The organism is Bacillus sp. ZY-1-1, assembly GCF_003047165.1.
GTDB classification, from domain to species: domain Bacteria; phylum Bacillota; class Bacilli; order Bacillales; family Bacillaceae; genus Bacillus; species Bacillus velezensis.
The window spans coordinates 3655575-3713245 of the sequence record NZ_CP027061.1 but is presented as its reverse complement, the minus strand read 5'-3'; the positions used below and the strand labels follow the sequence as shown (position 1 = coordinate 3713245).

The 57671-nt window shown below is 46.0% G+C and carries 56 protein-coding genes and 5 tRNA genes (1 of these 61 only partly in view); 39 read left to right on the top strand and 22 right to left on the bottom strand.

Features of this window, described 5'->3' with window-relative positions; translation table 11 throughout:
• The 11 genes from feuC to C5I45_RS18515 all read right to left on the bottom strand — a co-directional run.
• Nucleotides 1-509 carry the 5' portion of an iron ABC transporter permease FeuC gene (feuC, locus tag C5I45_RS18565; RefSeq protein ID WP_025853830.1) on the bottom strand. 502 nt of this gene lie to the left of the window's left edge, so the window shows 509 of its 1011 coding nt (coding positions 1-509); the start codon lies at nt 507-509; its stop codon lies beyond the left edge, outside the window.
• 1 nt (nt 510) lies between these two features.
• Nucleotides 511-1518 carry a FecCD family ABC transporter permease gene (locus C5I45_RS18560; RefSeq protein ID WP_003156779.1) on the bottom strand — a complete coding sequence of 336 codons (1008 nt, stop codon included), beginning with the start codon at nt 1516-1518 and terminating at the stop codon, nt 511-513.
• Nucleotides 1519-1537: 19 nt separating this feature from the next.
• Nucleotides 1538-2494 (bottom strand): ABC transporter substrate-binding protein, encoded by a 957-nt coding sequence (locus C5I45_RS18555; RefSeq protein WP_025853829.1) that lies wholly within the window; start codon nt 2492-2494, stop codon nt 1538-1540.
• Between the two features lie 87 nt (nt 2495-2581).
• Complete coding sequence (gene btr / locus C5I45_RS18550; RefSeq protein ID WP_025853828.1) at nt 2582-4177, bottom strand: bacillibactin transport transcriptional regulator Btr; 1596 nt, start codon at nt 4175-4177, stop codon at nt 2582-2584.
• Between the two features lie 137 nt (nt 4178-4314).
• A complete protein-coding gene (locus C5I45_RS18545; protein ID WP_025853827.1) occupies nt 4315-5559 on the bottom strand; it encodes an exo-beta-N-acetylmuramidase NamZ family protein in 1245 nt (414 codons plus the stop codon).
• 15 nt (nt 5560-5574) lie between these two features.
• Complete coding sequence (locus tag C5I45_RS18540; RefSeq protein WP_025853826.1) at nt 5575-7488, bottom strand: glycoside hydrolase family 3 protein; 1914 nt, start codon at nt 7486-7488, stop codon at nt 5575-5577.
• Nucleotides 7489-7534: 46 nt separating this feature from the next.
• On the bottom strand, nt 7535-8818 hold the full coding sequence (gene pbp4b, locus C5I45_RS18535; protein WP_015388767.1) for a penicillin binding protein PBP4B: 1284 nt from the start codon (nt 8816-8818) through the stop codon (nt 7535-7537).
• 18 nt (nt 8819-8836) lie between these two features.
• Nucleotides 8837-10204: a PTS transporter subunit EIIC gene (locus C5I45_RS18530; protein WP_015388766.1), complete on the bottom strand. Its 1368-nt coding sequence runs from the start codon at nt 10202-10204 to the stop codon at nt 8837-8839.
• 128 nt (nt 10205-10332) lie between these two features.
• A complete protein-coding gene (murQ, locus tag C5I45_RS18525; RefSeq protein ID WP_107994569.1) occupies nt 10333-11262 on the bottom strand; it encodes an N-acetylmuramic acid 6-phosphate etherase in 930 nt (309 codons plus the stop codon).
• A gap of 99 nt (nt 11263-11361) precedes the next feature.
• Entirely contained in the window at nt 11362-11838 is a 477-nt protein-coding gene (locus tag C5I45_RS18520) for a GNAT family N-acetyltransferase (RefSeq protein WP_014304238.1), read from the bottom strand.
• 18 nt (nt 11839-11856) lie between these two features.
• Nucleotides 11857-12309 carry a 2-thiouracil desulfurase family protein gene (locus C5I45_RS18515; RefSeq protein WP_003156767.1) on the bottom strand — a complete coding sequence of 151 codons (453 nt, stop codon included), beginning with the start codon at nt 12307-12309 and terminating at the stop codon, nt 11857-11859.
• Nucleotides 12310-12489: 180 nt separating this feature from the next.
• On the opposite strand from C5I45_RS18515, the gene C5I45_RS18510 reads away from it, so the two are divergent.
• The 13 genes from C5I45_RS18510 (at nt 12490) to C5I45_RS18450 (ending at nt 22271) form a co-directional block, all read left to right on the top strand.
• Nucleotides 12490-12561, top strand: a tRNA-Glu gene (locus C5I45_RS18510).
• Nucleotides 12562-12564: 3 nt separating this feature from the next.
• A tRNA-Val gene (locus C5I45_RS18505) sits at nt 12565-12640 on the top strand.
• Between the two features lie 5 nt (nt 12641-12645).
• Nucleotides 12646-12718, top strand: a tRNA-Thr gene (locus tag C5I45_RS18500).
• Between the two features lie 19 nt (nt 12719-12737).
• Nucleotides 12738-12822: transfer RNA gene (locus C5I45_RS18495), tRNA-Tyr, on the top strand.
• 4 nt (nt 12823-12826) lie between these two features.
• Nucleotides 12827-12898, top strand: a tRNA-Gln gene (locus C5I45_RS18490).
• 229 nt (nt 12899-13127) lie between these two features.
• Entirely contained in the window at nt 13128-13691 is a 564-nt protein-coding gene (sigW, locus tag C5I45_RS18485) for an RNA polymerase sigma factor SigW (RefSeq protein WP_003156766.1), read from the top strand.
• A 13-nt stretch (nt 13692-13704) separates the two neighbouring features.
• Nucleotides 13705-14331 carry an anti-sigma-W factor RsiW gene (rsiW, locus tag C5I45_RS18480; protein WP_107994568.1) on the top strand — a complete coding sequence of 209 codons (627 nt, stop codon included), beginning with the start codon at nt 13705-13707 and terminating at the stop codon, nt 14329-14331.
• Between the two features lie 166 nt (nt 14332-14497).
• Nucleotides 14498-15319: a diadenylate cyclase CdaA gene (gene cdaA, locus C5I45_RS18475; protein WP_003156763.1), complete on the top strand. Its 822-nt coding sequence runs from the start codon at nt 14498-14500 to the stop codon at nt 15317-15319.
• Nucleotides 15312-16751 (top strand): CdaA regulatory protein CdaR, encoded by a 1440-nt coding sequence (locus tag C5I45_RS18470; protein ID WP_003156761.1) that lies wholly within the window; start codon nt 15312-15314, stop codon nt 16749-16751. The genes cdaA and C5I45_RS18470 overlap by 8 nt, the downstream gene beginning before the upstream one ends.
• Nucleotides 16752-16768: 17 nt before the next feature.
• The gene (gene glmM, locus C5I45_RS18465) at nt 16769-18115 is read left to right on the top strand and encodes a phosphoglucosamine mutase (protein WP_003156759.1); all 1347 of its coding nucleotides are present in this window, start codon (nt 16769-16771) and stop codon (nt 18113-18115) included.
• 431 nt (nt 18116-18546) lie between these two features.
• Complete coding sequence (gene glmS, locus C5I45_RS18460) at nt 18547-20349, top strand: glutamine--fructose-6-phosphate transaminase (isomerizing) (protein ID WP_003156758.1); 1803 nt, start codon at nt 18547-18549, stop codon at nt 20347-20349.
• A 418-nt stretch (nt 20350-20767) separates the two neighbouring features.
• Nucleotides 20768-21640 (top strand): ABC transporter ATP-binding protein, encoded by an 873-nt coding sequence (locus C5I45_RS18455; RefSeq protein WP_024084817.1) that lies wholly within the window; start codon nt 20768-20770, stop codon nt 21638-21640.
• Nucleotides 21618-22271, top strand: a complete 654-nt coding sequence (locus tag C5I45_RS18450) for an ABC-2 transporter permease (RefSeq protein WP_024084818.1) — start codon at nt 21618-21620, stop codon at nt 22269-22271. Before C5I45_RS18455 ends, C5I45_RS18450 begins: the two co-directional genes overlap by 23 nt.
• A gap of 114 nt (nt 22272-22385) precedes the next feature.
• Here C5I45_RS18450 and C5I45_RS18445 read toward each other — a convergent pair whose 3' ends face one another.
• Entirely contained in the window at nt 22386-23261 is an 876-nt protein-coding gene (locus C5I45_RS18445; protein ID WP_025853822.1) for a hypothetical protein, read from the bottom strand.
• A 134-nt stretch (nt 23262-23395) separates the two neighbouring features.
• Between C5I45_RS18445 and C5I45_RS18440 the strand changes: the two genes are divergently transcribed.
• Complete coding sequence (locus tag C5I45_RS18440; protein WP_025853821.1) at nt 23396-24562, top strand: DUF4885 family protein; 1167 nt, start codon at nt 23396-23398, stop codon at nt 24560-24562.
• A gap of 52 nt (nt 24563-24614) precedes the next feature.
• Here the strand turns inward: C5I45_RS18440 and C5I45_RS18435 are convergent, their stop codons facing one another.
• The 3 genes from C5I45_RS18435 to C5I45_RS18425 all read right to left on the bottom strand — a co-directional run bounded on the left by C5I45_RS18435 (nt 24615) and on the right by C5I45_RS18425 (nt 26637).
• Nucleotides 24615-25460, bottom strand: coding sequence for an aldo/keto reductase (locus C5I45_RS18435; RefSeq protein ID WP_081364443.1), 846 nt, complete (start codon nt 25458-25460; stop codon nt 24615-24617).
• A gap of 110 nt (nt 25461-25570) precedes the next feature.
• Complete coding sequence (locus tag C5I45_RS18430; RefSeq protein ID WP_003156752.1) at nt 25571-26263, bottom strand: LrgB family protein; 693 nt, start codon at nt 26261-26263, stop codon at nt 25571-25573.
• A complete protein-coding gene (locus C5I45_RS18425) occupies nt 26233-26637 on the bottom strand; it encodes a CidA/LrgA family holin-like protein (RefSeq protein ID WP_003156751.1) in 405 nt (134 codons plus the stop codon). The genes C5I45_RS18430 and C5I45_RS18425 overlap by 31 nt, the downstream gene beginning before the upstream one ends.
• A 194-nt stretch (nt 26638-26831) precedes the next feature.
• On the opposite strand from C5I45_RS18425, the gene C5I45_RS18420 reads away from it, so the two are divergent.
• The 12 genes from C5I45_RS18420 to C5I45_RS18365 all read left to right on the top strand — a co-directional run bounded on the left by C5I45_RS18420 (nt 26832) and on the right by C5I45_RS18365 (nt 36992).
• Nucleotides 26832-27263: a MarR family winged helix-turn-helix transcriptional regulator gene (locus C5I45_RS18420; protein WP_003156749.1), complete on the top strand. Its 432-nt coding sequence runs from the start codon at nt 26832-26834 to the stop codon at nt 27261-27263.
• A gap of 425 nt (nt 27264-27688) precedes the next feature.
• Nucleotides 27689-29074 carry an amino acid permease gene (locus tag C5I45_RS18415; RefSeq protein ID WP_003156747.1) on the top strand — a complete coding sequence of 462 codons (1386 nt, stop codon included), beginning with the start codon at nt 27689-27691 and terminating at the stop codon, nt 29072-29074.
• A gap of 92 nt (nt 29075-29166) precedes the next feature.
• Nucleotides 29167-29880, top strand: a complete 714-nt coding sequence (locus C5I45_RS18410) for a YjjG family noncanonical pyrimidine nucleotidase (RefSeq protein WP_003156746.1) — start codon at nt 29167-29169, stop codon at nt 29878-29880.
• A gap of 10 nt (nt 29881-29890) precedes the next feature.
• The gene (locus C5I45_RS18405; RefSeq protein ID WP_003156744.1) at nt 29891-31021 is read left to right on the top strand and encodes a sensor histidine kinase; all 1131 of its coding nucleotides are present in this window, start codon (nt 29891-29893) and stop codon (nt 31019-31021) included.
• Nucleotides 31022-31025: 4 nt separating this feature from the next.
• Nucleotides 31026-31670, top strand: a complete 645-nt coding sequence (locus C5I45_RS18400) for a response regulator (RefSeq protein ID WP_025853817.1) — start codon at nt 31026-31028, stop codon at nt 31668-31670.
• 141 nt (nt 31671-31811) lie between these two features.
• A complete protein-coding gene (locus C5I45_RS18395) occupies nt 31812-32747 on the top strand; it encodes an ABC transporter ATP-binding protein (protein WP_107994567.1) in 936 nt (311 codons plus the stop codon).
• An 8-nt stretch (nt 32748-32755) separates the two neighbouring features.
• Nucleotides 32756-33943, top strand: a complete 1188-nt coding sequence (locus C5I45_RS18390) for an ABC transporter permease (RefSeq protein WP_107994566.1) — start codon at nt 32756-32758, stop codon at nt 33941-33943.
• Entirely contained in the window at nt 33940-35082 is a 1143-nt protein-coding gene (locus C5I45_RS18385) for an ABC transporter permease (RefSeq protein ID WP_107994565.1), read from the top strand. Before C5I45_RS18390 ends, C5I45_RS18385 begins: the two co-directional genes overlap by 4 nt.
• A 13-nt stretch (nt 35083-35095) precedes the next feature.
• Nucleotides 35096-35275 (top strand): hypothetical protein, encoded by a 180-nt coding sequence (locus C5I45_RS18380; RefSeq protein ID WP_003156739.1) that lies wholly within the window; start codon nt 35096-35098, stop codon nt 35273-35275.
• Nucleotides 35276-35378: 103 nt separating this feature from the next.
• Nucleotides 35379-35855, top strand: a complete 477-nt coding sequence (locus C5I45_RS18375) for a DUF4879 domain-containing protein (RefSeq protein WP_014304250.1) — start codon at nt 35379-35381, stop codon at nt 35853-35855.
• 80 nt (nt 35856-35935) lie between these two features.
• Nucleotides 35936-36184 (top strand): sigma-G-dependent sporulation-specific acid-soluble spore protein CsgA, encoded by a 249-nt coding sequence (locus tag C5I45_RS18370; RefSeq protein ID WP_007408989.1) that lies wholly within the window; start codon nt 35936-35938, stop codon nt 36182-36184.
• Nucleotides 36185-36293: 109 nt separating this feature from the next.
• Nucleotides 36294-36992, top strand: a complete 699-nt coding sequence (locus C5I45_RS18365) for a YqeB family protein (protein ID WP_014304252.1) — start codon at nt 36294-36296, stop codon at nt 36990-36992.
• Between the two features lie 45 nt (nt 36993-37037).
• Here the strand turns inward: C5I45_RS18365 and C5I45_RS18360 are convergent, their stop codons facing one another.
• Nucleotides 37038-37298, bottom strand: coding sequence for a hypothetical protein (locus tag C5I45_RS18360; RefSeq protein ID WP_003156732.1), 261 nt, complete (start codon nt 37296-37298; stop codon nt 37038-37040).
• Between the two features lie 185 nt (nt 37299-37483).
• Here C5I45_RS18360 and C5I45_RS18355 point away from each other — a divergent pair, with 185 nt between their 5' ends.
• From C5I45_RS18355 to C5I45_RS18345, 3 genes are all read left to right on the top strand, one after another.
• Nucleotides 37484-39103: a glutamate/serine transporter AimA gene (locus tag C5I45_RS18355; protein WP_003156729.1), complete on the top strand. Its 1620-nt coding sequence runs from the start codon at nt 37484-37486 to the stop codon at nt 39101-39103.
• 564 nt (nt 39104-39667) lie between these two features.
• Entirely contained in the window at nt 39668-40870 is a 1203-nt protein-coding gene (locus C5I45_RS18350; protein ID WP_107994564.1) for a hypothetical protein, read from the top strand.
• Between the two features lie 67 nt (nt 40871-40937).
• Nucleotides 40938-41165: a DUF2651 family protein gene (locus C5I45_RS18345; protein WP_107994563.1), complete on the top strand. Its 228-nt coding sequence runs from the start codon at nt 40938-40940 to the stop codon at nt 41163-41165.
• Nucleotides 41166-41300: 135 nt separating this feature from the next.
• Here the strand turns inward: C5I45_RS18345 and C5I45_RS18340 are convergent, their stop codons facing one another.
• Together C5I45_RS18340 and glpT are read right to left on the bottom strand one after the other, a co-directional pair.
• A complete protein-coding gene (locus C5I45_RS18340; RefSeq protein ID WP_003156727.1) occupies nt 41301-42188 on the bottom strand; it encodes a glycerophosphodiester phosphodiesterase in 888 nt (295 codons plus the stop codon).
• Between the two features lie 95 nt (nt 42189-42283).
• Complete coding sequence (gene glpT / locus C5I45_RS18335) at nt 42284-43618, bottom strand: glycerol-3-phosphate transporter (protein WP_003156725.1); 1335 nt, start codon at nt 43616-43618, stop codon at nt 42284-42286.
• 334 nt (nt 43619-43952) lie between these two features.
• Between glpT and C5I45_RS18325 the strand changes: the two genes are divergently transcribed.
• Nucleotides 43953-44195: a DUF2651 family protein gene (locus C5I45_RS18325; RefSeq protein ID WP_003156724.1), complete on the top strand. Its 243-nt coding sequence runs from the start codon at nt 43953-43955 to the stop codon at nt 44193-44195.
• Nucleotides 44196-44250: 55 nt separating this feature from the next.
• Here the strand turns inward: C5I45_RS18325 and hpaB are convergent, their stop codons facing one another.
• The 3 genes from hpaB to C5I45_RS18310 all read right to left on the bottom strand — a co-directional run bounded on the left by hpaB (nt 44251) and on the right by C5I45_RS18310 (nt 48519).
• The gene (gene hpaB, locus C5I45_RS18320; protein WP_107994562.1) at nt 44251-45696 is read right to left on the bottom strand and encodes a 4-hydroxyphenylacetate 3-monooxygenase, oxygenase component; all 1446 of its coding nucleotides are present in this window, start codon (nt 45694-45696) and stop codon (nt 44251-44253) included.
• Between the two features lie 150 nt (nt 45697-45846).
• Complete coding sequence (locus C5I45_RS18315) at nt 45847-46272, bottom strand: hypothetical protein (protein ID WP_015388753.1); 426 nt, start codon at nt 46270-46272, stop codon at nt 45847-45849.
• 72 nt (nt 46273-46344) lie between these two features.
• Complete coding sequence (locus C5I45_RS18310) at nt 46345-48519, bottom strand: glycoside hydrolase domain-containing protein (RefSeq protein WP_107994561.1); 2175 nt, start codon at nt 48517-48519, stop codon at nt 46345-46347.
• 364 nt (nt 48520-48883) lie between these two features.
• On the opposite strand from C5I45_RS18310, the gene C5I45_RS18305 reads away from it, so the two are divergent.
• The 9 genes from C5I45_RS18305 to trhO all read left to right on the top strand — a co-directional run bounded on the left by C5I45_RS18305 (nt 48884) and on the right by trhO (nt 56130).
• Entirely contained in the window at nt 48884-49327 is a 444-nt protein-coding gene (locus C5I45_RS18305) for a hypothetical protein (RefSeq protein ID WP_014304257.1), read from the top strand.
• 262 nt (nt 49328-49589) lie between these two features.
• Nucleotides 49590-50060 (top strand): helix-turn-helix transcriptional regulator, encoded by a 471-nt coding sequence (locus C5I45_RS18300; protein WP_003156718.1) that lies wholly within the window; start codon nt 49590-49592, stop codon nt 50058-50060.
• 72 nt (nt 50061-50132) lie between these two features.
• The gene (locus C5I45_RS18295) at nt 50133-51203 is read left to right on the top strand and encodes an iron-containing alcohol dehydrogenase family protein (protein ID WP_107994560.1); all 1071 of its coding nucleotides are present in this window, start codon (nt 50133-50135) and stop codon (nt 51201-51203) included.
• An 81-nt stretch (nt 51204-51284) separates the two neighbouring features.
• Nucleotides 51285-52439, top strand: a complete 1155-nt coding sequence (gene purT / locus C5I45_RS18290; protein ID WP_014304260.1) for a phosphoribosylglycinamide formyltransferase 2 — start codon at nt 51285-51287, stop codon at nt 52437-52439.
• Between the two features lie 477 nt (nt 52440-52916).
• Nucleotides 52917-53450 carry a CDP-diacylglycerol--serine O-phosphatidyltransferase gene (gene pssA / locus C5I45_RS18285; protein ID WP_003156712.1) on the top strand — a complete coding sequence of 178 codons (534 nt, stop codon included), beginning with the start codon at nt 52917-52919 and terminating at the stop codon, nt 53448-53450.
• On the top strand, nt 53441-53929 hold the full coding sequence (locus C5I45_RS18280; RefSeq protein WP_003156711.1) for a DedA family protein: 489 nt from the start codon (nt 53441-53443) through the stop codon (nt 53927-53929). Before pssA ends, C5I45_RS18280 begins: the two co-directional genes overlap by 10 nt.
• On the top strand, nt 53922-54737 hold the full coding sequence (locus C5I45_RS18275; RefSeq protein WP_003156710.1) for a phosphatidylserine decarboxylase: 816 nt from the start codon (nt 53922-53924) through the stop codon (nt 54735-54737). Before C5I45_RS18280 ends, C5I45_RS18275 begins: the two co-directional genes overlap by 8 nt.
• A 42-nt stretch (nt 54738-54779) precedes the next feature.
• Nucleotides 54780-55055 (top strand): hypothetical protein, encoded by a 276-nt coding sequence (locus C5I45_RS18270; RefSeq protein WP_003156709.1) that lies wholly within the window; start codon nt 54780-54782, stop codon nt 55053-55055.
• Nucleotides 55056-55161: 106 nt separating this feature from the next.
• On the top strand, nt 55162-56130 hold the full coding sequence (trhO, locus tag C5I45_RS18265) for an oxygen-dependent tRNA uridine(34) hydroxylase TrhO (RefSeq protein WP_003156708.1): 969 nt from the start codon (nt 55162-55164) through the stop codon (nt 56128-56130).
• Between the two features lie 36 nt (nt 56131-56166).
• On the opposite strand, the gene gltP is transcribed toward trhO, so the two are convergent.
• The gene (gene gltP / locus C5I45_RS18260) at nt 56167-57417 is read right to left on the bottom strand and encodes a glutamate-aspartate/proton symporter GltP (RefSeq protein ID WP_014304261.1); all 1251 of its coding nucleotides are present in this window, start codon (nt 57415-57417) and stop codon (nt 56167-56169) included.
• Nucleotides 57418-57671: the final 254 nt, after the last annotated feature.

The following is a 57671-nucleotide window of genomic DNA, read 5'->3' as shown; positions in this document are numbered from 1 at the left end:
AATGATAGAAATAAAGACAGCGCGCTGAATCCGGAATTCATGGCGATCCCGACGAGAATAATTCTGCCCGATTCCAGATGCCCCCGGTGCCAGGCGAAAATATAGATCAGCACGGCCGCCATCAGTCCTCCGATGAGGCCGAAGACAGGCATACCCATCGCAGAGGCAAGTGCCGTCGCTTCAGATTGTCCCTGAAACAGAAGCATAAACGTGACGATTCCCGCTCCGGCTCCTGCATTAATGCCCAAAATACCGGGATCGGCAAGACCGTTTTTGGTAATGGCCTGAATAACAGCTCCGGCTATCCCCAATCCGAGTCCGATGGCAGCAGCCATGACTATGCGCGGCAGCCTCAGCTGAAACAGCAAAATGTCATATTGCGGATTCGGATGGATGCGGAAAAGCGTACTGAGCAGTTCACCCGGCTTTGCGGAAAAAGAACCGCTTGTCATGCTGAAATAGCTTACGAGCAATATGAGAGCAATCAGAATGATATAAATTCCTGCCATTTTACGCACCACGCTGATCCCCTCCTTTTCTTTTAATCAAATAAAGAAAGAAAGGAACACCGATGATAGAAGTGACAACTTCAATAGGCGTTTCAAACGGATAATTGATGAATCGGCTCGCAAGGTCGCAAAGGGTCAGAAAGACGCCGCCGATAATGCACGCGCATGGGATCAGCCTGCTGTAGTCCGATCCGACGAGAAAACGTGTGATGTGCGGAACAACTAAACCGACAAAGGCAATTTTTCCGGCGAGCGCCACCGAGCTTCCGGTCAATATGACAACAGCCGCCATCGCCATGAGTTTGATGGTTCTTTTCTGCTGTCCCAGACTTTTTGAAATGTCGTCTCCTAATGATACGGCAGTGACCTTTTTGCTGAGAATCATGGCCGTAATGATTCCGATCGCAAAAAACGGGACGGCCAGTTTCAAAAAATCAGGGTTCATTTGATGCAGTCTCGCACTGTACCAAAAACTGAGATCCTGCGAAATTTGAAAATAAATCGAAAGCGCAGCCGACAGACTGCTGAGAAGCATACTGGTCACCGTTCCGATAATGGCAAGCTGCACCGGGGTAAAACCGCCGGGAAGAATGGAGGCCAGCCCGAAAACAAGAGCGGCGCCGAATGCGGAACCGATAAACGAGTAGATGATCATTTCAATGGATGTCGATTGAGGGAGCAATACCATGCAAAGGGTGATGATAAAAGCGGAGCCGTCCGACACACCCATGATCGAAGGCGAGGCCAGATAGTTCCGTGTGATTCCCTGCATGAGCGCTCCGGAAACAGCAAGGGCGGCGCCGATAAACATAGCGCCGGCAGCCCTCGGGATTCTTGAATGCCATATGATCTGATGGTCGGTATTCTCCGGATTAAAGTGCAGCAATGCGGAGAACACGGTATGGATGTCAAGCTGCTTTGCGCCGTATAAAACGGAAAGGAGCAGTGACAGAACAATGGCAATCGGTGAAGCAATGATAATAATGTGTGTCCGCCGTTTTGCATACATGTGAAAAACCTACTCTTTATTAGTCTTGAGTCAATTTGTCAGCCGCAACCTGTAAGAAGCTGATTTTACTCCACGCGGTTCCGCCTTGGGCTAATGGATCAATCGTATTGACGTATACATGGTCTTTTTTGACTGCCTTCAGGCTCTTCCAGATCGGATTTTTCTCTAAGTCTTTCAAAGCGTCAGGCTTATCTGCGTTTTCGTCATCAGAAAATTGTACGAAGATATGGTCAGGGTTCATTTCGCTTAATTTTTCAAGAGAAATCAGTTCCTGCGCTTTCGCCGCTTTGACTTCGTCCGGCGCCTTCAGGCCTAAATCACCGTAAAGCGTGGAGTTGAAATAAACTTGTTCAGGATAAATATAAATATTGCCTTGTCTGATTCTGATGACCAGTGCGTTTGACTGTTTCGCTTTGCTGTTGATCTTTGTTTTTGTCTTTTTCAGGTCCTGTTCGTAATCTGCGATGATTTTTTTCGCTTTTTTCTCTTTATCTGTAAGCTGGGCGAGCAGCATCATGTTTTCTTTCCAGTTTGATGAGATATGAGAGACAGGGATCGTTTCAGCGGTGCCGCTCAATTTTTTCAACGTTTTTTCCGGGAATTTGGTTGATGCCAGAATGACGTCCGGCTGCAGCTCAAGAATTTTTTCCATATTCGGCTGCATTTTTTCCCCCGTTGATACGGATTTATCTGTAATATCTTTAAACAGTTCCGGGAATTTGCCGGAGAAAGAAATTGCTCCTGCCGGATGAACGTCAAGCAATTTGGCGTCTTCCATTGATTCTACGCTGCCTGTAATGGCGATTTTGTCAGTCGGCGCTTTGACTTTATATGTTTTTCCGAGATATTCGATTTTCTTTTTATCTGAAGAAGCGTCCTTTCCTTTACTTGCTGTATCAGATGTTTCTGAGCTTCCGCAAGCCGCGGCCGTGAAAGCCAAAAGCAAAATCATGAAAGCGAATGCCAATTTCTTCATCTATTGTTCCTCCTGTTCAATTGATAACTATTATCAATTGGAATTATAGAGAATGAATAGGGATAAGACCATGGATAATTTCCGGCATTACCATGGACGATCTTCGGATAAAATGGAAATGCTTTGCTCGATCATCCGCTGATGTCCGCTTGGAGAATATTCAATCCACGGGTCAGATGAAATGGGAAACACGTGTTTATTGCTGACGGCACTAAGGTTCTGCCATATCCCGGACTGCTGAATCCGCTGAAAATAGCGAAGCGTTTCCGGTTCTTTACAAGTGAAAAGCATGATGCAGTCAGCCTGGCAATCCGCCAGCATTTCCAAGGAAATCTTTTCGTCAGGAGCAAAAGATTCCGGTTTTGCGGAGGCAAAGTCTAAATCACCGAAGAAGACTTCCTCAATACTGTTGTTATGGGCGATGTACATATTTTCTTTATATACACGGACAAATAAGAACCGCTGGTGCCGCACGTGTTTAAGAGCATCTTTCGCTGAATGGGTGAGACTTTGATAAGTTTTAAGCCAGTGCCGCGCTTCCTGCTCTTCATTCAGATATGCGGCTGTGCGAAGAAACTGGTCTCTCCAATTCTCTTGAGCCGGAAGATAAAAAACTTCAGTGATGTCATTCAGGCGCTGTTTTTCTTCTTCACTGACAGAATCGAGACTGAAAATGATGTCTGGGGCAGCTTGAGACAGCGTATGCAGGTTGTCTTCCCAATTTGCATTATAGCGGTAAGCGCTCAGGTGAACCGGAATATCGGAAGAGAATTGTTTGTAATAATAGGCCGTCCATTTCGGGTGCAGCGCCGCAGCGTAAGGCACGTGATGCAGAGGAATCAGATGCCCCATCGTTTCTTTTCCGTACGCGGCCATTTTTGTGCGCCTTTTTTTCATGTAGCTTGTAGGTGAGCTGCCGGTATGTTTTTTAAAGATGCGGCTGAAATAAAATTCGTCCTGGTAGCCGATTTGATGAGCGATTTCCCGCAGTTTGCAGCTTGCCTTGGCCATCAGTTTTTTCGCATTGGTTATGCGGATGTCTGTGATATATTCAGTTACGCTCTGCCCGTATAGTTTTTTAAAGGTTTCACTGTAATGCTTGGGACTGATTCCCGCCATATGAGCGAGCTGGGTGAGCGTGATTTTTGTGTCGGACTGAGCATGTATGAATTGTTTTGTCTGTTCGATCGCCGCTTTCGTATTATTTTGATGGCATACTTTTGCGGCATAAAGGTCGTACATCAGCTGCTGAAAGTCGGCGGTATATTTCATTTTCTGCAATCCATCCGCCGATCGCACGTTTTCAGAAAGTGATTGAAGCCGGCTTGTCAAATGATCAACCGTTTGTAAATTCATTTGCTGAAGTCCGTGGAAGATGTCTTCCCCGTTATCCGGAAGCATCGCTTCATCATCTGAGGAATAGGAGAAAACACGGAGTCTGACGATATACAAATGGATGCCGCCTGACGATATAGGGGCAATATTGAATGTCTCATCACAAGGACAGATGTAGAGCGTTTCCTTCTGCAGCGGAAAGCTGTCTGTTCCGATATCAATTTGTCCCTCGCCTTTCACATGAAAGATCAATACGGGGGAATCAGTGAGCTGATGCTCTGACAGAAGGTCGGCTGTTTTTTTTACGGAGATGATATCAATGGGCTGAAAGAATAATGTGTTTTTCATGAGAAACCACCTTTTAGGAAACATTCATTTAAATGATAACTGTTATCAATTAAATTGTACCAAATAAATGAATGTTTTCCTATAAAAAGCGGAAATGTGAAATGCGACAAAATGTTACACGTGTAACACGAATGTTGTCAGTATATGAGGTATTGTTTTCTTAGAGTTTTGAATTGGTCCAGCCGGCGTTGATATGTGCCGGTGATGTCTTCAATGGAAGCGCCTTTTTCTATTTTTTTGCGTACCCAGCCGTTACCGATCAGCTTGTCAAAAGAGCCTGTCGGCAAGAATGAAAAGTCATTCGGATATAAGTCATGCATGGTTTTCAGAATGGAGAGCCCTGTTTTTGCCGCTTCAAATGTGTTTCTGTTTGTTACGTAGACTTGTACGCCGTGGCACAGCTTGCCCTGGTGCTTGGAGAAGCTGGGGATGAATGAAGCGGCTCTGAAGGTGACGCCCGGAAGCTTGAGACTGTTCAGGCGTTCTTCGAGCTCGGTGCTTTTCATATAAGGCGCGCCGATAAGTTCAAACGGCTTTGTCGTGCCCCTTCCTTCGGATACGTTTGTGCCTTCGATTAGTCCTGTTGCCGAATATGCAAATATGCTGTCCGGGGTCGGGATATTAGGCGAAGGGAGGACGAACGGCAGACCGGTATCTTCAATCGTCATCGTCCGCTTCCAGCGCTTCATTTTTACGACGGTGAGGTCGGCGCCAATATGAAACTCTTTATTGAATAAAAGAGCAAGCTCACCGATCGTCATGCCGTGCTTCAGCGGGATCGGATACAGTCCGACAAATGAAGCGTAATCCGGTTCAAGAACCGGGCCGTCCGGATTTCGTCCGCCTTGCGGATTCGGCCGGTCCAAGACATAAAAAGGAATGCCTTTTTCTTTGGCCGCTTCCATGGCATAGGCCATTGTATAAATGTAGGTGTAGTATCGCGTTCCGACATCCTGAATATCGAAAATCAGCACATCTGTATCTTTCAGCATGTCAGGCGTCGGTTTCCTCGTCTCCCCGTATAGGCTGTAGACGGGAAGCCCTGTTTTTTCGTCTATATAGGATGTGACTTTGTCTCCGGCCTGAGCATCGCCGCGGACACCGTGCTCCGGTCCGAATAATGCCGTCAGGCGGATGTCTGGCGCCTCATACAGCACGTCAACGCTGCTTTTCAATGATGCGTTCACACCGGTCGGGTTGGTGATCAGCCCGACCCTTTTTCCCTTCAGTTCCTGTTTATAATCTTTCAGCAGGCGGTCGATGCCTGTTTGGATGCTTGGTTTCTTGGCGGTATGAAGGTTTCTGTCAGAAGCCGCCGAGACTGCCGTCATAGCACTGATGACGACAAGTCCGGCGAGAAGTGCAGCCGTATGTGTTTTCATAATCAGCCCTCCTGTTTAAAGCGGTTTTCCGGTCTTCAGATTGATACCGAAACCATAAGGATACAGTGTCGTTCCCGGATGCGTGACTGAAGGAATGTCAGCGGGCAGCCTGCCTTGCGGTGTTGTCTGTCCGAATATCGCTTCAATGCCTGCCGGAATGTTTGGCTGGAGGAATTGTCCGTCTGTATATCCTTTAAAGCCGTAGACTGCGATAAGGGCTTCAGCTTCTTCAAAATTCGCGGCGTCGTAAGGATTACGCAGGCTCATCAGCACAAAGGGTTTTTGGTTCGATTGTGCGGCTTTCATGACGGCCCGCGGAAATGCGGTCGTCCACTTGCCGGGATCTGTGACGGAATCGTCAATCACGCCGTCGTTTACGACAGGGTCATTTTTTACGACATAGGAGCCTGTAATCACGTAATCCGCGTCGGATACCAGCTTTTTGTGTTCATCATGAAATGTGCGCTCGGCGAAGTTCATTTTACTGATGGTTACCGGCCGGATTTTTTTCTTCTTGATGAGCTGCCGAATGGTTTGTTCCATTGCCGCTGTTTGATCTTCATAAGGAGCGGCAATGAGAACGCGGCTGTTCTTTTTCGGTTTGAATGGGAGCGTGCGGTTTTTGTTTTGTAAGACGGTGACGGATCTTTCCGCGATTTGTTTTTCAGCTTTCAGGTGATTTTTGCTGCCGACGGTTTTCTTTGCTTTTGCAATCTTCTTTTTCAGATTTGTCTCTTTCGGTGCGGGATATATCCCTCGTTTTATTTTCAGGGAAATGATGCGTTCCGCTGATTTGTTAATTTGCTGCAGCGGAATATCCCCTTTTTGTACCGCCTTTTTTAACGCGGAATGAACCCGGGCAAAGCGGTTTTCCGTTTGCAGCGATGTCACTTGGGCCGGCATCAGGGCAATATCGACTCCTGCTTTTACTGCCATGACGACCGCCTCTTCCTGACCGAAATGATCGGCAATGGCTTTCATATTTAATGCATCCGTAACGATGACGCCGTTAAATCCCATTTCCTTACGGAGAAGATGAGTCATCACTTTTTTCGAGAGTGTGGCGGGTACGAGGATGTCTGAACCGTCCAGCTTGCTTTTATAGGTTGTATCGTCAAAAGCGGGAAATTGCACATGGGCTGTCATGATCATATCAGCTCCGGCCTGAATGGCCTGCCGGAACGGATAAAGTTCAATCTGACGCAGCCTTTCTTGATTGTGGGTGACAAGCGGAAGACCGTAGTGGCTGTCGACATCAGTGTCGCCGTGTCCCGGGAAATGTTTGACGGCGGCAGCGACATTCTGCTTTTGCTGAGCCTTCATTGAGGCAAGACCGAGTGAAGCTGTCAGATCACGGTCTGAACTGAACGACCTGACGCCGATGACAGGGTTTCCGGGATTATTATTGATATCGAGAACGGGAGCGAAATTCGTATTAATGCCCAGTGCTTTCAGTTCTTTCCCGATAATGGCGCCGGTCTGGGACGCGTAGGCTGTTTTTCTAGCAGCCCCGAGTGCCATATTGCCTGGGAAATGAGTGCCCTCACCAAGTCTAGTTACGATGCCGCCCTCCTGATCAATGCTTAATAATAGCGGAATGTCAGGGCTCGCCTTTTGAAAGGCATCTGTCAGGCGTACCGTTTGCTCAGTGTTTTTTACATTTTCTGCAAATAAGATAACGCCGCCGAACCGGTACTTTTGAATAAGCCCTGCGACTTCGTCATTCATTTGGGTAAGAGCCTCAGGTGATGACTGCCCCTTTTTTTGCCAATTTCGAAAATCAGGCATGAGCATCTGCCCTAATTTTTCATCTAATGTCATACGGGATACCGCTTGTTCCGCCTGTGACGGAATGTCCGGTTTTGTTGATGCATGATGCGTGCCGAATACAATGAACAACAGTAATACAGCTGAGATGAAAAGTTTCATGATGGTGCCCTCCTGCCGTCATAGTTTGGACAAAAGACATGGGTTGTCATTCAATGGCTTCATAAATCGCTTTTATGACGCTGCCGTAGCTTCCGGTCGGGAAAAGATCCCCTTCAAAAACATTCGGGTTTTCACCGGGGCTGACGACGGGGGAATGCTTTTTATTGGTCAAAAGTGCGATCCCCAGCTTATAAGCGGGATCAATAATCGTGATGGTGCCGGTCCATCCCGTATGGCCGTATGCCTGCCTGCTTGCATAAGGTCCGAACATCCACTCCATATCCGGGCTGCCGTTTTTCCGCCAGCCGAGAGCGAAAGTCGGATCAGAGGATGCCGCCGTTGTGAACAAATCGGCCGTTCTTTTATTGAAGAGAGAAACGTGTTTATAACTGCCTCTGTTCAGCATGACTTGAAGAAGGACGGCCATATCATCAGCTCTGGAAAACAGCCCGGCGTGACCGGACACCCCTCCCATTGAGTAAAATGCTTTTTCATCGTGAACTTCCCCCTGCAGCGTATATGTCCTGATGTGAGGGAAATGGATGACTCCGTCACGTGTGTTGCCTAAACGTTCAGTAGCTGCGAATGCTTTTTCTTTAAAACCTTTTTGCAGCGGATTGAACAGTGTGTGCGTCAGTTTCAGCGGTTTGTACAGTTCTTGTTCCGCATAGGTATCAAGGGTTTTTCCGGTTATGTTTTCAATGATGCATCCGAGAATCATGTAACCGATATCACTGTATACGTGTTTTGTTCCCGGCTTGTATTCAAGCGGGATCTGGGTGAGAAAACGGATCGTTTTATCCCGTTCTTGTGAATATAAAGGGCCTGCGGTGTCCGGCTGATAGAAATAAAAGCTTGCCGGCAGACCGGATTGATGCTGGAGCACATCGATGACGCGTATACGGTCTTTTTCTTGAATCGGATCGCTTTTTCTGTCTTTGAAATCAGGAAGGTAAGCCGAGACTTTTTGATACACATCAAGCTTTCCCTGGCTGACGAGTCGCTGTAGTGCAAAATTGGCCGCGTACATTTTTGTATTGGAAGCTAAATCAAACATGGTTGATGTTTTCATTTTTTTCGGACGGGATAAAAGGGTGTTCCCGTCATATTTTTTGCTGTAGCCGTATGCTTTCTTTTTGATCACCCGTCCGTCCTTTACGACGATGAGGACGGCTCCGGGGAATCCTGCTGCGATGTCTTTTTCAATCATTTGATCAACCTTTCTGAGCTTTGCTGCGTCGTATAATTTGGATTGGGCTTCGGCTTTGTGCTGCGGCAGAAAAGAGAGGCTGATGACCATTGTGAGTATGGCGGCTGTCAGTGTTTTCATATTCTGATCCCTCCCGGTTTATTCAAATTCAGCAGCCATGTCATCCTTAAATCCGAACGCATAAGTGAAGACAAAGCCTGCCGCGTAAGAGATGAAGAGACCGATGATATACAAAACGATTTGAGCCGGCTGTACGAGAAACGAGAGCGGAAGGCCGGAGACACCGATTGAAAAAGTCGCCACTTGAAAATGGGCTTGAAAGGCGCCGCCGATTCCCGCCCCTAAACACGCCGTCAAAAACGGCCGGCCGAGCGGGAGCGTGACGCCGAAGATAAGCGGCTCCCCGATTCCGAGCAGACCGGATGGAAGTCCGCCGCCGATCGCTCTTTTTAATGAGGCTTTTTTTGTTTTCATAAAGATGGCGAAGGCCGCGCCTACTTGACCCGCGCCTCCCATCGCGAGAATCGGAAGAAGCGGGTCATCTCCGATTGATCGGATTAATTCCAAATGTACGGGAGTCAAGCCCTGATGCAGGCCGGTGACGACAAGCGGCAGGAAGGCGGCTCCCAGTACAAACCCTGAGAGCACTCCCCCGACATTCAGCAGCGACAATAAACCTGATGTAATCAGATCAGAAATAAAACCGCCTGCGGGGATAAAAACGACATATGTCACCAGCCCGGTGATAAGTAAAGACAATGTAGGCGTGACGATAATGTCGATGGATTGATGGACGTACTTTCTGATAAACCGTTCGGTATAAGCGATAAAAACCGCAGCGAAAAGAACGCCGATTAATCCTCCCCTGCCAGGGAGCAGATTCTCTCCGAACAAACTGATATTGGCGATCTCAGGGTTAAGGATCAATATGCCCGCAAGGCCGCCCATCGCGGGTGTCCCGCCGAATTCCTTCGCCGCATTGATGCCGACAAGGACGCCGAGGTAAGCGAACAAGCCTGAACCGATAACCGTTAAAATAAGTGCGATTTGGGATTCTTTCGGGAGCCAGCCGGCCTGAATGACGGCTTTCGTAATACCGGTGATTAAACCTGATGCAATGAGTGCAGGAATAAGGGGAATGAAGATGCTTGATATTTTTCTCAGAAACAATTTGATGGGTGTGGTGTTTTTTCTGTTGAGATCGGCTTTTTTCCGTGAGGCGGCTTCTTTTAAATCAATGTTTTTTCCGGATGGCATAAGTTTTGCGAAAGCGTCGGCGACATGATTGACGACACCCGTGCCGAGAATGATCTGCAGTGTTTCGGCTTCGACGACGCCTATTACCCCGTCAAGCCGTTTCAGCGCCTCAATATCCGTTTTGTCCCGATCTAAAGGTGTAATCCTCAGGCGTGTCATACAGTGGGTAAAGCCTGAAATATTCGCTGAACCGCCGCAATTGTCCAGGATATCTTTGGCCAGTGACTGATAAAATGCCTCTTTGCTCATGGAGATCCTCCTTTTTCCGTACGATTTTTCCCGGGGAGCTATGCCTGAAACGCGTCCTAAAAGCGCCTGCGCCGAACATGAAAACGGCGCGGGCTCGTAAAAGCACATTATTTTTCACCAAAGAACGATCAGCGTTCTTTTTCTCTTGAAACGTGCTGTTCAATGGCTTTATCAATGAATCCTTCTGATTCTTTGAGCAGTGCCTTCGCGTGTGTTTCGTCCGAATTCGTCTTCAGCATGACGATTGCCGTTTTGACATGGCTGTCTGCGGCCTCAAGCGTTTCTTTTGCCTTGTCGTACGGAACGCCCGTGATGCTTTGGATAATGCCGATTGCGCGTTCTTTCAATTTTTCGTTGCTGACATGAACGTCCACCATTAAATTTTCGTACACTTTGCCGCTTTTAATCATCACGGCCGTGGAAATCATGTTCAGAATCATTTTATGTGCCGTCGCGGCTTTCATTCGTGTTGACCCTGTAATCACTTCGGGGCCGACAATGACTTCGATGCTGTGATCGGCAAAGGTGCTGATCAAGGAGTTCTTATTGCATGTGAGCGCGACGGTTTTGGCGCCGATTGTTTTTGCATATTTCAGCGCACCGGCCGCATACGGCGTGCGCCCGCTTGCCGCGATGGCGATCACGGTGTCTTCTGCGGTAAGCCCGATCGTTTTGAGATCGAGAGCGCCGGTTTCCTCGCTGTCTTCTATACCTTCAGCCGCTTGCAAAAAGGCGTCTGCCCCTCCGGCCATCAGACCGATGACGGTGTCGGGACTTACGCTGTATGTAGGCGGGCATTCAACCGCATCCAGTACACCGAGTCTGCCGCTTGTGCCCGCTCCCGCATAAATCAGCCTGCCGTTTCGCCGTAAGGACTGATGGGCGAATTGAACGGCAATCTGAATATCGGGCAGCACCTGCTGAACGGCTTCAGCCACTTTGAAATCCTCTTCGTTAATGATGCGGAGAATTTCCATCGTGTCTGCCTGATGGATTGAAGCGGTCTGCGGATTTCTGGTTTCTGTGGTCAATCTGTGAATGTTAAGCCGGTCTGTCATGATTGTACCCTCCCAAGTCGTTAATACTTGAAGTATATGGGCTTCTGAATAGATGTTTCAAGAAAAATCGGCAGGGATGAGATGAATAATCAAGCGCTTTCACAAAAAATGATGCAGAATGTGCTGTTCACCGATCGGACCGATCCTGCGCCGCCCTTTGTCAATAAAACCGGAAGACCGGTACAGGTTCTTTGCACGTTGATTGCGATGGTTTACAGCAAGCACGATTTCATCACACCAAGGAAAGTAATTTGCAACAAAAGCGGGGAGCTGCAGCATCGCTTGTTTGGCATAACCTTTTCCCTGATGCGGCGCATGTAATGACAGCGCACTCAGCAAAATGGCAGACACATTGTTCGAATACGGAGCAATGGTTTCTTTTGAGGTATGTAAAATAAAAAAACCGACGGGGCGGTCTTCTTTTAAAATGACTGTCGGGTAGCGATCCCGGATGACAAGCGCCTGCGGCAGGACATCTATCGGCAGAGCTGTGAACTTTTTATCTTCTTCACTCAGCACAAACCCGTTCAGCCCGTCTGCATGCTCCGGTTTATAAAAGGACAGGGCTACATCCATGATATCTACTCTCCTTTTTTATAATTGATCCAATTCATCTTCTGATAGAACACGGCAGCCTGCCCGTTTTAAAAGAGCGGAAGTGATGCCGTCTCCGAGTATTTTTTTTCCTGAGAAAGTGCCGTCATAGATAAAGCTGCTGCCGCAGGACGGACTGTTTTCTTTAAGGATGACCGTTGCGGCGCCTATTTCTTTTGCGTATGCTAACGTTTTTTCCGCGCCGTCCATATATAAAGCTGTAACGTCTTCGCCTGATGCCGTTACGATTCTTGCCGTTCCGTTCAGCACGTCTTCACCCGTGCCGCCGATGATTTCCGCCGGTTCGCGGGGAGTGGTGAAGCCGCCCAAAAGTTCGGGGCAGACCATAACAGCTTTCTTTTCTTCTACGAGTCTGCGGATTTTTTCCGAAGCGGCGTGAGAGCCGTTATATCTGCATTCGATACCGCCGAGACAAGAGCTGACTAAGATCATCTGTGTCCATTCCCTTCAATATTTTGATACTTTCATCATAAATGAAATAAGAGAGGAGGGATGAGTTTTTCAGTTAAAAAACGGGTAAAAAAGTTTGAAAATAAAAAAAATAATTTTTCTCTTTACAAATGGGGTACAACCTGTATATAATAACTTTTGTCAGCTCGACGCGGACACAACGGCCCGTTGGTCAAGCGGTTAAGACACCGCCCTTTCACGGCGGTAACACGGGTTCGAATCCCGTACGGGTCATATGGAGGATTAGCTCAGCTGGGAGAGCATCTGCCTTACAAGCAGAGGGTCGGCGGTTCGAGCCCGTCATCCTCCACCATATTTGCCGGCCTAGCTCAATTGGTAGAGCAACTGACTTGTAATCAGTAGGTTGGGGGTTCAAGTCCTCTGGCCGGCACTGTTTTTCAAAAAAATACGGAGGGGTAGCGAAGTGGCTAAACGCGGCGGACTGTAAATCCGCTCCCTCAGGGTTCGGCAGTTCGAATCTGCCCCCCTCCACCATTTTTGGGCTATAGCCAAGCGGTAAGGCAACGGACTTTGACTCCGTCATGCGTTGGTTCGAATCCAGCTAGCCCAGTCTCAGACACCTTTTGCATAAAGGTGTCTTTTTTTATCGGCATTTTGTTTCGATTTTTGATTGTTCATCAGATATACTATTTTTAAGCTGCTGTTAAGGCAGTATATTCTGTATTTTCCATCTACACCTTGCCTGAAATTTGGTAAAATAAATGTAATAAAAAAATGAAACCTTTTAAAACAATCAACGTATAGATACAGACCGGTGAAGGGCAGAGGTAAGATAAAACATGGAAAACCTGATTAAAAAAAGAATCAAGCAAGTCAAAAAAGGCGATCAAAATGCGTTTGCAGAAATCGTTGACCTTTATAAAGATAAGATTTACCAGCTTTGCTACCGCATGCTCGGCAATGTGCACGAAGCGGAAGATATTGCGCAGGAAGCTTTTATCAGAGCGTATGTCAATATCGACAGTTTCGATATCAACAGAAAGTTTTCAACGTGGCTTTACAGAATTGCGACCAACCTGACCATTGACCGCATCCGCAAGAAAAAGCCTGATTACTATCTGGACGCAGAAGTAGCGGGAGCAGAAGGGCTGACGATGTATTCGCAGATCGCCGCGGACGGGGTTCTCCCTGAAGACGCCGTATTGTCATTGGAGCTGTCGGACACAATTCAGAAAAAGATTTTAAAGCTGCCTGACAAGTACAGAACGGTTATTGTATTAAAGTATATTGACGAACTCTCTTTAATTGAAATCGGGGAGATTCTGAATATCCCTGTCGGCACCGTCAAGACAAGGATACACAGAGGCAGAGAGGCTCTTAGAAAACAATTGAGGGATCTTTAAGTGGGGTGATGAAATGAGCTGTCCTGAACAGATTGTGCAGCTTATGCATAAGCATCTTGATGGAGATATCCTTCCTGAAGATGAAAACGTATTAAAACAACATTTGCAGTCATGCGGGAATTGCAAACGGCATTTTCATGAAATGGAGAAATCCGTAGCACTCGTCCGAAGCACATCGCATGTCACGGCCCCTGCTGATTTTACTGCCAAAGTTGTGGCGAATCTTCCAAAAGAGAAAAAACGCGCTTCTGTAAAACGATGGATCAAAACTCATCCGATGATTGCAGCCGCAGCGGTTTTTGTGATTTTAATGGGCGGCGGTTTTTTCAACAGCTGGCATAATGACCACAATTTCAGTGTGTCCAAACAGCCGAACCTTGTCGTGCAGAATCACACGGTCACCGTCCCTGAAGGCGAGACCGTAAAGGGCGATGTCACAGTAAAAAACGGCAAGCTGTTCATTGAAGGAAAAGTCGACGGCAATGTGACCGTCGTCAACGGAGAAAAATACATGGCCTCAGCCGGACAAGTCACCGGGCAGATTGAAGAGATTAACCAATTGTTTGACTGGGTCTGGTACGAACTGAAATCGGCGGGCCAGGGCGTCGTGAGCGCTTTGGACCCGAATGAAGATGAGTAAAGCGTATAATCGCTTTACTCTTTTTTTATGCATCGCCGTGCCGGCCCATTTCACTTGAGAAATCAAAATGTGGTATAATGAGCACGCTATATGATGTACATATTGCTCATGCAGCACAATTCATAACGGAAAAAACGAAATGACTGAATTCTTGGAGGACGAGGAAATGGCTTTTGAGGACATCCCATTTTTGCAATACCTCGGCAATGCCGTTGATATTCTCCTTGTTTGGTATGTGATATATAAATTAATCATGGTCATACGCGGGACGAAGGCGGTTCAGCTTTTAAAAGGAATCGTCGTCATCGTATTGGTCCGGATGGCCAGTTCATATTTGGGACTCAGCACGCTTCAGTGGCTGATGGACCAAGCGATAACATGGGGATTTTTAGCGATCATCATTATATTCCAGCCTGAGCTGAGACGGGCGCTTGAACAGCTCGGACGGGGCCGGTTCTTTTCCAGGAGCGGAACCCCTGTGGAGGAAGCGCAGCATAAGACAATTGAAGCGATTACAAAATCGATCAGCTACATGGCGAAACGCCGCATCGGCGCACTCATCGCCATTGAGCGCGATACGGGAATGGGCGATTATATTGAGACGGGCATCCCGCTTAATGCGCAGGTCAGCTCGGAGCTTTTGATTAATATCTTCATCCCCAATACACCGCTGCATGATGGAGCGGTCATTATGAAAAATAACGAGATTGCTGCGGCTGCCTGTTATCTGCCGCTTTCTGAAAGCCCGTTTATTTCAAAGGAGCTGGGGACGCGTCACAGAGCGGCTGTCGGCATCAGTGAAGTGACGGACAGCTTAACCATTATTGTATCTGAAGAGACGGGCGCCATCAGTGTGGCCAAAAACGGAGACCTTCACAGAGAATTGACGGAAGAAGCACTGAAAGAAATGCTTGAAGCCGAGTTTAAGAAGAACGCCAGAGACACTTCTTCTAACCGCTGGTACTGGAGGGGCAAGAAAAATGGATAAATTCTTAAACAACCGCTGGGCTGTAAAGATCATTGCATTGCTCTTGGCGCTGCTGCTTTACGTTGCGGTTAACAACAACCAGGCGCCGACTCCGAAAAAGCCGGGGGAATCCTTTTTTCCGACATCAACGACTGACGAGGCTACGCTTACTGATATTCCTGTAAAAGCATACTACGATGAAGCGAACTATGTCGTCACCGGCGTGCCCCAGACCGTAAATGTCACGATTAAAGGCTCGACAAGCGCGGTGAAAAAGGCGAGACAGACGAAGAATTTTGAGATATACGCCGATATGAATAAGCTGAAGACCGGGACTCATAAGGTCGAATTGAAGGCGAAAAACGTATCGGACGGACTGACGATCTCCATAAACCCGTCAGTCACGACGGTTACGATTCAGGAAAAAACGGCTGAGAGTTTTCCCGTGGAAGTTGAATACTACAATAAAAGCAAAATGAAAAAGGGATATACCCCTCAGCAGCCGATTATCAGCCCGAAAAACGTGCAGATTACAGGTTCGAAAAATGTGATTGATAACATTTCGCTTGTCAAAGCATCTGTGAACCTTGAAAATGCAAATGAGACCATTGAAAAGGAAGTGAAGGTGACCGTCTATGACAAAGACGGCAACGCACTTCCTGTTGATGTTGAACCGTCAGTCATTAAAGTGACGGTTCCCGTAGCCAGTCCGAGCAAAAAGCTTCCTTTCAAAATCGAAAGGAAGGGAAGTCTTCCGGACGGGGTGAGTGTTGCGAGTATTGACTCGAATCCGAGTGAGGTGACGGTTTACGGCCCGCAGGATGTGCTGGATTCACTGGAATTTATTGACGGCGTATCTCTTGATTTAGGCAAAATTGATAAAGATACCGATATCAATGCCGATATCCCGCTTCCTAAGGGCGTCACTAAGGTATCACCGGAAAAAATCACGCTTCATGTTAAAGTGGACAGTGAAGACAAAAAGGATTTTGACAATGTCGCAATCAAGACGGTCGGACTGGGAGGCTCACAGCAGATTGAGTTTCTCGACCCTGAATCGCAGGCGATAAATATTACGGCCAAAGGCTCTCCCGCCAACATTAAGGCGCTGAAAAAGTCGGACATTGAACTGTATGCCAATGTCTCGGACTTGGATGACGGAGAGCACTCTGTAAAGCTTGAAGTAAACGGCCCGCAAAACGTCACATGGTCCCTGTCAAAAGACACGGTTAAGATCAAGCTGACTTCTAAGAAAAACACAAGTTCAAATAAAAATGACGGCGGCTCCGCTGATTCCGGCAATAAGAACGGCACAAGCGGAGACGCAGACAAAGACAAGAGCAAGAACCGGGAAGACGACACTGACAGCGATCAGAATAAAAGTCAAAACCAGGATCAAAATCAAGACCAGGATGAAGACGGATCAAGCGCTGATTCTTCTTCAACAGAATGAAAAAGGAGCGATACAAAATGGGCAAGTATTTTGGAACAGATGGTGTAAGAGGTGTTGCCAACAGCGAGCTTACGCCAGAGCTGGCCTTTAAAGTGGGGCGTTTTGGCGGTTATGTCCTGACCAAAGATAAGCAGCGCCCGAAAGTGCTGATCGGCCGTGATACACGTATCTCCGGACATATGCTGGAGGGAGCCCTTGTCGCCGGACTTTTATCGATCGGAGCTGAAGTGATGCGCCTCGGCGTTATTTCTACGCCGGGGGTATCCTATTTAACGAAAGCCATGGATGCTGAGGCGGGCGTCATGATCTCCGCTTCTCACAACCCCGTACAGGATAACGGAATTAAATTTTTCGGAGGGGACGGCTTTAAGCTTTCTGATGAGCAGGAGGCCGAGATTGAACGTCTCATGGAGGAACCGGAAGATAAGCTGCCGAGACCGACAGGCGCGGACCTCGGGCTTGTGAACGATTATTTTGAAGGCGTTCAAAAGTATCTGCAATTTTTAAAACAGACGGCGGACGAAGATTTTACAGGCATTCATGTAGCGCTTGACTGCGCCCATGGTGCGACATCTTCCATTGCGACGCACCTTTTTGCCGATCTCGATGCTGACGTATCTACAATGGGGACGTCTCCGAACGGATTAAACATTAATGATGGCGTCGGTTCTACACACCCGGAAGCGCTGAGTGCTTTCGTCAAAGAAAAAAACGCCGATATCGGCCTTGCGTTTGACGGAGACGGCGACCGCCTCATTGCCGTTGATGAAAAAGGAAACATCGTCGACGGCGATCAGATCATGTACATATGCGCGAAGTATTTGAAATCAGAAGGCCGTCTGAAGGATGATACCGTCGTATCGACCGTGATGAGCAACCTCGGTTTCTACAAAGCGCTTGAAAAAGAAGAAATCAAAAGCGTTCAAACGGCAGTCGGCGATCGCTATGTCGTAGAAGCGATGAAAAAAGACGGCTATAATGTCGGCGGCGAGCAGTCAGGGCACCTTATTTTCCTTGATTACAACACTACCGGCGACGGTCTTTTGTCCGCGATCATGCTTGTGAATACGCTGAAGGCGTCCGGCAAAACCCTTTCAGAACTTGCGGATGAAATGAAAAAATTCCCGCAGCTCTTAGTGAACGTGAAAGTGACGGATAAATATAAGGTAGAAGAAAACGCTAAGGTGAAGGCCGTGATTTCTGAAGTGGAAAAAGAAATGAACGGAGACGGCCGGATTTTAGTGCGCCCGTCAGGCACCGAACCGCTCGTACGCGTGATGGCGGAAGCGAGAACAAAAGAGCTTTGTGACGAATATGTCACAAAAATCGTGGATGTCGTGCGGACAGAAATGGGAGCGGAGTAGCGAAGTTTATAAGCAGAGAGCGAACAAGACAAGTGCAATCAGCATAAAATGATAGTAAACATGATGCCGGGGCGGCAAAAAATAATTGACCGTCCTTGGCACATGCTGTAAAATCAAGCTTGTTCAGCCTTTGTTTTTCACTTGCAGGAAAGGCGGGATTGTTTGCATCTTTTATAATTACAGCGCCCGAACTAAGCGCCCGAAAAACGGCTTAGTTGACGAGGATGGAGGTTATCGAATTTTCGGCGGATGCCTCCCGGCTGATTCATTTAGATCACAGCCGTAAGGATTTCTTCAAACCGGAGGGGCGACTCTCCGAACAAAGGGAAATCACATGATCTTCCAAAAAAACATGTGGGAGGGGACGATTGAAAGTCCCCTTGTAATTTGACTTTCTTCGTCTCCTTTTACACCTTTAGGAGGAAGAAAATATGTGTGGAATTGTAGGTTACATCGGTCAGCTTGATGCGAAAGAGATTTTGTTAAAAGGATTAGAGAAGCTTGAGTACCGCGGCTATGACTCTGCCGGTATCGCTGTGGCGAATGAGCAGGGCGTGCATGTGTACAAAGAAAAAGGCCGCATCGCCGACCTTCGTGAAGTGGTGGATCACACGGTTGAATCTCAAGCGGGAATCGGCCATACACGCTGGGCGACTCACGGCGAACCAAGCTTCCTGAACGCTCACCCGCATCAAAGCGCACTCGGCCGCTTTACACTTGTTCATAACGGTGTGATCGAGAACTATGTTCAGCTGAAGCGCGAGTATCTTGAAAACGTTGAACTGAAAAGCGACACGGACACTGAAGTAGTCGTTCAAATGATCGAGCAATTTGTGGCGGGAGGACTCAGCACAGAAGAAGCGTTCCGCAAAACACTGACTCTGTTAAAAGGCTCTTACGCAATTGCATTATTTGACGGTGAAAACACAGACACCATTTACGTTGCAAAAAACAAAAGCCCTCTGTTAATCGGCCTTGGAGATACGTTTAACGTCGTGGCATCTGACGCGATGGCTATGCTTCAAGTAACGAATGAATACGTTGAGCTTTTGGACAAAGAAATGGTGATCGTGACAAAAGACGAAGCCGTGATTAAAAATCTTGACGGTGAAGTCATGACACGTGCGTCTTATATCGCTGAGCTTGACGCCAGTGATATCGAAAAAGGCACATACCCTCACTACATGTTAAAAGAAACGGATGAGCAGCCGCTTGTTATGCGCAAAATCATCCAAACGTATCAGGACGAAAACGGCAGACTGGCCGTGGCGGGCGATGTCGCTGACGCCGTGGCGGAAGCGGACCGCATTTATATCGTGGCTTGCGGAACGAGCTATCACGCCGGTCTTGTCGGGAAACAATATATTGAAATGTGGGCAAACGTACCGGTTGAAGTGCATGTAGCGAGTGAATTCTCTTACAACATGCCGCTTCTGTCTAAGAAGCCGCTCTTTATCTTCCTTTCTCAAAGCGGAGAAACAGCGGACAGCCGCGCCGTGCTTGTTCAAGTCAAAGCGCTGGGTCACAAAGCGCTGACGATTACAAACGTTCCGGGATCAACGCTTTCCCGTGAAGCGGATTACACATTGCTTCTGCACGCAGGCCCTGAGATCGCCGTGGCATCAACAAAAGCGTATACGGCTCAGATTGCCGTGCTTGCGATCCTTGCGTCCGTTGCAGCAGAACGCAACGGCGTTGATATCGGTTTTGATTTAGTCAAAGAATTAGGTATCGCGGCAAATGCCATGGAAGCTCTCTGCGACCAGAAGGACGAAATGGAAATGATCGCGCGTGAGTACCTGACTGTTTCAAGAAACGCTTTCTTCATCGGCCGCGGCCTCGACTACTTCGTTTGTGTCGAAGGCGCCCTGAAGCTGAAAGAGATTTCTTACATCCAGGCGGAAGGCTTCGCCGGCGGCGAGCTGAAGCATGGAACAATCGCTCTGATTGAAGAAGGAACACCGGTCTTTGCGCTTGCGACACAAGAACACGTCAACCTGAGCATCCGCGGAAACGTGAAGGAAGTCGCAGCCCGCGGCGCCAACACTTGCATCATCTCGCTGAAAGGCTTAGAAGACGCAGACGACAGATTCATCCTGCCGGAAGTCAACCCTGCGCTTGCTCCGCTGGTATCTGTTGTGCCATTGCAGCTGATCGCTTACTACGCTGCACTGCATCGCGGGTGTGACGTTGATAAACCGCGCAACCTTGCGAAGAGTGTTACGGTGGAATAATATATTTAACCCCTTTGGTTATTAGCCAGAGGGGTTTTTTAATGCGGAAATGAGAAATGCATACTCTTTGCGATTGTAAAGAAATCCCCTTTTATATATTGAAAAGGAGTAACACCTGCTTTATAATACGAGATGCATTCCGGTTAACATCCATAAATGTAATCATTAGTAAATCATTTTGTGTATACCTCATCGGAAAGTAAACACCTCAGCAGTTTTCATCATGAATATCCCATTATATAAACCTAATCAATCGATTACACTTCCATATTATGCTTAAGACTTTAAAATCCCTTTTGTATTTCCCGACTCCTGATCCATTATGAATACCTAGACCAGATATGAAAATCACAACATTTTTGCAATAATCCGGTTCAATTCTTAAAAAAGTCCTGACAACAATGATAGGAGTGGAATGATGTCAAACCTTTTAGAAATCAGAAACATCAGCAAATCTTTTGGTCATAAAGCTGTTTTAAAGGATGTTACATTCAATGTGCCTGCCGGATCAATTGTCGGTTTTATCGGTGATAACGGCGCAGGCAAGTCAACAACATTTAAAACGATATTAGGATTAATTTCTCAGGATAGAGGTAAAGTGAAAATCTTTGGTAAAGAGAATCTGGATAAACATATAAAGTTTAAAGAAGATATTGGGGTCGTATTTGATGCGATGAATCTTCCCGCGCACCTTACGATAAAGCAGCTGAATCATGTATTTAAGAAACTGTTCGGTGCTTGGGACCAAGATCAATTTTACCAGTTGGTTCATTCTTTCTCTTTACCTATGGACAAAAAAGTGAATACATTCTCGCGCGGCATGTCAATGAAGTTATCTGTAGCTGTTGCTTTGTCGCATAATGCAAAATTATTACTTCTGGATGAAGCAACGGGAGGGCTTGATCCCTCTTCAAGAGATGACCTGTTAAATGAATTAAAAAGCTTTGTGAGTAAAAGCAACGGAGGTATTTTACTTTCATCGCACATTATGACTGATGTCGAGAAGATAGCCAGCCATATCATTATGATGAAAGATGGCGAAATTTTATTAAATGAAGAGAAAGATAAGGTTCTTGAAAGCTATACCGTTATAGACGTTGATGAAGGTCAATTGGCTGAGATTGACGAAGATATCGTTCTAGCAAAAAGGAATCATGGATCTTATTGGAGTGTGCTTGTATCGGATCAACAGAAATTGCCGAATGGCGTAACGGCCAACACCATTTCCATAGAAGAAATCAGCGTCTTTTTAACGAGGAGTGAAAACATTGAGAGGTCTGTTACTGACTAACTATTACTTGGTTTATCGGAGTTTCTTTGCATACACGGGGTTGGCCATATTGGTATCAGCAGTCATTTTTTATTTTGGGGATGCTTCAATGCATCGTTTTGTTGCTATGCTGATTATTTTGTTTGTCGTTATGCCCGCACTTGAGGTTATAAAGTATGAGAGCAAGTCAGGCTATGACAGGTATGTTCTGACTTTACCGGTCAGCAGAACAAATATTGTTCAAAGTCACTATTTCTTTTATCTTTTGATTGTTGTGATCGGAGCTGTAATATCTTATGGTATTTTCCTTGTATACAGCCTGGGTTCTGATGAACCAATTGACGGTATATTTAATATTGTCTCTTTTGGAACGTTCATCGTTCTCTTTGCCGGTGCAATCGTTTATCCTCTTCTCTACATGATAGGCCCGGAAAAATCCGATGCTATCGTGATTGGAGGGGCAATGGGGGGACTTTTTGCTACCTTTGGATTGCAAAGTGTCGTTGGGTATGCAGCAGAACAAGTACCACTGTCATTTTTGCACATAAATCCTTCTTTATATGTCCCGATTATATATCTCATGATCGGCGTTATCTTATATATCATTTCATTTTTCATAGCCGCAGCTATATATCATAAAAAAGAATTTTAGCACCTGTTTAATGATTTTATGCTGTGACAACAGGATAAGGCATGGCACGGGCTCATGATTTTACTTTAAATCCAAGCAGGCAGCCGCCCGCACAATGGGCGGCTGTTCTTCTAATTAAAACTGCGTTGTCACATCGTACTCATAATCAATCTTCAATTTCACATTTTTCATAGCCGATTTTGCTGTTGCAAGTGTGTTGTATTTAAAATTCCAGATGCTTGAGACTGAGAGGTTATCTTCCAGTGTGATACCGTAATTTCCTTGAGTGGAGCTGTTTGCGAGTGCGCGGTGCCACACTTTATTTTCTTCTGTCATTATGCAGTGTCTTGTGTTTCCTTGACTTGGTATTTGAGTCGCGGCGGTGCTGATTCTTTTCACTATGGCATCTTTTGGAATGCTTGTCTGTTTGGTTAAGTCGAGCCTGAGAACGGTTGAATCTGATCCGTTCGGACTGAGGCTTGTATTTCCTTTATTTTCAGCTGTGCCGCTGAATGCGAAGGTCTCGCTTCCGGCTTTGATTCGATCGTAAATGGAGAGTGTAAAGTATATATCGTCAGTGTATGAGCCGCGGGACACTTTTACGTAGAACGTCTCGTTGTTTTCTTTCGCATCTGTAATGGCATAGATAAAAGGAAGCGGCGTATCAGGGTTTATCACTTCTGTGCCTTTACTGACCAGCACTTTATTTTTATTATAAATTTCAATGCTCATTCCTTTGTATTCACTTCTTGTTGAGCTCCTGACATAGAGTCTTTCTCCCTTATTTGCCGTGAAAGTGAAGTACGATTCTTTTTCCCCTTCCGGCAATATGGCAGTATCAATATTTTTATATTTCCAGTAGCCTACCGGATTGGCAGTTTCAAATGAGTGATTTCCTGTAATAGCGCTTATTTGTGATGAGTTCTTTTGAGACGCAGAGGCTGAAGGTGCAATCAATACGCCTGATAATACGATTGCACTGACAAATAGTATAGATATATACTTTTTCATGGAAAAATCCCCCTTTTTGACTACATCATACATAAAAACTCCCGTAATGTAAACATTTGTTATTTTAGGTTAAAATCAACTGGAAAACAGCCGATACAAATACTAGAACATTATCTCAAGCGGAGGTTAAAAACATGCGCCTAAACGCTCGTTATATAAAAAATCAAGTAATGGCTCAGCAAGTGCTTCAGCGGTATTCTTCCAAAACAAATGTGAAAGATGCGGCAAAAGGATCGGACAGCTTATTGATTCAGACAGGCGGGAGCCGCGATCTGAGCCAGGTGAATTATTCAAGGAGCGGTGTCACTGAGAAAGGGAGCAGTCTGTCCCGTTTATATCAATCCGCAAATCAGAAAACGATTACGGATAATGGGAATGAGACGGTAATAGACGCTAATAATCCGTATGAGTCTGAGAGTGATATTGCAAGCAGGATTCTTGATGAGAAATACAGCCGTATCAATGAAATCAATAAACGAAAACCAGATCCTTTGCATTATATTAAGGACAAATACCAGCGTGCCGATTCACCTTATTTCAGAAGTGATTTATCAGAATCGGAGCGTCAGGCTGCTTATCATAATGAAACGGAATGGCTGTTTAAGGGGAAAGCCCAGAGCTATGATTTCCGTGATGCGGCGTTTCGGGGTGAAACGCTTAACGGAGAGATTCAAGTCGAAAATGAAAGGGTGTTTCAGCGGGCGCAGGTGAATCAGCAGATTGAGATGCTTTTCCATCGGAATCATATTCAGATTCCGGAGGGTGCGAATCTTACATTTACGATATCACCGATTGATTATCTGTTAAAAGTGAGCGGGACTGACGATAAAGAGCTCACTCAGCAGATTGAAGCTGTCTTAAACTCCGGGGAAAACAGCAAAGAGCTGTTTGCGCACATCATTCGCAGCCGGAGTGATGACTCCTCGCAGTTTACGCCGGAAACATATGAGAAATATCAAGTCGTTCGGGAAATGTACGAGGTGACCGGCTATCATCTGAAAGACTTGCAGATCGTGGACGGAAAGTACGTCACAGAAGACGGCCGTGACCTTTTAGACGTCTATAAGGAAGCGCTGCAGCACGATCCTTTGCTGAAACATACGGCGGCAGAAGCGGCCGCCCATTACGGACAGGGGCTCACGAAGCTTGCGAGAACGGGTTATGATGCCATTCCTGATTTGGTGCTGTCCATTGAGTATAAAAACGGATCTCTGCGTGATGTCGGTCAAAGCAGACAATACGGATCTGGGGATACAGATTGGCTTTCTGAATGGAAACGGGAGCTGGGTGTGCGTATATAAAATGAGAAAAAAGCTGACGAATGATGCCGTCAGCTTTTCTTTACGTGTTTTTTTAAAACTCCTCATACTCCGCCGGGTCTTGGCCGTTTATCCGTCCGTCGGGGCGGGTAAGCGAGTCGATGATGCTCATGTCGTTTTCATCAAGGGAGAAATCAAAAACAGAGATGTTTTCAAGCTGGCGCTCGGGCGATGCTGATTTTGGAATCGGGATGGCGCCCAGCTGGATATGCCAGCGTAAAATGACTTGAGAAATGGTTTTGCCGTATTTGTCCGCAATCTGTCCGAGTTTTTGATCGTTCAATACTTCGCCGGCGCGGGATAACGGACTCCATGATTCTGTCACGATGCCCTGTTCTTCGTGCCATTGGCGCTGCTGCTGCTGATTAAAAGCGGGATGCAGTTCAATTTGGTTGATGCCTGGCTTTACGCCGGTTTCACGTTCGAGCCGTTCGATGTGCTCAGGCAGGAAATTGCAGACGCCGATGGATCGGATCAGGCCCCATTTTTTCGCATCAATCAGTGCCTGCCATGCTTCCGTGTAGCGGTCTTGTTTCGGATTCGGCCAATGGACGAGATACAGGTCATAGTAGTCCAGACCGGCGCGGTATAAAGATTCTTGGATGGTTTGTACAGCTTTGTCATAGTCATGGTAGCGCCCGGGCAGCTTGGACGTCACGTATAGCTGTTCTCTCGGAACAGAACTTCTGCGGATGGCTTCTCCGACCGTCCCTTCATTTTCATAGTTATAAGCGGTATCAATCAGACGGTAGCCGATATCAATGGCGCTGGTAATGGCATGAACGCCATTGTTTCCATTAAGAGCGTATGTACCGAAGCCGATCGCGGGAATATTTGTCCCATCCAGCAGTTTCTTTTGCGGAATTGTCCCAGTCATCATTAAATCCCTCCTTGTTTTCTACTTTACCATTATTCTTACAAATGAAACATAATAATGGAAGGAAATGAAGTGATCCGCACATGAAAAAAGCTGACGGAGAACCGCCGGCTTTAAATTTGAAACATCCATGCTACGACGGGGCCGAAGACCGATCCTAACACGGCGCAGAGCGTCATGGATACAGAACTCATGGAGACCGTTAATTCTCCGTACTCCATTGCTTTTGAGGTGCCGAGCGCATGGGAGGCGCTCCCGAATGCAATTCCTTTCCCGAGTGAGCTGCGGATGCGGATCCACTTGAGAAGCAGCGGTCCTAAGATAACGCCGGAAAACCCTGCGATCATGACGAACACGACTGTCATGGAAGGGACACCGCCGATACCGGACGCAATCTGTATGGCGACAGGCGTCGTAATTGATTTTGGGATAATTGACAAAATCAAACTCCGGCTGATGCCGAACAGCTCTGCAAATAGCAGGCCGCTGACCATTCCGGAGAATAAACCGGCCAACACGCCGCCGATGATCGGAAACATATACTTGATTAACACCCGGCGCTGCTTATAAAGCGGGTATGCCAAAGCCACTACAGCGGGGCCGAGCAGTGAATTGATCCATTGTCCGCCGATCATATAGTCTTTATACGGAATATGAAAAACAAGCAGCACGGCGATAATGAAAATCGTAGTCGTCAAAACCGGTATGAGAAAGGGATATGGAAAGCGCACATATAATTTCACCATAGCCAGATAGGCGGCGGCCGTGAACAAAATTATAAGGATTGCGATACATGCTTGCTGCACTTCTTTTTCTCCTTTCTCTGATTGGCTTTATGCTCTAACAGCTGGCTGGCGTACCCTGCGGCGATCATTGTGACGATGGTGCTCAGCACGATGATCAGAAACAGAGCAGCCCCGCTGGCGGAAAACAGTGACGGGTAATTGATGACGCCCGTCATGGCCGGAATGAATAACAGCGGAAGAAAAGACAGCAAAAATCCGGCTCCGTCTTCAATCATTTTGACGGGAATGATCTTAACCGATAAACATATGATCAGCAGGATCAAACCGATGATGCTTCCGGGAATGGGCAGGTGAAAGAACTGCTGAACGGCTCCCCCGATAAAGGAAAATGCGAATAAAATAATGATTTGCAAGATGATGCGTATGACTTTCACAACGATGCTGTTCTTTGGAGAAGAGCAGCTTCCCCCTTTCTTGATGTTTCTATAAGTTTCTTTACTTTTGGCACATATATTTGTACTATACAAATATATGTATGCAAAATCTTTCTATATGTTTTCTGAGTAAATGTGCATATGTTTGTATTATACAACTAATGTTGCTGTTGTCAATGTAAGGAGTGAGGCGTTTGTCAAAACAAGATCCGATTGAATTAATTGAATATGAACTCACCACTTTCATCAGGAGAGCTGTTTATCTTGATAACTCCGACCGTAAAATCGGACATCTGGAAAGGGCTGCGTATTTGTTATTACGGCAGCTGGATGAATTCGGGCCGGCGCGTGTGAAGGAATTGGCCGAATCATTTAAGCTGGATATTTCCACATTATCACGCCAGGCAGCGGCCTTGGAGTCGAAAGAGCTGATCCAGCGTTTTTCCGATCCTTCTGACGGGCGGGTCAGTCTGTTTGCGATTACGAAGCTTGGCAAACAGAGGTTAAAAGCTGATAAAAAGATGCGTCTTGAGCGGTATCATCGTATGCTTGACGATTGGTCCGGCGATGAAAAAGAAATGTTCGGCCGGCTTTTGCTGCGGCTGAATGAGGCATTTATCGATTAATGCATGATTTTTGCCGGGTTAAGCAGGATTATGGCGTATACAAGGGAGAATGGAAGAGAGTAAGGCTTTACGCCATTCTGCTTAGCAAAAATAATATTGGATAGGGGGCGGAAAACGTTTCTCCTGGGAAATAATGTTTCTCGGAGGCTGCGGCATTTATTATCTCAATATTCACAATTCAATAAAAATGAAAGCGCTTTATTTTTAGTCCGTTGGTTCAGAGTGTAAGGTGTTTGCCTGAAAAAAACAATTGTATTTTCCACGAAAATTTATTATGATGGAATAAGGAAATTGGAGATTATATAACGATAGGAAGATAGAATATTTCCAATATTGCGGGAAATGAAGAGTGAGTTAGGTTCAACAGGTGCACCTTCTGCTTCATTATTTCACATATATCAGAGCTGTTAAGAGGAGGAAGCGAAGTGGCAAACAAAGAATTAAAGAGAGGCTTAGGCGCTCGTCATATACAGATGATTGCGCTGGGCGGCACGATCGGTGTCGGTTTATTCATGGGGTCATCCAGCACGATCGGATGGACCGGGCCGTCTGTCCTGCTGGCTTATGCGATCTCGGGTATCTTTATCTTTTTTATCATGCGTGCGATGGGCGAAATGCTCTATGTAGAGCCGAGTACAGGGTCGTTTGCGACATTCGGCCATAAGTATATACATCCGTTAGCCGGCTATATGACGGCGTGGAGCAACTGGTTTCAATGGGTGATCGTCGGGATGTCTGAAATTATCGCCGTCGGTTCGTATATGAAATATTGGTTTCCTGATCTGCCGGCATGGATTCCCGGCATTATCGCCATGGCCATTCTCGGTGCGGCGAATTTAATTTCAGTAAAATCTTTCGGTGAGTTTGAATTTTGGTTTGCCATGATCAAAATCGTCACCATTATTCTGATGATTGTGGCCGGAATCGGAATTATTTTCTTCGGTTTCGGTAACGGAGGGCATGCGATCGGATTATCTAATTTATGGTCGCACGGCGGTTTCTTTACAAATGGTTTTTCAGGATTTTTCTTTGCTTTGTCTTTGGTTGTTGCGGCCTATCAAGGGGTCGAGCTGATCGGAATTACGGCAGGGGAAGCGAAGGACCCGCAAAAAACGCTGCGAAGCGCGATTCAGAGTATTATCTGGCGGATTTTGATTTTTTACATCGGTGCGATTTTCGTAATCGTTACCGTATATCCGTGGAATGAGCTTCACTCACTCGGCAGTCCGTTTGTTTCGACATTTGCGAAAGTCGGGATTACGGCGGCGGCCGGTTTGATTAACTTTGTGGTGATTACCGCTGCGATGTCCGGATGCAACAGCGGGATATTCAGTGCGGGACGTATGCTTTATACGTTAGGCGTGAACGGACAGGCACCGAAATTCTTTAAGAAAGTTTCTTCGAGCGGTGTGCCGATATTCGGTACGCTTGCGGTATTAATCGGACTTGTGATCGGTGTCGTGCTGAACTACATCGCGCCTCCGAAAATTTTTGTTTATGTGTACAGCGCGAGTGTGCTGCCGGGAATGATTCCGTGGTTCGTCATTTTGATCAGCCATCTCGGTTTCAGAAGAGCGAAAGGCGCTGAGCTTGATAAGCATCCGTTTAAAATGCCTTTTGCGCCGTTTACAAACTATTTGACGATCGCTTTCTTACTCATGGTATTGATCGGCATGTGGTTTAACAAAGATACGCGGATTTCTTTGGTTGTCGGGGTGATTTTCCTGGCGATTGTGACGGTCAGCTATTATGCGTTCGGTATCGGCAAGCGCATGCCTGGTGAAAAATCGAAAATAGAAGACGCTGTATAATTCAAAAAGACACCTCTCTTACAGGGGTGTCTTTTTCGGCTTGTCCGCGAGTGGTATACTGGTTAAAAAAAGCAGAACCGGGGGAAACATCGATGAGTCATTACCGTACGTTATTATTTGATATAGACAATACGCTGCTGGATTTTACCGCTTCAGAAACCGATGCTCTTCAAAAATTGTTCCAAGGTTCAAAGCTGGAGCTGACGGCAGAGGTGGAAGCCCGTTATAAAGCGTTAAATCAAGGGCTGTGGAAGGCGTTTGAAGAGGGGGAAATGACCCGCGATGAAGTGGTGAATACACGGTTTGCCCTTTTGTTTAAAGAATACGGCCTTGAAGCCGACGGCGTGCTGATGAATCAGGCGTACCGCCAATACTTAGAAGAAGGGCACCAGATGATAGACGGAGCTTATGAGCTGATTGAACGGCTGAGTCCTTTATTTGATTTATACATCGTGACGAACGGCGTCTCAACATCACAATATAAGCGGCTGGGCGACTCCGGTCTGTATCCGTTTTTTAAAGATGTGTTTGTATCTGAGGACACGGGTTTTCAAAAGCCGATGAAGGAATACTTTGATTATGTATTTGCGAGAATTCCCGGTTTTTCTGCCGGGCACGGGCTTATTATCGGCGATTCATTGAGCGCGGACATAAAAGGCGGTCAGATGGCGGGAATGGATACGTGCTGGTTTAATCCCGGAAAGAAAGCAAATGAGTCCGGGATCATCCCGACGTATGAAATTCATTCGCTTGATGAGCTGTATGATGTGCTGAACGTGGAGCGAAAAGCCGCCGCTCATCTGTAAGGAGAATACGATGAAGATTGCACATACGAAGTTACTGATCAGGGGTTTTGCATTACTATCAATCTTTCATGCGATTCTTCAGCTTCCTCCCGGCCGGGGGGAGCTGAAGGTTTTTTTGTCTGTGCTCGTGATGATGCTGACGGCTAATGACTGCCTGCGGCCGCTATATATGAAGAGAAGGCCGGCTGTATATCAAGGCTCTTTTCTCCTGAGCAACGTTATCGCGGGAGTTCTTTTGTACAATGTCTATAGTGTGGGGACACAGGCCGTAATGGTGCTTTTATTGGCGGAGGTGCTTATTACTGATCAGCAGATTCCGGCTGTTTTGTTAACGGTGAATGCCGCCGCATTTGCAGCAGCTTTATACGCCGGAGGAGCGGGTGTCAGTGATATCGTGCCGCCATACTTCATCATGTTTGCGGTGATTTATTTATATCGGAAGAACCTGCAGGAGAAGTCGAAGGTAGAATTGCTGAACCGAGAGCTGAAAACCGCTAATGACACACTGAAGGAATATTCAGACCGGATTGAGGAACTGGCCGTTACGAAAGAAAGAACAAGAATTGCGCAGGAGCTGCATGATTCTCTCGGTCATTATCTGGCTGCTCTGAAAATGAATTTAGAATTTGCCGGGAAGACAGCCGGGCATCAGCCGGACAAAGTGAAGCAGATCATTCATAAGGCGCATGATCTTACGAAAGAATCTATTTTAAAGCTTCGCCAGGCGGTTACGCTGCTGCAGGGCTCTTTGTCCGGGCGGGCGTTTGAGCAAGAGCTCCGTGACATTTTCAGTCATTTCCAAGAGGCGGGAGGCATTCGCTTCGAGCTGGAGACGGACGCGGCCATAGAAGCGGAACAGCCGGATGTGAAGCATTGTCTTTATCAATCCGTTCAGGAAACGATTACGAATGCGATAAAGCATGGACATGCTTCATATGTTTCTGTCCGGATTCAAAAAAACCGAAACATGATATTGGCGCATATTCATAATAACGGCTCAGCCTGCGGAACGATCATAAAATCAAATGGTCTGAAAGGAATTGAGAAAAGAGCGGCCGCACTTGGCGGAGAGGCTGTTTTCTCTTCCGGGAAGGAAACGGGTTTTGACGTGAAAATAAGGATTCCATGCAAGGAGGAATAATCAAGTGAATGTCATGATTGCAGACGACCAGTCCATTGTGAGAGAGGGGCTGAAAATGATTCTGAGTCTTCACGAAGGAATTCAAATATCGGGAGAGGCTTCTTGCGGCGAAGAGGTTCTCCGGCTGCTTTCTCAAACCGAAACCGATGTGATTTTGATGGATATCAGAATGCCCGGTATGGACGGAATCGAAACGACAAAAGCGGTAAAAGCGCGATATCCTTCCGTAAAAGTCATCATTCTGACAACGTTTGAAGATGATCACTATATTTTTGCCGGGCTGAAAAGCGGAGCCGACGGCTATCTCTTGAAGGATGCTGATTCAGATGAAATTACCGCCTCCCTTCAAGCCGTTTATGAAGGGAAAATGATGCTGAATCCCAAAATCACGGTTTCCGTCGTAAAAGCGCTGAACAACATGGAGATCCCTGCGGTGCAGAAAGAGCCGCGGTCAAAGCTGAAGGAGATTCTCACGCCGAGAGAGCTTGATGTGGCGAAACACATTATGGAAGGCAAAAGCAATAAACGCATTGCCGCAGACTTATTTCTGACTGAAGGCACTGTGAAAAACTATGTATCCAGAATCCTCGATAAACTTGAAGTGTCAAACAGAACCGAACTTACTTTATATTTGCAAAAATTGCTATAACCCCGCTTCACCCTCCTCTCTCCCTTTTTATCACTAAACATATGACGAAAGTAATACCCATATCGAGTACGAAAGTGAATAGAAAACAAGGATCGCCAAGAGTAGAATAAGTGCAGACATGATACAAGGAGTGCTGCACGAATGCTCGAATTAACGGATTTGACAAAAAAGTACGGCGATTTTACCGCTGTCAATCATATATCACTGCGCATCGAAAAAGGAGAGATATTCGGTCTGCTGGGGCCAAACGGCGCCGGTAAATCAACAACGGTGTCGATGATCAGCACCGTGCTCCCGCCGACGGGCGGAACAATCTGCATTGACGGAATCTCATTACAGGAGCAGCCTGCGGCCATAAAAAAAGTGATGGGAGTCGTCCCGCAGGAAATCGCTTTATATCAAGCGTTAAGCGCAAAGGATAATTTGGCTTTTTTCGGAAGTCTGTACGGACTTTCCGGTAAGGAACTTTGTAAACGGGTTGATGAAGTGCTGGACATCATCGAATTACAGGAACAGCGAAATCAAAGAATATCTGAGTTTTCGGGCGGCATGAAAAGACGGGTGAATATCGGTGCCGCGCTAATGAATGAACCGAAACTATTCATTTTAGATGAACCGACCGTCGGAATTGATCCGCAATCCAGACACCACATTCTTGAAACCGTGAAGACGTTAAATCAAGAAAAAGGGATGACCGTCATCTACACGAGTCATTACATGGAAGAGGTCGAATACCTCTGTGAAAAAGCGGCGATCATGGATCACGGCTCAATCATTGCCTGCGGGACGAAAGACGAATTGAAGCAGTCAGCCAAAGCCTCTGATACCCTGACCGTGAATGCAGAGGGGCTGAATGATGATGCCGTTAAAAAAATCCGCCGCATTCCCGGTGTTGCCGAGGCTGCTGTCAGCCGGCAGACCATTACGATGCTCGTCTCTGCGGCAGATCGCAATATCCTTGATATTGCGGATGATATCAGGAAAACCGGTATCACCATTAAGGGCATTCATTTCGAGGAAGCCAATCTGGAAAGCATTTTCCTCCGGCTCACCGGCAAAACGCTGCGGGATTCATAGGGGGCGTCATGAAAATATTATTCAGGCTGATCTTATTAGATTTTCGGTTATTGGCCGGCGCAAAGTCTTTCTATATAAAACTGCTTCTGTTTCCGGCGCTGATGATTTTCATTTTAGGAACGGTTTTTCACGGCGATTCAAAAGTGAAGCCATTTCAGACAGCGTTTTATAATGCGGATCACGCGGAGAGTTCTTTGGGTGAGATATTAAAGAATGACGTGCTGAACCAAAACGGTCTCATCCGTGTAAAAGATATAGGCAGTTACCAAGAAGGGAAACAGCTTGTCGAAAGCGGTAAAGTCTCCGTTTTTGTATACGTGCCGAAAGGCTTTGCAAAAGCGGCGGAACACAATGAAAAAACAAGTATCAAAGTCATCTCGGACCAACAAGGCTCTGTAAACGGAGACATTGTGGAAATGATGGCCGACTCGTTTGTCACCAGAGTAAAAGCGGAATTCAGCGAAGAAAAAGCGGTGCTGAAGCAGTCGGGACATCTGTCAAAGGGAGATGTCAGCAAAATCATCAGCGGCCTTTCGGGTGAACGTGGACAGACTGTCACCATTCCGAAACAGTCGGCCGGCAATCACGCGGCTCCGATTGATGCGATGCAGTATTATTCAATCGCAATGGTCGTCATGTTCTCCATTATGACCGCGTTTGCGCTCATTCACGGGATAGTGGAAGAGAGACAGCAGCACACGTTATTCAGAATCAAATCAATGCCTGTTTTACGTATCCAATACGTGGCGGGTAAGCTTTTGGGAATCATGTTTGCCATCCTGATGCAAATGGCTGCCGTCATCATCGCAAGCAGCATCTTGTATCAGATAAAATGGGGCAATTTGTTTGAAGTATTGCTGGTGACGATCGTTTATTCATTTGCGATCGGCAGTATTGTGCTCCTTTGGGGGGTTACTGCAAAAAACCACGAGACCGTCTCAAGCATGGCGGCTCCTATTCTGTATGGCTTCAGTTTTTTAGGCGGAAGTTTTATCGCAAAAGACGGCTTGCCTGACAGTTTGAAAATCGTGCAGGAGCTGATACCGAACGGCAAAGCGATCAACAGCTATGTCAGTGTCACGCAGCATGCCGGTCTGAGCGGTATTGCGGCGGATTTGGCAGAGCTTGCCGCCATCGGCGCCGTGTTTTTATGTTTGACCGTCTGGGTGTTTAAACGGAAGGAGGCTGTTTCATGATGCAGCTGTTATTCATGATCAGACATCAGCTGAAACTGATGCTGCAAAATCGGGCTGCCATCTTTGCGACGATTTCCGCTCCGCTCCTTCTCACATATTTCTTTTCCTTTTCTGCGGATGGCAGTCAGCAGAAGGAAGTATATGTAGCTGATGAGGATCAGAGCGCCTATTCAGCGCAATTTATGAAAATGATTCAGACAGCCGGCCATATAAAAATCACGAAGGTCACGGAGGACGTATTAAAAACAAAGGTTAATCATCAGGATATATCCTTTGGATTGCTGATCGGCTCTCATTTTGAAGAGACATTATTTTCCGGAGATGAATTGAACGTTTCATTTATTCAGAATGAAGAAAAGGGTGATGCTGTTTTGACAGAGCAGCTGATTGCGCAGCAGGCGGGCGCGTTGAAAAAAATAGTCCGCGATGCAAAAGTGATATCCCGTACGCTGCACACCGATGGAAAGCAGGCGGCAGCTGATCTCTTGAAGGATATTCAGGGTCATTCCGCCGTCACCGTTGACCGCCATCACGTTTATGCAGGCGGGCAGGCGGCTGACAGACTCATCGGATTTTTAGTGATGTTTATCTGGTTCGTTGCAGTCCAAAGCCTGCGATCATTTATAGATGAACAAGAAAATCATACATACGACAGATTGCTGAGCACGCCCGTTTCCTATACGGCATATGCCATCTCTAAGTTTGCGGCGGCGTATCTTTTCGGACTTCTCCATATTATCGTGATTCTCGCTGCCGGAACATTCATGCTGCACATCCGTTTTGCTGATCATGTTTTTGCTGCTGGAGCGGTGCTTGCGGCCTGCTCGTTTGCGCTGACTGCTGTAACGATGGCCGTGATACCGTTCATGAAGAGCCAAAAGCAATTCACGTCGCTTGCTTCCGTTTTTATAGCTGTCACGGGTTTATTGGGAGGGGCTTTCTTCACATTAGACACGGCTCCGGAGTACATGCGGATGCTGTCATTGTTTACCCCTGAAAAATGGGCGATCGGCGCATTTCAAAACAATGGCGGAGACAGCATGCAGATAGTGCCGCTGAGCCTGTTTCTTGCCGCCGGTGCAGCGTCATTGGTTTTATCACTCTATTTGATAAACCGTAATATGAAAAAACACAGTTAGGAGGATGGCTGCTTTGTATATGGCAGAAATCATCGGAATCATAGAAGTGCTTGCTGGAGCCGCAATGAACGTATGGATCGGCTGGCTCGGAAAAACCTTTTTCGGTAAGGATGACAGAAGCTCAAGAGTCGTGTTAAGAATCTGCGGCATCTTTCTCATAATCAATGGCGTTTCCAGAGCGTTTCATATCTAGTTCACAAAATATTCCGGACTCTTTTATAAAATGTAATCTTTTTCCTTGGGAATCATGTAAAATAGTATAGGATTCTACGAAAAGATTAAGAGGAGGAAGAAACATGAAAAAGAGACTCGTTATGCTATTTGCCGCGGCCGCCGCTGCTTTGTTGCTTGTGAGCGGGTTGTGGGCTCCGTCAGCGTCTGCGGCGCCGGCTCCTGCTTTAACACAAATCCGTATTATCGGTGTGACGTCTGACGGTCAGAATTACCAATGGGAAAATATCGGTCCGAACCAAATCAGCGCATCAAAACCGATGAAGGGGACAACGGGTTATTTAGCCGTATATTTCCAAGGGTATCCGAACAATAATACGATCCAGGCGTTTAACAACGGAACGAATATTACAAATCTTACGTCAAAAGCGCTGGAAGATGAATATACGAAAAACGGCAATATCGTTACAGGCTATATTAAATATTACAGCGTTCCTCTTTCTTATGTCAGTTCAGGAACGTTCTCTTTCTCCGCAACGGGGCTGAACGGGCCGTACACGCCGTTAAGCAGCGGATTTTTCTCCATTCAGGTACAGAGTTAAAACAGCCGCCCGGTGCTTTCATGTATAGTTTTTCTCTCTTTCCGGGAAGCTATTCCTAAAGAAAAGGGAGGGCTTACATGATGGACAGGACACTCGGATATTTGCGCGAGTCGCTTTCGAACCACTTGGAGCATGATGTGTGCCGGGGGATTTATAAAAAGCTTCAGGTGAAGCATTATGCAAATGAGGGCGAGTTCGTGAAAGATCTAAATGATCTGGAAATGGATGCGCTGAATCAGGTGCTTGAAAAGGAAATCAAATATGCTGAGAACGAGCAGGATGAGAAGCGCACGATGGAATTGAATGAAGTATATGAGCTCCTGTTTTAAAAAGCCTCCCGGCCGCCGGGAGGCTTTTTATTGTTTCAGAACCAGTTTACAGAATCATCCAACCCTTTGTATAATGGATAGTTGTGAAAAACACAGACGGAGGAGAAACATGAACGAAATAAAAAAACAGACGGTTCTTGAGTTGTCATCGGTTGAAAAAGCTTTGGTTTATCTGGTGCCGCCATTATTGGGGCTGGTCATCGGATGGTTTCTGCCGGTCATTGCGAAGTGGGCCGTAACATTGGATTGGCTGCCTTTTCACGGGCCGCTGGAAATAATCGCTTCCTTTCACGGATGGAAGGCTGCGGCTGCAACCGCCGTTATCGGCTTAATTGGGGGAGTGTGGCTGACGCGGGCAGCTTTTAAAGAAAGTCTTGTGGCAGTCGTGACGGACAGCGGGGTGTCCTTAACCATATATAATGAAGAAAGCGTGTTTTCGAAAGACAGCATTTCCGGTGTGTTTACGGATGGGAAGTATCTTGTCTTATTAGGCACTGAAGGACAGGAGCTTTTTCGGGAGAAGCTTGAGCCGGCGGTTGAAAAAGCGGCTGATGCGTTTCGCGCGCATGGGTATGTCTGGCTGGGAACGGAAGATCCTTTTAAAGAAGAATACAAACGGTGGGTGCCGGACACGCCGGATTTGGAGCCCGGGGCAAATGCTCTTTTAAAAGCGAGAGAAAAGGCGCTGAAAGAGGAGGAAAAGGCTGATGCGAAAGAGCTGAAAGCGGAAATATCCAAACTGGGCATTACCGTGCGGGAGAAAGGATCGCGCCAATATTGGCGGATCTATAAAACGCCGTCTGCATAAAAAAAGCTGCCGCCGTTTGATACGGCCGGGCAGCCCGGGAACAGATTATTTCTTCTTGTCATCATAATATTGAACCGGGTACATGGAGCCTTCGGATACCATTTTGTTATCTTCAATATCTTCGGGATGCGGGTTGCCTGCTTTGTTGACGGGGAATGATTCAATATCCTGCTTCCCGGAGAGCGATGTTTTCATATTGCGGATAAAGTTCATCACCTTTTGGCGGTTTGATTTATCTTTGAGCAGGTAGGAAGTCACTCCGACAGTCGACACGGCAAGTCCTGAAATGAGCAGTTTTTGTTTCACGATAAAAACTCCTTTCTATTTCTGGCTTGCAGTAGTTATTCCCGCTTAACGGCTGTTTAAACATCGGAAGGTTAATTTTGGCTTGCCGCTTTAATGCGATAAAGATTGACAAAACTATTTTCAGAATAATATTATAAATATATGATAGCGCTGGAGTCATATTTTAATTGAAAGGTGTTAACTTTATGAATCAATTACATCGCAGAATGGGAACGTTTGCACTCATGATGGTCGGACTTGGGTCGATGATTGGCTCCGGTTGGTTATTCGGGGCGTGGCGGGCGGCTCAGATTGCGGGACCTGCCGCAATTATTTCCTGGATTATCGGTATGATCGTAATTTTGTTTATCGCACTTTCTTACAGTGAATTGGGTTCAATGTTCCCGGAAGCCGGGGGAATGGTAAAATATACTCAATATTCTCATGGATCATTTATTGGATTTATCGCAGGATGGGCAAACTGGATTGCGATTGTTTCCGTTATTCCGGTGGAGGCGGTTGCGTCTGTTCAATATATGAGCTCATGGCCGTGGGACTGGGCAAAGTGGACAAGCAATCTCGTTCACAACGGCACACTTACGGGAGAGGGGCTCGGCTTCGCATCCGTATTGCTGATTATTTACTTTTTACTGAATTATTGGACAGTTAACTTGTTTTCAAAAGCGAATTCATTGATTACCATCTTTAAAATTATTATTCCGGGGCTGACAATCGGAGCGCTGCTGTTTACCGGTTTTCACGGCGGAAACTTCACATCCGGTTCAAGCATTGCGCCGAACGGCTGGGCGAGCGTGCTGACGGCGGTGGCCACATCAGGTATCGTATTTGCGTTTAACGGGTTTCAAAGCCCGATTAACATGGCCGGAGAAGCAAAAAATCCCGGCAAATCGATTCCGATTGCGGTTGTCGGTTCGCTGCTGGTCGCAACCGTCATTTACGTCCTATTGCAAATCGCATTTATCGGTGCGGTTGAACCTTCCATGATCGTTCACGGCTGGAGTCACCTGAACTTTAACTCTCCATTTGCCGATTTGGCGATCGCATTGAATATCAACTGGCTTGTCATTATTCTTTATGCGGATGCGTTCGTATCTCCGTCGGGAACGGGCATCACATATACCGCTACGACGTCACGCATGATTTACGGCATGGAAAAAAATAAATATATGCCGAGCATTTTCGGAAAGCTTCATCCGCTGTACGGCGTGCCGCGCCAAGCGATGATTTTCAACCTGATCGTATCGTTTATCTTTCTGTTTTTATTCAGAGGATGGGGCGTGCTTGCTGAAATCATTTCCGTAGCGACGCTGATTTCTTATATCACGGGTCCCGTGACGGTAATGACGCTGCGGAGGACGGCGGCGGATTTGTACAGGCCTCTCCGTCTGAAAGGACTCAGCGTGGTTGCACCGCTCGGCTTCGTGTTCGCGTCTCTCGTGCTGTATTGGGCGCGCTGGCCGTTAACAGGGCAGGTGCTGTTTATCATTTTGATCGGCCTTCCGATTTATTTCTACTACCAAGCGAAAGCGAAGTGGAAAGGATTCCGCAGAAACTTTAAAGGCGGCGTTTGGATGGTTGTCTATCTGCTCAGCATGATGGTCATTTCATGGCTCGGAAGTGAAAAATTCGGCGGTCTGAACATCATTCCGTACGGATGGGATATGGGGCTGATCGCAATCGTTGCCCTTGCCTTCTATGCGTGGGCGCTGAAGAGCGGATTCAAGACTGAGTATTTGAAAGACGCCAAAGCAATCAACGATCAATTAAAAGGCGGGCAGGCGGAAGCCGCTGCCGGAAAAGAATAATGATTGATAAAAACCTTGCGGTAACGTTCCCGCAAGGTTTTTTGATCAGGCAAAAAAACATGGGTTCGGCATCATCTCCGAACCCATGCTGGCTCGATACAGGCGGACGATGATTGAGAGCAAACCTAACGACGAACAACCAAGGCCAGTATTCTTTTTTTTCACGATTTCTCCGCCTTATCAATAACTGCCATCCATACTAAACAATGAATGTAAAAGATATGTTGGGCAACTATTAATCTTTTATGTTTCTTCTTCTCCATGCTTTATCCTTTTTCCTGTACTCCAAAGTCAAAGTTTTAGAGACAAAACAAATAATTAACCACAGAAAAAATACAGTACGTAAGTTGAGATTACAATAATTGTATAATAAATTAAAATATAGGAGAATAAACAAATAGCAGGAGGTAATAAGTATGAAAACGCGAAAATTAGGACTGGGCGTCTACCCTAGAGACATCAGAGATTCCGGTTATACAAAAACTATTAAAACAATTAGATGAATTATTTTCACTCCCTAAGTTTATTTAGGGAGTCATATTATTTTAAGGAGTGAGATTATATTTGAACAAGATTAAGTGGTTAATAATAATTGCGGTCATAGTATTAATAGGTATATTTATATGTATCGGAACTTTTAAATATACTAATACAGTTTCTGATGTTAAACAAACTGAAACAGAAAAAGAAAAGAATTTCTTGAATGATAAAATTGCAGCTATATATTATTCAACTACAATAGATTACCCTAAAGATGGGAGTTATACTGTATATATTGATGAAAAAGGAAAAGCAACAGCTGTAAAAGGAGATGCTATTGAAGTTGGAACCATTGCACAAGATGAAAAAAACATAGTTAGACAGGACAAAAAAGAAGTTTATATGATAGGCGATAACTTTAAAAAATTCCCGATGCAGCATCAAGTACATACAAGTTATGGGCAATCATCAGGCCATTTAATAAAAGAAAATATCTTTTATTTTTTGAATAATCAAGGAGTCGGTGAAAACCATTATAATAGTTTAATCAGATGGGGTAACAGCAGTGGATTTCATGAAAAGGTTATTCCGGGTTTCTATACAAGTACCGGTAATGACGGTGAATATATTTACGTGATAAATGAAGATTCTTCAATCAAAACACCGACTTTTCAGGGTATTAAAATAGATAAAGATAAAGTTACAGTAGGGAAAGGAACAACAATTCCTATATTAAATGAAGAAAATTGGAGTGTTTATTCACAGATAATAGTTAAAAAAAGCTCAGCCTTTTTTATACTATATAACCAAACGGATAAATCAAACAAAGTACAATTCAAAGTAGCAGAAATTGATTTAAAGCATAATAAGTTTAAAGGTGCATATCCTTTAGGCAGTTATCATATCCCTGATGAGATTTCTCAGCTGGCTATTCCTCTTTCCACTAATAACTTTTTTGTGAAAAATGACACTTTATATCATTTGGCAGCTAATTCAATACTTTATACTTTCGATCTGAAAAGTATGAAGCCGAAGAAAAAACTCCCATTACATAGGTCAACAAAATTTGAAAACCAAGCAAAATTCACTTATTTTGACGAGTCTGAAATTTTCTTGTTAGAAATAAGCAAGGGCGGGAAATATGTGATTAATTCTTACTCTTATAAAAACGGAAAAAAATTAAAATCTACTCCTATCAGAGGACTTGAAAAAATTATTAACAATACCCATGTTTCTGAATATGACTTTTTTATGATTAAGAAAAACAAAGAAGTATGGAGTGATTAGATATAAATGGCTAGACAGCTGAGAGAGTATACTTAAGAGGAAATTAAATCCACAAAGGAGAATAATAATGGATGAGCTAGATATTGCTTTTGGTATTCTATCGATTATATTCACTTATATTTTCAAAAAAGTGTATATAATGCCGCTTGTCAGCATAGTTGTTTCTGTCATACTAATGTTTACTGTTTTTAATCTATCTTTCTGGGGATGGGTTGTTGTCTATGGTTTAGTATCACTAATATTATCATATATTACAAATAGTATAAGGAAGAAAATAGATAATAGAAATAAATAATTATATTCCTTTGATTAAAAAGGTGATTCTCAGCCTTTAAATAACATGCCCCGCCCGCTATATAACCCATGCTGGCGTTTGCATTATCAGGCAAAAAAACATGGGTTCGGCATCATCTCCGAACCCATGCTGGCTTTATGATTTATATTCTTTTTTAACCTTTTGAAATATATCCGCATAGTTGGTGAACACACCGGTTACGCCCCAATTCAGCAGACGGCGCATGTCCGTCTCGCTGTTCACGGTGTAAGGGTGAAGCAGTAGGCCGTGGCTGCGAATGTTTCGGACATTTTGAGCGTTCAGCGCTTTGTAATCCGGTCCGATTCCGACGGCATATGTTTTGATGTCTGTTAAATCTGCGTCAGTCATTGAGGTCATCTGTTCCGCTTCAAGCAATTGGACGGCGGGAAGTTTCGGATCGAGCTGTTTGATTTTCAGAAGGCTCTCCCTGCTGAAAGACTGAATGATAACTTGTCCAAGTTTCGCATGCTTACCTGCCAATTTGTATTTTTTCAGTGAGGCGATCAGTTTTTCTTCCATACCCGGATATGTTTCAGGCGCCTTTGTTTCAATATAATAGTTTGCATGTCTGCCGAACCGTTTTAACACGTCATCAAGTGTGGGAACGCGAAGTCCGGCGTATTGCGGTTTTGCTTTTTCCGGATAGGCCTTATTGAACCAAGAACCGGCGTCGAGCTTTTGAATCTCTGCTAATGTATGATCCTTCACCCAGCCTTGTCCGTTTGTGGTGCGGTCCAGTTTTTCATCATGCATGACGATCAGCTTGCCGTCTTTTGTCATTTGTAAATCCAGCTCAATATAGTCAGCCTTCATTTTTTGCGCAGTTTCATAAGAAAGGATCGTGTGCTCCGGGACATACCCCGAAGCACCGCGATGGGCAATGGTTAAAATTCTGTCAGGAGACAAGAGGTTTCCTTTTCCCGCCGCCGATACAGGCGTGACGATGAATGACAATAAACCGAATGAAAGCAATACCAAAGCAAACAACTTATGTTTCCGCATGTTTTCTTCCCCCTTAAAAATCAATATCTGTCTCTAGTGTAGAAAATCGTTGTAAATGCTGTACTGCAAAAATATTAATCTTTTATGTTGTTTTCTTACACATGCTCCGCCCGCTTGCCCGTATTCCACGTCATCGCCAAGAAGACGATGGACAGCACGCATGAGGAGATAAGCATGATAAAGCCGCCGTTCCAGTCAAAGCGGTCTACGACATAACCCATGATGGCGTTGGCGAAAGCAGAGCCTCCGATGTAGCCGAAAAACCCGGTTAAGCCGGCTGCCGTTCCCGCCGCTTTTTTAGGCGCAAGGTCAATGGCCTGAAGTCCGATCAGCATGACAGGCCCATAGATTAAGAATCCGATGCTGATCAGCGCGATATTATCGATGAGCGGATGACCGGCAGGGTTAAGCCAGTAGACCAATACAGCGATAAATACGCCGGCCATGAACAGCACGCCGGCCGGTGCGCGGCGGCTTTTGAAAAATCGGTCGCTGATCCAGCCGCACAAAATCGTTCCCGGAATTCCCGCATATTCATAAAGGAAATAAGACCATCTGGAATCTTCAGGAGAGAACCCTTTCGCTTCCGTCAAATAAGTCGGCGCCCAGTCAACGACACCGTACCGCACGAAATAAACAAAGACATTGGCAAATGCGATATACCACAGAAATTTATTATTCAGCACGTATTTGAAAAGAATTTCTTTGGTCGTCATCTCTTTTTCCTGGTCTTTGAACGCATGTTTCGGATAGTCATTCCGGTATTCTTCAATCGGCGGAAGCCCGCAGGATTGCGGCGTGTCCCGAACGAGAAGAACAATCACAAATGAAATGACGATGGCGATAATCGCCGGAAAGAAAAATACGCTTTTCCAAGTAACAAACATGGCGATGCCGAGAGTCACGAGCGGGGCGAGAATACCTCCGCCTATGTTATGGGCGACATTCCATATCGACATTTTCGTTCCGCGTTCACTGATGGAAAACCAATGAGCCATCGTCCGTCCGCAAGGCGGCCAGCCCATCCCTTGAAACCATCCGTTAATAAACATAAAAATGAACATAATCGTCACGCTTGACGTGACCCATGGCATGGAAACAAATAAAATGTTGACGACACCTGACAAAAACAGACCTGTCGCAAGGAAATACCTCGGGTTGCAGCGGTCAGACACCATCCCCATAATAAATTTGCTGAAGCCGTAAGCGATTGATACGGCCGCAAGCACCAAGCCAAGTTCCCCTTTTGAAAACCCTTGTTCCTGAAAATAAGGAATAGCGAAGGCAAAGTTTTTGCGAAGTAAATAATACCCGGCATACCCGATGAAAATCCCCAAAAATACCTGCAGCCTGAGCCGTTTATAGGCCGCATCCGTCTTTGAATCATCCAATCTCTCAATATGCGGAGCCGGCTTGAACAATTGAAACATCATATCCTCCCCTTTGCTGAACGTCTATCATGATGTATGTATGACTCCTTTCCTTGAAAATGACAAAAAGAACCAGAAATCACCCTTATGAAAGGGCGCGGTTTCCTGGTTCTCCTCATCTCCATCCAAAAATCATTAACTTGTATATGATAGCGCTTTCTTAAATTATCACAGTCTGGCGTGAATGTAAACGCTTTAAGGAAAGTTTTCATTTTTTTGAATAAATAACCGGAGGGAATATCAGCCGGAGCGCGAAAGATTTGATGTACTCGATTTTGTACTCAGGCATAAGATGTGTTAGGCCGAACTAAGAAAAGCGAAGGGAGTGCATCTGTTGATTGATGAATTGGATTTTGCGTTCGGTGTTCTGCCGCTTTGTATCATCATCCTGTCAGTCGCCGGAACGTACCTGTTTAAAAACGCGTTCATTATGCCGGCTGCCGCTTTGGCCGTTTGCCTTATATGCACCTTTACCATATTGAATTTCTCGTTTATCGGGTGGGCCGTCGTATACACGCTCGTCTCTTTCGCGTTATCGCATATTACGATGGTGGTGATCAGCCAAAATAAAAAATAGGATCGGCGGCAGCCGATCCAGCTATCAAAAGCAGAGATGCGTTCTCTGCTTTGTTTTATTTATGAATGTGCAGGAATTCCTTGATGACCGCGGTCTGTTCTTCTTTCGGATAGCTTCTGTACAGATGGCTGGCTAAGCGGACGGGGTCACCGAAGAAGTACCGCTCATATTGTGTCTGCCTTGTTCCAAAGGGGCTCATGGTCAAATCCCATGCGAGGCGGAACACTTTTACCCGGTCCTCAGCGTTCAATTCGGCCGCCTGTAAATATTGGTCAAGGTCTCCTCTGATGTCGGAACGGAACGCTTTTTCAGTCGGCAAAGTCACCATTCCGCTTGCCCCGATCAGCTGGATGATTTCCGTGAAGCGCGGGTAGATGTCAGGGAAAATCGCGCTGACCACGCGAAGCGGAGTGACACTCGGACGCATATAACCCCATTCGTCTGTTTCCGCATCATTCTCCGACTTTTCCAAAAGGGCTTTCATCGTTTCCAGACCGGTGATGATCTCAGCCATCTTGGCCTGAATATGCTGATATTCCCCCACATCTATCGCATCGACAAGCGTTTGGGCGAGGCCCAGGAGAAACTCCGTCTTTACAATTTGTCTCGTGATAACTTGATGAAATGCGAAGGCGTTAAAAGAGCTTTTCATATTAAAATCAAAAGCCGCCTCATAATTATTGTAAAAAAATACGCGTTCCCAAGGGACCAAAACGTGATCAAATACAACGATAGAATCCATTTCTTCATATCTTGAGCTGAGCGGATAATCAAACGATGATTTTCCGAGTACGAAAGATTCCCTGCAGATGAATTTTACTCCCTTTGTATTGGAAGGGATTGAAAAAGCGAACGCTTCATCCGATTCAAAATACATCTTAGGCAGAGAAACCACGAGCACTTCATCCGTCAGGCCGCCTTGTGTGGCTAAAATCCGCGCGCCGTGTATGATGAGGCCTTTTTCATTTTTATCGACGACTTTTGCCGAGATAGGTGTCGGCGATACGTTTACACCCATTTGTGAACGATTCACCTGAGGGGTGATAAACGTGTGCGTAAAAGAAAGATCCTGTGCGGCAGCGCGTTCGTACAGCGCTTGAACATGTTCCGGAAAACAATGATCACGGTCTTTCAAAAGCGCGGCAGAGGAGGCGAAGCTCATCAGCACGGTATTCATATAATCCGGGCTTCGTCCCATCATTCCGTGCGTGTGTCTGGCCCAATGTTCGAACATGTTTCTTCTTCTTTTTACGTCTTCTTTCGTTTTCGGCTGCATGTATGAAAGCCCGGCCCGTTCTTTTTTACCGGGAAGACTGTAAGTCATTTGATCTTTCATGTCCGGTTTCGTTTGCAAATCATAAAGAGAGCGCTTCGTTTCCAGAAGGCCCTTAAATGCGGGATGTTCAGAAATCTGTCCCTCGATCTTTTCACCATCAAGCCAAATCTCATTTCCTAGCTGATTTAATCGGTCAATGAACATTTTGCCATTAATGATACCCATCATGTCGCCCTTCTTTCTTTGCAGATCCACTACCTCATTATATTGAAAACGAAATTGGGTGTTCCGGTTATTTCCAAAGGGGAAGAGCCTTTTTTGATAAGGGGGGTGAAGGGATTGCATCATAAAAAAACCCCTTAAGCAGAGGGGTTTTTAACTGATCATGTCTTTGTATCGTTGTTCGAGGACAAAGTCTATCATTCCGGTGATACGGGTGTTTTCAGATTTTTGTCTGAAACGGTCAGACACTTGGATTTTCCTTGAAAACGGAAATACAGCAAAAATCCAAACAAGGCCGGCCAGGCCAAAAACCATCTGCAGAGCCATTTCAATCAAATCATTAAAATGAGTGCTGAAAAAAAAGATATATAACGTGATGAATGTGACTGTACATACGATTTTGACAGTATGTTGGAAGGTGAGGAGCGGTTCAGTGAAACACATTTTCATTTGATTCAGTGTGAGCGAATCTTGTTTCATTAAATATGTAAGCAGTTCTTTGTCATTTTGACTTCGCGGAATCAAATCATTTTCTATTTTTTGAACGGTGTCCTTGTATGTCTGCATATCAATCTTCATACGAATCCTCCTTAAAAAATAACTCCAAGAATACTCATTGAGCATTCCTGGAGCAAGGAGCTGCCTGTTCAATTATAGAAATAGTGATAAAACTGTGCTGAACAAGGCTGCAGCTCCTCCTAATTCAGGTGCTAAAACGACTAAAGCACCGATCCCTACAATAACAATAATTCCTGCGCCTGCAATAGCCATGGTATTCACGACAGAATCCCAATCCGGAGAGTACACCTCTTCGGAATCCGGCAATCTGAAGCTCTTTTGTTTTATTTTAAATGTAATGGTAGTTGTTAGTCCAGTAGTAGCACTGTCGCCGACCGGAATATCAGGTGTATAAATTTTAAATTGAATATTCAGCGATCCCGCAGCCGGATTGACATACACTTCTAAATAACCGTTGCGGACTGACAAGCTCAGACTGTTAAGCAGGTTTTGATACGAATCAATTTGTGATGCTGTAAAAGAGACTTGTGAATCTCCCATCAGACCGGTAATATAAGCTCCCGGTTTGCCATTTGTAATGGTAACTGTGTTGGGAGAACCTTCGCTTGGCACTGTTGCCAAAAGTGAAGTAGATAAAAGAATATCCATTTCAGGTGATGCATAAATGGTTTCTGTCTTGTCGAATTCAAACATGGCATTCGCAAGATTCGATATATTTTCTAAAGCAGGAATGGTTGTTAAAATGTCCGTCAGTGTGCGCAGTCTTGCATCATACACGGGATCAGAAGGCGGATGGACGCTGCTTGCACCCGAGTCTTTTCCGGAGTATCCGTCTTTGTCAATGGCGACTTTTCCCGCTCCGCTTCCGATCGTTCCTTCATAAAATTGATCAAAAGCCCAGTTTTTCGGCATCGGGTATCCGAGGTTGCCGCTGAATCCGGTCGACATGTTAGCCGTAAAGCTATATTTGGTCAGACCTGCTTCTGACGTCCGGATACAAATGTTTCTCGGTCCGTATACCCCGATTTCATATTTCGGCGCAGTTGAGAACGCCTGCATTTTCATAAAAGCTGACTTGATTTCTTGGAAGTAAGGGATGATTTTATCCGTGACTTCATAATCATACGCATCAAAATCGACGGCAAAGTAAATGGTCGTTCCTGACGGAAAACCTAATCTTCGGGCGGCTGATGCAGCGCTGTACGCATCTCTCGTTCCTTGGTCTTTTACAAAATAAGAAGATTCATAGCCGCCGTCCTGATAAATCGGAAACACGCTTAAGCCGGCATTGAAAATCGCGGAAAGTTCTTTTGACGTTAACGCTTTCGATGTCAGTCCGCTGCTAGTCCGCACATTCCCGGTCAGATATCTTCCCACGATCTTATAGCCATTCTCACGCAAAGTTTTAGCCGTATCTGCCGTCAAAATGGCAGCGGTGTCACAAGCTGAAGCAGCCCGCGTTGTGTCACCTGAGCTTGATAATAAAGCTTTAATCGTCGGCATGTCCGCATAACCTGTCTGCGGCAGGCACATAAATTCTTGGAAAGCTTTCACTGCCGATACAACTCCGACGCCGTATTTTCCGTCGAATTCACCGGGGTCAAATGATTTCCCATTACAGTAAAGCGCGTATTGAACAATCAAAACAAAGCCTGTCCGTGAATCGCCGGGAGTCAAGGTAGGACATAAGCTGGTCGTTCCGTTCCCGAAAAATCCATTGGCGACGCTTGTGCTCATGCCTTCTTCTTTTTGCAGAGCATAAATGAGAGCCTTGTTTGTATTGCGGGCATATAAGCCGTCACAAGGCATCAAGCCGATGTAGTCATTGTAATCCCGGTTCAGGTTCTGCTGGATTTGGCGGATTCTTTTGTCGCCTCCCGCTACTAACCGAAAAGCGCTCATATCCAGCAAAGCCTTCATAATGAGTGCCGTGACAATGCCGTCTTGCTTAGTAAGTCCGGCCGCTTTTTGAAACTCTTTTACAGCGCTTTCGGTATTTTCATAGAAAACGCCAGAAAATCCGCCCGGGTTAAACCCTTTACACCACAGCGCCCCCTGCAGAATGTAATTCATGTTTGTCGGCTTAGAATCGGGAGCCTGCTTTTTCAACGGTTTAAACAATCTTTGTGTCGTCGGTCCGAAGTTATCGGCGGGTTCTGAAATACCGAGCTCAATTTGAAGCGCCCGTGTCAGACCGTAAATGGTAGCCCAGCCTGTTTTTCCGTTTTCCGGCACCTTGTTGTACCCGTGTCTGCCTTTGTACGTCTCATTCAGCCATTGTTGTGTTTCCAGGACCATTTCGTCCATTGGAATCCCTCCATTACGTGTAGTGTGCGTTCATTCATAGGTGGCAAACGTATGACAGTTTGTCATGGGCGTAGGAGTTTGTCAGAGGACAGCCCCATCATACAAACGCCGATAGAGAGGCATTGATAGGTAAAGATCTCTCTATGACAATTGATACAAAAACAGCAAAATGGATAGCGCTTTAAAGTAACTTTATCACTTAATCAAAAATAACAAGAATCATAAGTAGTAGTCATATAGTCATTTTCAGGGCTGTTTTCATCTCTCCCTGCAGTCAAAATGGTTAGTTGGACGGATTTATGATTAGCTATATTGTCATTAACATAAATAGGGTAAATAGTTACAGGAAGGAAGGATTTTCTCGATGAAAAGCAAAAAGATTTTTAAGTCGCTCATCATTATTTTTACTCTTTTAATCAGCGGAATTGGTTTTATGGGTTTTTCTTCTCCGCAAAAAGCAGAGGCTAAAGACTGGCTTCATACTTATAAAAGCGGGTATTTCACTAACTATGTGATCAATACATATCATCCTAAATTCACTAAGACGACAAAAAAGTACAGCTTGAGAGCCGTGACTTTTAAATCCAACAGTAAAGGGAAGGGCACGTATAAAATATACGTTCAAAAGCAAGTCAACGGCAAAGGTGCCTGGAAAACAATCAAAACCGCCAATGCAAAGAAAAATGGAACGACTTATTTTGAAACACCTTTGTTAAAAAAAGGAGATTCATACCGATTTAAAATGGTCAATCAAGGTTCGAAAAAACGTGTCAATTATAGTGCGAGTTGGATTGTATTCGCTTCATAATTTTGATTTTCAGCTTATAATGTTTTAGCTGCCGCAGCTGCGGCAGCTTTTTATTTTCTCCGGAGCTCAACCGCCAGGGAGCCCGCACCTGTCTCTTCGGGCGTACGTTTGTATTCACCGCATCATTCTGGATTATGCGGAAAGGTACATCGCTTCAATGAAAAGCCGATCCCGGGTCCTTTTGATTTGTTTGAAAATGTTCTGATATAAAAAAGGCGTGCCGCGGTGTAAAATGGCTATATTGATAAAAATGGAGGTTGAGATGGATCAAGATTATATGACTGAGCTTGTCTCAGTCCAGCTGAAGAAAATCCGGTCGGAGAGAGGCTACACACAGGAGAAAATGGCGGATGTGATCGGCCTTTCTAAAAAGTCGCTGGTGCAGATTGAGAAAGGGCGGGCGCTTGCGGAATGGCCGCACGTTGTGGCGGTTTGCGCGCTTTTCAGATCAAGTGAAACACTGCAATCCGTATTAGGAGATGATCCGCTGGAGGTCATTGAAACGGTTGCTCACCGCACAATTGACAGGCCGAAGGGGAAGACGATGGGCGGCAAGGTGTGGTGGAAAGCCATCGAGAAAAAAGGCGAGTTCCGCTTGCAGCAGCATTTGATTTCCCACCATTACCGCATCCTTGATTCTTATGATGATCTGTGGTTCAGCAGTTTTGAAAAGGCAGAAGCTTTGGAGCGGCTTGATGAGCTGTTTTTGGAGGCGGAGGAAGCGAAGCGCTGACGCACCTCCGGTTGATGTATTTTCTGACAAGTGAGAAAATATGTATAAATTCCAGCCAAAGGAGAGATTCGCATGAAGCCTGAAGATATCGTCCGAAGCGGCCCGAATCAGTACATATGCAAGGAAGGAATCGCAAAAGAACTTCCGGGGCTGCTGGAGACATTCAGAAAACCCGTTATTGTGACCGGAATCAAATCTTATCAGGCGTTCTCCGATTACGGCGGCGGTTCTTCCTGGGATGTGATTCAGCACAAAGGATACTGTTCACCTGAGGCGGTGCGTAAGGTCTGCGGGCAGGCGGAAGACGCGGATGTGATCATCGGTATCGGAGGCGGCACGATTTTGGATTTGGCAAAAGCGGCGGCAGACCGCCTTGATATTGAGGCTGTGATGCTTCCTTCCATTACGGGGACGTGTGCGGCAAGTACGCCGTTGAGTGTCATATATGATGAGAGCGGCAATTTTATCAGAGTTGATTATCACAAGCGTTCAAGCTATTTGACGCTTGTTGATCCGCTGTTTTTGCTTTCCTCTCCCATTGAATATATGAAAAGCGGGATCGGTGATACGCTGGCGAAATGGTATGAGGCCGAGGCGGTCATCAGAAATACGGAGGAAGCGCCGCCGCTGATGGCGCAGGCGGGACTGAGACAGGCGGAATATATCCGTCATCTGTTATTGCGTTACAGTGAAGCCGCCGTCGTAAGCATGGAGAAAGGCGAGCTGTCCGTGCCGTTCATCCATACGGCGGAAACGATCATTATGCTTGCGGGAACGGTCGGCGGGTATGGCGGCCGTTTGTGCAGGATGGCAGGGGCGCATGCGGTCCACAACGGCCTCAGTTTTCTTCAGGAGACACATCAGGTGCTGCACGGCCAGAAGGTTGCTTACGGCATATTGGTGCAGCTCGCGCTTGAGAATCGGAGACATGAGATTGAAGAGCTGCTTCCGTTTTACCGCCGGCTCGGTTTCCCCGTCAGTCTCTGTGCTCTCGGCATCCTTGACAACCATGAGGAAGCAAAGCGCCGCATCGCTTCTCACGCCTGCCGGGCGGAAGAATCGTTATGCTTAATGGGGCAATATTGCGAGAAGGACGTGTCAGCGGCGATTGAATCGCTCGAATCAGCACAAAAGACAGGATAGAGCTTGTAATCTGTCTTGTCTTTATTTTTTGAATATTTCCGTTATAATGAGTGGGGTAAAGAAAGGGAGGGGCCAAAGGACATGTATCAGGCGAAGAAGATGTTGTTATTAGGATCAGGCGAGCTGGGGAAAGAAGTCGTCATTGAAGCGCAGCGGCTCGGGGTTGTCACTGTAGCCGTTGACAGCTATGAGCATGCTCCCGCCATGCAGGCCGCGCACAAAAGCTATGTGATTGATATGCTTGATAAAGCGCAGGTCAGAGAAGTCATTGAGAAAGAAAAACCGGACTTGATCGTGCCGGAAGTGGAAGCCATTGCGACGGATGAGCTGCTGAAGCTTGAGGAAGAAGGGTTTCACGTCATTCCGAATGCGCGTGCGGCAAAGCTGACGATGGACCGTGAAGGCATCAGACGGCTTGCGGCAGAGACGCTTCATCTTCCGACTGCCGGCTATGAATTCGCGAATACATATGAAGAATTTAAAGAAGCGGCGGAAACAATCGGCTTTCCGTGCGTGGTAAAGCCGCTGATGAGCTCTTCCGGAAAAGGGCAAAGCGTGTGCCGCTCGGCTTCCGGGCTGAAAAGCTGCTGGGACATGGCAATGGAAGGCGGCCGGGTGAAAAACGGCCGGGTCATCGTTGAGGAATTCATTCCGTTTGAATCAGAAATCACTCTTCTGACAGTGCGCGCGGCGAACGGTACGTCCTTTTGCGCGCCGATCGGACATGAACAAAAAGACGGTGACTATATTGAATCATGGCAGCCTCATCATATGACGGAACAGCAGATTGAAGAGGCGAAACACATTGCGAAAAGCATAACGGACGAGCTCGGCGGATACGGTTTGTTCGGGGTGGAGCTTTTCCTTACTGAAGATAAAGTATATTTCAGCGAGGTGTCTCCCCGTCCGCATGATACGGGGCTCGTAACGCTTGTGACGCAAAATTTGTCAGAGTTTGCGCTGCATGTCCGCGCGGTCTTGGGATTCCCGATTCCGGAAATCATTCAGCTGTCGCCGGGGGCAAGCCGTCCGCTGAAGGCGCCCAAAGAGCTTGCTGATTATGCGGTTGAAGGTTTGGAGAAAGCTTTGGCGGTAAAAAGCACTCAGGTCCGCGTATTCGGTAAACCCGTCACGAAAGTCGGACGCCGTATGGCGGTTGCGCTTTCTGCAGCCGAGACCGTTGAAGAGGCCAGAGAAAGAGCGGCCGAAGCACTCAGTCATTTATCAATTACATAAAATGATCTTAAAAGGCGTTTTGACCGTAATGGTAAGGCGCCTTTTTTGTTTGGACAGACTATATACTGGAAAACAGGGTTGTGAGATAATGTATGAGGCCGTTTTGTGCCGGTTTTTTAATTCTTGAAACTTTTTATGTCCGCAATCGTTATATGTAATGTTCTCATTTCACGGAGAAGGAAATAACAATACATCATACGGCTTTTCATTCATCAAGAACGGACAATCCGGATCGCAGCATGGAATATTTAAGCAGGGTAATCCGGAATAGAGGAAACCATGATTGCTTACCTTAATATGAACGGCGAAAAAACAAAAATCACCAGATTAGATTGTTCAAATAACACCAAATGCTGTATAATAAAAGAATTTGAATGATAGCATTGAAAGGATTTCATTTTATGTTTCCGTAAAATGGAGTCTTTATGCATACGCAGTCCGATTTGATATGGTTTTAATTGGAGGTTTGTGTAAACTGTGAATTATATACCTAGTATGATTACAATTGGAAATTTTATTTGCGGGCTCTTATCGATTCATTCCCTTTTGTATCATAATATACACTCTGCGGTGATCTTTATTTTCACCGGGATGTTTCTTGATTTCTTTGACGGTTTGGCCGCCCGTAAGCTGAACGCGGTATCGGAGATGGGAAGGGAGCTTGACTCTTTTGCTGATCTCGTGACGTTCGGCGTAGCGCCGTCCATGCTCGCTTACAGTGTTTCACTATATACGCTTCCGTTCATCGGAATTTTAATCGCGCTTTCCTACAGCATCTGCGGGATGATCCGTCTTTCCAGATTTAATATTGAACAAAGCAAGCTGCCGACGTTTATCGGGATGCCGATTCCGTTTGCGGGTATGTGTCTTGTCATTTTGAGCTTTATCAATAACGCTTTTCTTCTGGGGGCGGGAACGATCGCGCTCGGTTATTTAATGGTCAGCAACATTAAATTTCCGCACTTTAAAAAACAGGCGCCTGAAAACCTGGAGAGCAGAAGATGGAATTAGTTCAGCAATTAATATCCGATTACGGATATATCGCGATTTTTCTTATGCTGACACTCGGTATTATCGGATTGCCTATTCCGGATGAAGTCATGATGACGCTTGTGGGTTACTTCGCTCATTTAAACGTGCTGAATTACGGGCTCTCCATTCTGATCAGCTTTATCGGAGCGCTCCTTGGGATGATTATCAGCTACTTCATCGGCAGAAAAGCCGGCCGGCCGTTTATTAATAAGTTCGGGAAATGGGTCGGCCTGAAGGAAAAGAGGATGGAGAAAGTAGACAGGTGGATGAAGAAGTACGGGCCGTACACCATTATTTTAGGTTATTTCATCCCCGGCATCAGACACGTGACCTGCTACTTTTCCGGAATCGGCAGAATGGAATTCAAAACCTACTTATGCTTCGCCGCCATCGGAGCGTTTTTATGGTGTTTTATTTTTATTACTATAGGAAAATTCATAGGAGTAATCAATGTTTAATACTGCCGCTAAAGTTCTTTACCGTTCATTGATTGAACTGACTAATAATCGATTGACGTCTTATCTCATTAAAAACTTCTGTGAATCGAAACTGAGCAAGCCGATGATTCCGCTGTTTTCCAAACACTATCGCATTAACTGGAATGAAACGGAACGCACGGCTTCTGACTTTGATTCACTGGCGTCATTTTTCATTCGTGATATTAATTTGAATCTCCGCCCCGTGGCAAAAGAGAAGAACGCCATCGTCAGCCCGGTGGACGGCGTCGTTCAGACGGTGGGCATGATTAATCCCAATCAAACTTTCATGGTAAAAGGGAAGGATTATTCGTTCGCTGAACTGACGGGGTTTAAAAGCGCCGATCACAAGTATAACGGCGGGTGTTTTGCCGTGCTTTACCTGAGCCCGAGACATTACCACCGCTTCCATTCTCCCGTCAGCTGCACGTATAAAAAGCTGGCCGAGCTGGGGAAACGCTCCTATCCCGTTAATACGATGGGGTTAAAGTACGGGAAAGATGTGCTCTCAAAAAATTACCGTTATGTGTACGAGCTGACCCGTGCTGATCAGCAGATGCTCATGATTCCGGTAGGTGCGATGAATATTAACTCGATCGTTCAGACAAACACCGGAAACCGGCTTGAGACGGGGGAAGAGCTGGGCTATTTTTCATTTGGATCGACCGTTATTTTAGTATTCGAGAAAGGTATGTTTACCCCTTCGGATAACCTGACTGAAGGCCGTGAATTACAGGTCGGTCAGATCATCGGTTATGCGGAGTCACAGGAGGAGGCGTCCGCTTTATAAAAGCTGCTCCTCTTTTTTATATGGTGTAAGGAAGTGGACTTTATGGAAGAAAAGGATTTGGGAAAGCTGATCGAACAGTACCGGCATACAGGCGATCAGCAAATTCTTGAAGCGGTGCGGGATGCATGCCGGCCTGTCGTTGAGGCGCTCATCTCAGAACTGGCTGAAGACAGCGCCGATCTTCTGCGGGCAAAAGGCCGTGACCGTTTTCCGTTTATTATCGGCAAGTATCAGACCGCGGCCGGCCTTTCGCTTGAGACCTTTTTGCGCAATACGTATCGGTTTTATTTTCAGCAGGTTTTAAAAGGCGAAGCGTGACTGGAAGAAAGAGTACGGACGGAAATGTTCATCTTTCGCCCGTTTTCCTGTATGATATAGTATAGTGTGCGTGATCATTAATATAATTGAACAGGGTGTATAAATCATGGAAAAACAATATAGAGTTTTACTTTATTATAAATATGTAAAGATTGATGAGCCTGAAGAGTTCACGGCTCAGCATTTGAAGTTTTGTAAGGAGCTCGGTCTGTTAGGCCGTATTTTGATTTCTGAGGAAGGCATTAACGGCACGGTGTCCGGAACGGTTGAACAGACGGAACAATACATGAATGCGCTGAAAGCTGATCCGCGTTTTGCCGACATGCCGATTAAAATTGACGAGGCTGACGGCCATGCATTCCGCAAAATGTTTGTGCGCCATAAAAAAGAGCTGGTGACGCTTCGTCTCGAAGATGATGTTGATCCGAATGTCACGACGGGCAAGCATTTGAAACCGAAAGACTTTTATGAGCAAATGCAGGATCCTGACACGATCGTGATCGACGCCAGAAACGACTATGAGTATGACCTCGGTCATTTCCGCGGAGCGGTCAGACCTGATATTGAGGCGTTCCGTGAGCTGCCGGACTGGATTGAAGAACACAAAGACATGCTTGAAGGCAAAAAAATCCTCACGTACTGCACAGGCGGCGTACGCTGTGAGAAATTTTCCGGCTGGCTGCTGAAGCAGGGCTTTGAAGACGTGTCCCAGCTTGACGGCGGTATCGTCACTTACGGTAAAGATCCTGAAGTGCAAGGGCAGCTGTGGGACGGACAGTGCTATGTGTTTGACGAAAGAATCAGCGTACCGGTCAACCGCGTAGAGCACGTTATCATCGGAAAAGATTATTTCACGGGCGAGCCGTGCGAGCGTTATGTGAACTGCGCAAATCCGGCATGTAATAAAAAAATGATCTGCACACCTGAGAATGAATACAAATACATGCGCAGCTGCAGTCACGAATGCCGTACGAACGAACGAAACATGTATGTGAAAGAGCACGAAATGACTCAGGAAGAAATCAATGAACGCCTTGCTTTGATTGAAAAAGAGGATCATGCGGCGATTGATTAATAGAAAAGACCACCAATGAGGTGGTCTTTTTTGTGTTTACATACTTTCTGTCCGGGCGGTCTGGTCTGCCGTGACGGGTCCTTTATATGTGAAGGCTTTTTCCCATTTGGATACGACGATGCAGGCGACCGCATGGCCGGGCACGTTGACACCGGTTCGCGCCATGTCCATGACGCGGTCGACACCGGCAATGATGGCGACGCCTTCCGCAGGGAGACCGACGGCATTCGCTGTCGCCAGAAGCACGACGAGTGAGCCTGACGGGACGGCGGCAATGCCTTTGCTTGTCATGACGAGCACAAGCATCATCAGAAGCTGCTGAGAAAGCGGCATCTCCACATGAAACGCCTGCGCCAGGAAAATACAGGACACCGATAAATAGAGGCTTGAACCGTCACAGTTAAGCGATAAACCTGACGGAACCACAAAGGAGACGACCCGCTTCGGACAGCCGTATTTCTCCATCCGATCCATCAGCTGAGGCAGAATGGTTTCTGTGCTTGTCGTGGAGAAAGCGATCAAAAACAGATCCCAAATCATTTTCAGCACTTCAAAGTACTTGATTTTAAAGATAAGCCCCACGATCGGAAACAGAACGAAAAGGATCAGGAACAGCCCGAGAAACACAGTGCCGATCAGCTTCAGCATCGGGAGCAGAAGCGCGATTCCGAATTGCCCGACGGAGGCGGCCATCAGGGCGAGAACGCCGATCGGAGCGGTGACCATCACCATCTGCGTCAGCTTGAACATAATATTTGCCGTGGATTCGAAGAAACTCATGACAGGTGCGGAGGCTTTGCCGATGCCGGCTGCGGCAACACCGAATAGGATCGCGAAAAAAATGACGGCGAGAAGATCATTTTTCGCCATAACGTCAATGATGTTAACGGGGATAATATCAAGAAGCATTTGTTTCAGATCGACTACTTTTTCCGTATAGCCGGAAAGCTCGTGAATGTCTTTTTTAGCAAGATGAGAGAGGTTAAGTCCGACTCCCGGCTTCAGCACGTTCGCCAATAACAGACCGAGCGCCAGAACGAGCGTCGTAATCACTTCAAACCAAATAATCGTTTTGATGCCGAGACTGCCCATTTTTTTCATACTGCCGCTGCCGGCGGCTCCGATAACAATGGTCGAAAACACGATCGGCACGACAATCATTTTAATCAGGCGGATAAATCCGTCTCCTACAGGCCGCAGCGCCATCCCGAAATCCGGGAAGAAATGGCCGATCAATGCTCCGATGGCTAAAGCGATCAAAATCTGGAATGCGATAAATTTTTTCAAGCGAATCCCCCTTTTACTTGCGCATTTCTTACGTAATTCGTGAAGCAGGCGGCAACCACCTTCCTGTCCGCCATAAATTTGTCACATGATTGACTGTGCGAAAGGAAGGATTGCTTTACATTATGTAAGCGCAATCATTGAATATGACAGAAAGTCCTCATTGAAAAAAATGAAGGAGCATAAGAATAAAGAAAGATTTCCGCTGAAAATATTAAAAATTTTGATAATTATCCTCTTATAAGTGGTATATTTGA

What these genes read in the sequence shown, in the direction of transcription:
- C5I45_RS18385 (WP_107994565.1), top strand. Translation starts at nt 33,940, where the DNA reads ATGATGCAGCTGTTATTCATGATCAGACATCAGCTGAAACTGATGCTG.
- trhO (WP_003156708.1), top strand. Translation starts at nt 55,162, where the DNA reads ATGGAAAAACAATATAGAGTTTTACTTTATTATAAATATGTAAAGATT.
- btr (WP_025853828.1), bottom strand. Translation starts at nt 4,177, where the DNA reads ATGAAAAACACATTATTCTTTCAGCCCATTGATATCATCTCCGTAAAA.
- C5I45_RS18445 (WP_025853822.1), bottom strand. Translation starts at nt 23,261, where the DNA reads ATGAAAAAGTATATATCTATACTATTTGTCAGTGCAATCGTATTATCA.
- C5I45_RS18560 (WP_003156779.1), bottom strand. Translation starts at nt 1,518, where the DNA reads ATGTATGCAAAACGGCGGACACACATTATTATCATTGCTTCACCGATT.
- C5I45_RS18275 (WP_003156710.1), top strand. Translation starts at nt 53,922, where the DNA reads ATGTTTAATACTGCCGCTAAAGTTCTTTACCGTTCATTGATTGAACTG.
- C5I45_RS18280 (WP_003156711.1), top strand. Translation starts at nt 53,441, where the DNA reads ATGGAATTAGTTCAGCAATTAATATCCGATTACGGATATATCGCGATT.
- C5I45_RS18305 (WP_014304257.1), top strand. Translation starts at nt 48,884, where the DNA reads ATGAAAAGCAAAAAGATTTTTAAGTCGCTCATCATTATTTTTACTCTT.
- C5I45_RS18270 (WP_003156709.1), top strand. Translation starts at nt 54,780, where the DNA reads ATGGAAGAAAAGGATTTGGGAAAGCTGATCGAACAGTACCGGCATACA.
- C5I45_RS18295 (WP_107994560.1), top strand. Translation starts at nt 50,133, where the DNA reads ATGAAGCCTGAAGATATCGTCCGAAGCGGCCCGAATCAGTACATATGC.
- C5I45_RS18435 (WP_081364443.1), bottom strand. Translation starts at nt 25,460, where the DNA reads ATGATGACTGGGACAATTCCGCAAAAGAAACTGCTGGATGGGACAAAT.
- C5I45_RS18370 (WP_007408989.1), top strand. Translation starts at nt 35,936, where the DNA reads ATGGACAGGACACTCGGATATTTGCGCGAGTCGCTTTCGAACCACTTG.
- C5I45_RS18520 (WP_014304238.1), bottom strand. Translation starts at nt 11,838, where the DNA reads ATGGATGTAGCCCTGTCCTTTTATAAACCGGAGCATGCAGACGGGCTG.
- hpaB (WP_107994562.1), bottom strand. Translation starts at nt 45,696, where the DNA reads ATGGGTATCATTAATGGCAAAATGTTCATTGACCGATTAAATCAGCTA.
- sigW (WP_003156766.1), top strand. Translation starts at nt 13,128, where the DNA reads ATGGAAAACCTGATTAAAAAAAGAATCAAGCAAGTCAAAAAAGGCGAT.
- C5I45_RS18410 (WP_003156746.1), top strand. Translation starts at nt 29,167, where the DNA reads ATGAGTCATTACCGTACGTTATTATTTGATATAGACAATACGCTGCTG.
- glmM (WP_003156759.1), top strand. Translation starts at nt 16,769, where the DNA reads ATGGGCAAGTATTTTGGAACAGATGGTGTAAGAGGTGTTGCCAACAGC.
- C5I45_RS18555 (WP_025853829.1), bottom strand. Translation starts at nt 2,494, where the DNA reads ATGAAGAAATTGGCATTCGCTTTCATGATTTTGCTTTTGGCTTTCACG.
- C5I45_RS18405 (WP_003156744.1), top strand. Translation starts at nt 29,891, where the DNA reads ATGAAGATTGCACATACGAAGTTACTGATCAGGGGTTTTGCATTACTA.
- C5I45_RS18345 (WP_107994563.1), top strand. Translation starts at nt 40,938, where the DNA reads ATGGATGAGCTAGATATTGCTTTTGGTATTCTATCGATTATATTCACT.
- rsiW (WP_107994568.1), top strand. Translation starts at nt 13,705, where the DNA reads ATGAGCTGTCCTGAACAGATTGTGCAGCTTATGCATAAGCATCTTGAT.
- C5I45_RS18545 (WP_025853827.1), bottom strand. Translation starts at nt 5,559, where the DNA reads ATGAAAACACATACGGCTGCACTTCTCGCCGGACTTGTCGTCATCAGT.
- C5I45_RS18455 (WP_024084817.1), top strand. Translation starts at nt 20,768, where the DNA reads ATGTCAAACCTTTTAGAAATCAGAAACATCAGCAAATCTTTTGGTCAT.
- C5I45_RS18470 (WP_003156761.1), top strand. Translation starts at nt 15,312, where the DNA reads ATGGATAAATTCTTAAACAACCGCTGGGCTGTAAAGATCATTGCATTG.
- pbp4b (WP_015388767.1), bottom strand. Translation starts at nt 8,818, where the DNA reads ATGAAAACACTGACAGCCGCCATACTCACAATGGTCATCAGCCTCTCT.
- C5I45_RS18375 (WP_014304250.1), top strand. Translation starts at nt 35,379, where the DNA reads ATGAAAAAGAGACTCGTTATGCTATTTGCCGCGGCCGCCGCTGCTTTG.
- C5I45_RS18300 (WP_003156718.1), top strand. Translation starts at nt 49,590, where the DNA reads ATGGATCAAGATTATATGACTGAGCTTGTCTCAGTCCAGCTGAAGAAA.
- C5I45_RS18440 (WP_025853821.1), top strand. Translation starts at nt 23,396, where the DNA reads ATGCGCCTAAACGCTCGTTATATAAAAAATCAAGTAATGGCTCAGCAA.
- C5I45_RS18310 (WP_107994561.1), bottom strand. Translation starts at nt 48,519, where the DNA reads ATGGACGAAATGGTCCTGGAAACACAACAATGGCTGAATGAGACGTAC.
- glpT (WP_003156725.1), bottom strand. Translation starts at nt 43,618, where the DNA reads ATGTTTCAATTGTTCAAGCCGGCTCCGCATATTGAGAGATTGGATGAT.
- C5I45_RS18355 (WP_003156729.1), top strand. Translation starts at nt 37,484, where the DNA reads ATGAATCAATTACATCGCAGAATGGGAACGTTTGCACTCATGATGGTC.
- C5I45_RS18515 (WP_003156767.1), bottom strand. Translation starts at nt 12,309, where the DNA reads ATGATCTTAGTCAGCTCTTGTCTCGGCGGTATCGAATGCAGATATAAC.
- C5I45_RS18540 (WP_025853826.1), bottom strand. Translation starts at nt 7,488, where the DNA reads ATGAAACTTTTCATCTCAGCTGTATTACTGTTGTTCATTGTATTCGGC.
- C5I45_RS18530 (WP_015388766.1), bottom strand. Translation starts at nt 10,204, where the DNA reads ATGAGCAAAGAGGCATTTTATCAGTCACTGGCCAAAGATATCCTGGAC.
- C5I45_RS18315 (WP_015388753.1), bottom strand. Translation starts at nt 46,272, where the DNA reads ATGAAGATTGATATGCAGACATACAAGGACACCGTTCAAAAAATAGAA.
- purT (WP_014304260.1), top strand. Translation starts at nt 51,285, where the DNA reads ATGTATCAGGCGAAGAAGATGTTGTTATTAGGATCAGGCGAGCTGGGG.
- C5I45_RS18365 (WP_014304252.1), top strand. Translation starts at nt 36,294, where the DNA reads ATGAACGAAATAAAAAAACAGACGGTTCTTGAGTTGTCATCGGTTGAA.
- murQ (WP_107994569.1), bottom strand. Translation starts at nt 11,262, where the DNA reads ATGACAGACCGGCTTAACATTCACAGATTGACCACAGAAACCAGAAAT.
- C5I45_RS18340 (WP_003156727.1), bottom strand. Translation starts at nt 42,188, where the DNA reads ATGCGGAAACATAAGTTGTTTGCTTTGGTATTGCTTTCATTCGGTTTA.
- cdaA (WP_003156763.1), top strand. Translation starts at nt 14,498, where the DNA reads ATGGCTTTTGAGGACATCCCATTTTTGCAATACCTCGGCAATGCCGTT.
- C5I45_RS18390 (WP_107994566.1), top strand. Translation starts at nt 32,756, where the DNA reads ATGAAAATATTATTCAGGCTGATCTTATTAGATTTTCGGTTATTGGCC.
- glmS (WP_003156758.1), top strand. Translation starts at nt 18,547, where the DNA reads ATGTGTGGAATTGTAGGTTACATCGGTCAGCTTGATGCGAAAGAGATT.
- C5I45_RS18395 (WP_107994567.1), top strand. Translation starts at nt 31,812, where the DNA reads ATGCTCGAATTAACGGATTTGACAAAAAAGTACGGCGATTTTACCGCT.